At 73.4% G+C, this 57,671-nt stretch carries 52 protein-coding genes (1 of these 52 running past the window's edge); 27 read left to right on the top strand and 25 right to left on the bottom strand.

Going from position 1 to position 57,671, the window contains the following annotated elements; all coding sequences use genetic code 11:
• On the bottom strand, positions 1-106 hold the 5' portion of the coding sequence (locus EAD96_RS10010; RefSeq protein WP_120570321.1) for a rod shape-determining protein. The gene continues 734 nt to the left of window position 1, outside the view; only the first 106 of its 840 coding nucleotides appear in the window; the start codon lies at positions 104-106; its stop codon lies beyond the left edge, outside the window.
• A 450-nt stretch (positions 107-556) separates the two neighbouring features.
• Here EAD96_RS10010 and EAD96_RS10005 point away from each other — a divergent pair, with 450 nt between their 5' ends.
• Positions 557-787, top strand: a complete 231-nt coding sequence (locus tag EAD96_RS10005; protein WP_013285820.1) for a hypothetical protein — start codon at positions 557-559, stop codon at positions 785-787.
• Between the two features lie 26 nt (positions 788-813).
• Here EAD96_RS10005 and EAD96_RS10000 read toward each other — a convergent pair whose 3' ends face one another.
• The gene (locus tag EAD96_RS10000; protein ID WP_120573831.1) at positions 814-2,040 is read right to left on the bottom strand and encodes a CdaR family transcriptional regulator; all 1,227 of its coding nucleotides are present in this window, start codon (positions 2,038-2,040) and stop codon (positions 814-816) included.
• A gap of 51 nt (positions 2,041-2,091) precedes the next feature.
• On the bottom strand, positions 2,092-3,072 hold the full coding sequence (locus EAD96_RS09995; protein ID WP_121684081.1) for a hypothetical protein: 981 nt from the start codon (positions 3,070-3,072) through the stop codon (positions 2,092-2,094).
• Positions 3,073-3,262: 190 nt separating this feature from the next.
• On the opposite strand from EAD96_RS09995, the gene EAD96_RS09990 reads away from it, so the two are divergent.
• The 7 genes from EAD96_RS09990 to EAD96_RS09960 are packed head-to-tail and all read left to right on the top strand — an operon-like array spanning position 3,263 to position 11,007.
• On the top strand, positions 3,263-6,097 hold the full coding sequence (locus EAD96_RS09990; RefSeq protein WP_121684068.1) for a Na+/H+ antiporter subunit A: 2,835 nt from the start codon (positions 3,263-3,265) through the stop codon (positions 6,095-6,097).
• Complete coding sequence (locus tag EAD96_RS09985) at positions 6,094-6,561, top strand: Na(+)/H(+) antiporter subunit C (protein WP_030268938.1); 468 nt, start codon at positions 6,094-6,096, stop codon at positions 6,559-6,561. Before EAD96_RS09990 ends, EAD96_RS09985 begins: the two co-directional genes overlap by 4 nt.
• Entirely contained in the window at positions 6,558-8,129 is a 1,572-nt protein-coding gene (locus EAD96_RS09980; RefSeq protein WP_013477154.1) for a Na+/H+ antiporter subunit D, read from the top strand. The genes EAD96_RS09985 and EAD96_RS09980 overlap by 4 nt, the downstream gene beginning before the upstream one ends.
• The gene (locus EAD96_RS09975) at positions 8,126-8,728 is read left to right on the top strand and encodes a Na+/H+ antiporter subunit E (RefSeq protein ID WP_120570319.1); all 603 of its coding nucleotides are present in this window, start codon (positions 8,126-8,128) and stop codon (positions 8,726-8,728) included. The genes EAD96_RS09980 and EAD96_RS09975 overlap by 4 nt, the downstream gene beginning before the upstream one ends.
• A complete protein-coding gene (locus tag EAD96_RS09970) occupies positions 8,725-8,988 on the top strand; it encodes a monovalent cation/H+ antiporter complex subunit F (RefSeq protein WP_091425167.1) in 264 nt (87 codons plus the stop codon). Before EAD96_RS09975 ends, EAD96_RS09970 begins: the two co-directional genes overlap by 4 nt.
• The gene (gene mnhG / locus EAD96_RS09965; protein ID WP_121684067.1) at positions 8,985-9,383 is read left to right on the top strand and encodes a monovalent cation/H(+) antiporter subunit G; all 399 of its coding nucleotides are present in this window, start codon (positions 8,985-8,987) and stop codon (positions 9,381-9,383) included. Before EAD96_RS09970 ends, mnhG begins: the two co-directional genes overlap by 4 nt.
• A 31-nt stretch (positions 9,384-9,414) precedes the next feature.
• Positions 9,415-11,007 carry an amidohydrolase gene (locus EAD96_RS09960; protein WP_120570317.1) on the top strand — a complete coding sequence of 531 codons (1,593 nt, stop codon included), beginning with the start codon at positions 9,415-9,417 and terminating at the stop codon, positions 11,005-11,007.
• Positions 11,008-11,050: 43 nt separating this feature from the next.
• Here the strand turns inward: EAD96_RS09960 and EAD96_RS09955 are convergent, their stop codons facing one another.
• The 5 genes from EAD96_RS09955 to EAD96_RS09935 all read right to left on the bottom strand — a co-directional run bounded on the left by EAD96_RS09955 (position 11,051) and on the right by EAD96_RS09935 (position 16,418).
• Positions 11,051-12,760 carry an exo-alpha-sialidase gene (locus EAD96_RS09955; protein ID WP_121684066.1) on the bottom strand — a complete coding sequence of 570 codons (1,710 nt, stop codon included), beginning with the start codon at positions 12,758-12,760 and terminating at the stop codon, positions 11,051-11,053.
• A gap of 185 nt (positions 12,761-12,945) precedes the next feature.
• Positions 12,946-13,944, bottom strand: coding sequence for a helix-turn-helix domain-containing protein (locus EAD96_RS09950; RefSeq protein WP_120570315.1), 999 nt, complete (start codon positions 13,942-13,944; stop codon positions 12,946-12,948).
• 116 nt (positions 13,945-14,060) lie between these two features.
• Positions 14,061-14,555: a hypothetical protein gene (locus EAD96_RS09945; RefSeq protein WP_121684065.1), complete on the bottom strand. Its 495-nt coding sequence runs from the start codon at positions 14,553-14,555 to the stop codon at positions 14,061-14,063.
• A 60-nt stretch (positions 14,556-14,615) separates the two neighbouring features.
• Complete coding sequence (locus EAD96_RS09940) at positions 14,616-15,563, bottom strand: hypothetical protein (RefSeq protein ID WP_121684064.1); 948 nt, start codon at positions 15,561-15,563, stop codon at positions 14,616-14,618.
• A gap of 123 nt (positions 15,564-15,686) precedes the next feature.
• Positions 15,687-16,418 (bottom strand): FadR/GntR family transcriptional regulator, encoded by a 732-nt coding sequence (locus tag EAD96_RS09935; protein WP_120570312.1) that lies wholly within the window; start codon positions 16,416-16,418, stop codon positions 15,687-15,689.
• A gap of 138 nt (positions 16,419-16,556) precedes the next feature.
• Here EAD96_RS09935 and EAD96_RS09930 point away from each other — a divergent pair, with 138 nt between their 5' ends.
• From EAD96_RS09930 to EAD96_RS09895, 8 genes are all read left to right on the top strand, one after another.
• Entirely contained in the window at positions 16,557-18,182 is a 1,626-nt protein-coding gene (locus EAD96_RS09930) for an ABC transporter substrate-binding protein (RefSeq protein WP_121684063.1), read from the top strand.
• 103 nt (positions 18,183-18,285) lie between these two features.
• Positions 18,286-19,242, top strand: a complete 957-nt coding sequence (locus EAD96_RS09925; protein WP_120570310.1) for an ABC transporter permease — start codon at positions 18,286-18,288, stop codon at positions 19,240-19,242.
• Positions 19,242-21,200 (top strand): dipeptide/oligopeptide/nickel ABC transporter permease/ATP-binding protein, encoded by a 1,959-nt coding sequence (locus EAD96_RS09920; protein WP_120570309.1) that lies wholly within the window; start codon positions 19,242-19,244, stop codon positions 21,198-21,200. The genes EAD96_RS09925 and EAD96_RS09920 overlap by 1 nt, the downstream gene beginning before the upstream one ends.
• A complete protein-coding gene (locus EAD96_RS09915; RefSeq protein WP_121684062.1) occupies positions 21,197-22,264 on the top strand; it encodes an ABC transporter ATP-binding protein in 1,068 nt (355 codons plus the stop codon). Before EAD96_RS09920 ends, EAD96_RS09915 begins: the two co-directional genes overlap by 4 nt.
• Complete coding sequence (locus EAD96_RS09910; protein WP_121684061.1) at positions 22,261-23,199, top strand: dihydrodipicolinate synthase family protein; 939 nt, start codon at positions 22,261-22,263, stop codon at positions 23,197-23,199. The genes EAD96_RS09915 and EAD96_RS09910 overlap by 4 nt, the downstream gene beginning before the upstream one ends.
• A 2-nt stretch (positions 23,200-23,201) precedes the next feature.
• Complete coding sequence (locus EAD96_RS09905; RefSeq protein ID WP_121684060.1) at positions 23,202-24,140, top strand: ROK family protein; 939 nt, start codon at positions 23,202-23,204, stop codon at positions 24,138-24,140.
• Positions 24,137-24,826 carry an N-acetylmannosamine-6-phosphate 2-epimerase gene (locus EAD96_RS09900; RefSeq protein WP_121684059.1) on the top strand — a complete coding sequence of 230 codons (690 nt, stop codon included), beginning with the start codon at positions 24,137-24,139 and terminating at the stop codon, positions 24,824-24,826. Before EAD96_RS09905 ends, EAD96_RS09900 begins: the two co-directional genes overlap by 4 nt.
• Entirely contained in the window at positions 24,817-25,785 is a 969-nt protein-coding gene (locus EAD96_RS09895; RefSeq protein ID WP_120570304.1) for an acetylxylan esterase, read from the top strand. Before EAD96_RS09900 ends, EAD96_RS09895 begins: the two co-directional genes overlap by 10 nt.
• Here the strand turns inward: EAD96_RS09895 and EAD96_RS09890 are convergent.
• The gene (locus EAD96_RS09890) at positions 25,782-26,825 is read right to left on the bottom strand and encodes a polyprenyl synthetase family protein (protein ID WP_120570303.1); all 1,044 of its coding nucleotides are present in this window, start codon (positions 26,823-26,825) and stop codon (positions 25,782-25,784) included. The genes EAD96_RS09895 and EAD96_RS09890 overlap by 4 nt on opposite strands.
• Positions 26,826-26,832: 7 nt before the next feature.
• Positions 26,833-27,219 carry a hypothetical protein gene (locus EAD96_RS09885; protein ID WP_233585614.1) on the bottom strand — a complete coding sequence of 129 codons (387 nt, stop codon included), beginning with the start codon at positions 27,217-27,219 and terminating at the stop codon, positions 26,833-26,835.
• Positions 27,220-27,401: 182 nt separating this feature from the next.
• Between EAD96_RS09885 and EAD96_RS09880 the strand changes: the two genes are divergently transcribed.
• The 5 genes from EAD96_RS09880 to EAD96_RS09860 all read left to right on the top strand — a co-directional run bounded on the left by EAD96_RS09880 (position 27,402) and on the right by EAD96_RS09860 (position 34,475).
• The gene (locus EAD96_RS09880) at positions 27,402-28,964 is read left to right on the top strand and encodes a phenylacetate--CoA ligase family protein (RefSeq protein ID WP_121684057.1); all 1,563 of its coding nucleotides are present in this window, start codon (positions 27,402-27,404) and stop codon (positions 28,962-28,964) included.
• Positions 28,965-28,967: 3 nt separating this feature from the next.
• Complete coding sequence (locus EAD96_RS09875) at positions 28,968-29,408, top strand: DUF4188 domain-containing protein (RefSeq protein WP_120573829.1); 441 nt, start codon at positions 28,968-28,970, stop codon at positions 29,406-29,408.
• Positions 29,405-30,487, top strand: a complete 1,083-nt coding sequence (locus tag EAD96_RS09870) for a hypothetical protein (RefSeq protein WP_121684056.1) — start codon at positions 29,405-29,407, stop codon at positions 30,485-30,487. The genes EAD96_RS09875 and EAD96_RS09870 overlap by 4 nt, the downstream gene beginning before the upstream one ends.
• A gap of 2 nt (positions 30,488-30,489) precedes the next feature.
• On the top strand, positions 30,490-31,506 hold the full coding sequence (locus tag EAD96_RS09865) for a nitroreductase (RefSeq protein ID WP_121684055.1): 1,017 nt from the start codon (positions 30,490-30,492) through the stop codon (positions 31,504-31,506).
• Between the two features lie 152 nt (positions 31,507-31,658).
• Positions 31,659-34,475, top strand: coding sequence for a glycoside hydrolase N-terminal domain-containing protein (locus EAD96_RS09860; protein ID WP_121684054.1), 2,817 nt, complete (start codon positions 31,659-31,661; stop codon positions 34,473-34,475).
• A 53-nt stretch (positions 34,476-34,528) separates the two neighbouring features.
• On the opposite strand, the gene EAD96_RS09855 is transcribed toward EAD96_RS09860, so the two are convergent.
• On the bottom strand, positions 34,529-35,242 hold the full coding sequence (locus tag EAD96_RS09855; RefSeq protein ID WP_047894629.1) for a hypothetical protein: 714 nt from the start codon (positions 35,240-35,242) through the stop codon (positions 34,529-34,531).
• A gap of 73 nt (positions 35,243-35,315) precedes the next feature.
• Here EAD96_RS09855 and EAD96_RS09850 point away from each other — a divergent pair, with 73 nt between their 5' ends.
• A complete protein-coding gene (locus EAD96_RS09850; protein WP_121684053.1) occupies positions 35,316-36,143 on the top strand; it encodes a PIG-L family deacetylase in 828 nt (275 codons plus the stop codon).
• Positions 36,144-36,177: 34 nt separating this feature from the next.
• On the opposite strand, the gene EAD96_RS09845 is transcribed toward EAD96_RS09850, so the two are convergent.
• The gene (locus EAD96_RS09845) at positions 36,178-37,320 is read right to left on the bottom strand and encodes a glutamate--cysteine ligase (RefSeq protein WP_121684080.1); all 1,143 of its coding nucleotides are present in this window, start codon (positions 37,318-37,320) and stop codon (positions 36,178-36,180) included.
• Positions 37,321-37,464: 144 nt separating this feature from the next.
• Complete coding sequence (gene glnA / locus EAD96_RS09840; protein ID WP_121684052.1) at positions 37,465-38,889, bottom strand: type I glutamate--ammonia ligase; 1,425 nt, start codon at positions 38,887-38,889, stop codon at positions 37,465-37,467.
• 233 nt (positions 38,890-39,122) lie between these two features.
• Between glnA and EAD96_RS09835 the strand changes: the two genes are divergently transcribed.
• Positions 39,123-40,907, top strand: a complete 1,785-nt coding sequence (locus EAD96_RS09835; protein WP_121684051.1) for an N-acetylglutaminylglutamine amidotransferase — start codon at positions 39,123-39,125, stop codon at positions 40,905-40,907.
• A gap of 19 nt (positions 40,908-40,926) precedes the next feature.
• On the top strand, positions 40,927-41,190 hold the full coding sequence (locus EAD96_RS09830) for a hypothetical protein (protein ID WP_120570294.1): 264 nt from the start codon (positions 40,927-40,929) through the stop codon (positions 41,188-41,190).
• 51 nt (positions 41,191-41,241) lie between these two features.
• On the opposite strand, the gene EAD96_RS31170 is transcribed toward EAD96_RS09830, so the two are convergent.
• The 12 genes from EAD96_RS31170 to EAD96_RS09770 all read right to left on the bottom strand — a co-directional run bounded on the left by EAD96_RS31170 (position 41,242) and on the right by EAD96_RS09770 (position 53,655).
• Complete coding sequence (locus tag EAD96_RS31170; protein ID WP_162959107.1) at positions 41,242-41,412, bottom strand: hypothetical protein; 171 nt, start codon at positions 41,410-41,412, stop codon at positions 41,242-41,244.
• A 104-nt stretch (positions 41,413-41,516) separates the two neighbouring features.
• Positions 41,517-42,218, bottom strand: coding sequence for an aspartate/glutamate racemase family protein (locus tag EAD96_RS09825; protein WP_121684050.1), 702 nt, complete (start codon positions 42,216-42,218; stop codon positions 41,517-41,519).
• Positions 42,215-43,495 (bottom strand): FAD-binding oxidoreductase, encoded by a 1,281-nt coding sequence (locus EAD96_RS09820; protein ID WP_121684049.1) that lies wholly within the window; start codon positions 43,493-43,495, stop codon positions 42,215-42,217. Before EAD96_RS09820 ends, EAD96_RS09825 begins: the two co-directional genes overlap by 4 nt.
• 13 nt (positions 43,496-43,508) lie before the next feature.
• Positions 43,509-44,387, bottom strand: a complete 879-nt coding sequence (locus EAD96_RS09815) for a family 3 encapsulin nanocompartment shell protein (protein WP_121684048.1) — start codon at positions 44,385-44,387, stop codon at positions 43,509-43,511.
• 14 nt (positions 44,388-44,401) lie between these two features.
• Complete coding sequence (locus tag EAD96_RS09810) at positions 44,402-45,241, bottom strand: class I SAM-dependent methyltransferase (protein WP_121684047.1); 840 nt, start codon at positions 45,239-45,241, stop codon at positions 44,402-44,404.
• 29 nt (positions 45,242-45,270) lie between these two features.
• A complete protein-coding gene (locus EAD96_RS09805) occupies positions 45,271-46,101 on the bottom strand; it encodes an SDR family NAD(P)-dependent oxidoreductase (RefSeq protein ID WP_121684046.1) in 831 nt (276 codons plus the stop codon).
• Between the two features lie 4 nt (positions 46,102-46,105).
• Positions 46,106-47,077 carry a sulfotransferase domain-containing protein gene (locus EAD96_RS09800; RefSeq protein ID WP_121684045.1) on the bottom strand — a complete coding sequence of 324 codons (972 nt, stop codon included), beginning with the start codon at positions 47,075-47,077 and terminating at the stop codon, positions 46,106-46,108.
• Positions 47,074-48,255 carry an MFS transporter gene (locus EAD96_RS09795; RefSeq protein WP_121684044.1) on the bottom strand — a complete coding sequence of 394 codons (1,182 nt, stop codon included), beginning with the start codon at positions 48,253-48,255 and terminating at the stop codon, positions 47,074-47,076. Before EAD96_RS09795 ends, EAD96_RS09800 begins: the two co-directional genes overlap by 4 nt.
• Entirely contained in the window at positions 48,252-49,565 is a 1,314-nt protein-coding gene (locus EAD96_RS09790) for a DegT/DnrJ/EryC1/StrS aminotransferase family protein (protein WP_120570286.1), read from the bottom strand. Before EAD96_RS09790 ends, EAD96_RS09795 begins: the two co-directional genes overlap by 4 nt.
• Positions 49,566-50,547: 982 nt before the next feature.
• The gene (locus EAD96_RS09785; RefSeq protein ID WP_121684043.1) at positions 50,548-51,285 is read right to left on the bottom strand and encodes a serine/threonine protein kinase; all 738 of its coding nucleotides are present in this window, start codon (positions 51,283-51,285) and stop codon (positions 50,548-50,550) included.
• Between the two features lie 44 nt (positions 51,286-51,329).
• Positions 51,330-52,325 (bottom strand): nitroreductase family protein, encoded by a 996-nt coding sequence (locus tag EAD96_RS09780; protein ID WP_121684042.1) that lies wholly within the window; start codon positions 52,323-52,325, stop codon positions 51,330-51,332.
• Between the two features lie 106 nt (positions 52,326-52,431).
• A complete protein-coding gene (locus tag EAD96_RS09770) occupies positions 52,432-53,655 on the bottom strand; it encodes a CdaR family transcriptional regulator (protein ID WP_121684041.1) in 1,224 nt (407 codons plus the stop codon).
• Between the two features lie 84 nt (positions 53,656-53,739).
• Between EAD96_RS09770 and EAD96_RS09765 the strand changes: the two genes are divergently transcribed.
• The 3 genes from EAD96_RS09765 (at position 53,740) to EAD96_RS09755 (ending at position 57,501) form a co-directional block, all read left to right on the top strand.
• On the top strand, positions 53,740-54,831 hold the full coding sequence (locus tag EAD96_RS09765; RefSeq protein ID WP_121684040.1) for a ferredoxin reductase: 1,092 nt from the start codon (positions 53,740-53,742) through the stop codon (positions 54,829-54,831).
• A gap of 14 nt (positions 54,832-54,845) precedes the next feature.
• Positions 54,846-55,985: an acyl-CoA desaturase gene (locus EAD96_RS09760; protein ID WP_121684039.1), complete on the top strand. Its 1,140-nt coding sequence runs from the start codon at positions 54,846-54,848 to the stop codon at positions 55,983-55,985.
• A gap of 169 nt (positions 55,986-56,154) precedes the next feature.
• Positions 56,155-57,501 (top strand): glycosyltransferase family 4 protein, encoded by a 1,347-nt coding sequence (locus EAD96_RS09755; protein ID WP_121684038.1) that lies wholly within the window; start codon positions 56,155-56,157, stop codon positions 57,499-57,501.
• Positions 57,502-57,671: the final 170 nt, after the last annotated feature.

Raw genomic sequence — 57,671 nt, 5'->3', positions numbered from 1 at the left:
CGAGCGGCGCCGCGTCGACTGTGACCGGCGGGCGGCTGCCGTGGGAGCGGCCGATCAGCATGCCGGTGCGGGCCGGAGGACGAATGGCTGTGACAGGGTGCGGCATACCGACCTCTTTCGGATCAGGGTGCCCAACGGGCGGTGGACGGTGCGGGGAAGGGGCGTGGCCGGGGCCGCAGGGCGTCGGATTCACTCGACGACGCCGGCGGCCGGGGGCTCAGACGCGCTTCTGGTCGCCGCTCGCAGATCGGGACGCGACGAGTCCGGCGAACACCGGTGGTGGAGCCATCGACGTGCGGGTCATGCTCACCACCTCCTCGCTGCTCGGGTACCGCCTCGGACCTCCAGCGTCGCCGGGAACACCACGCGCGGCAGTGCACGCCACCGGCCAACAACGAGCGCAATGATTGCCGGTGGCCGGAACCCGGATCCGCCCATACCCCGTGGCTATGGTTGACACATGGAGAACGCGAGCCCAGCTCGAACGTCCATCGCGTCGCCCTGACGCCGGCCGGCTCCGGCGGGCCCGCGGCGACCGCGTCCGAAGGAGGTCCCCGTGATCATCGAACGTACGACCCTCCCCGGCATCGGGGTCCGGCACACGCTGACCACGGAGGAGGGCCGCCGGATCGGCGTGATCGACTACCAGGTCGGCGGCCGGCGCGACGTCGTCCACGACGACCCGGACGACCCGGACCGCATGGTCACGCTCACCCTCACCCGTGACGAGGCGTCGGCCCTGGCCAACCTGCTCGGCTTCCCGGAGCTGGTGGCCGTACCGGCCTGAGACGCCGGTCACACCGGCCGCGGCCCCTACGCCGGCAGCGGCCGGCGGGGCCAGTCCAGCGCCCGCGCGCCGAGCACGGCGGCGTGCAACGTGAACCGGTCCCGCGCGTCGGCGGGGTCGTAGCCGCTCAACGCCCGGATCCGGGCCAGCCGGTAGGTGACGGTGCGCACCGACACGTGCAGTCGGCGGGCGGCCTCGGTGGAGACCTCGCCGCAGGCGAAGTACTCGTTCAGCGTGTCCAGCAGCGGCTCGGCGCCCCCACGCGCCTGGGCCAGCGGCGTCAGCACCGCCCGCACCAGGTCGACCATGGCGGGCTGGTCGCGCAGCAGCACCCGGTAGATCAGCAGGTCGTGCGCGTCGATCACCGACGCCTCGCTGTGCAGGCGCCGCGCCGTGGTCAGCGCCTCCCGGGCCTCCTCGTACGAGCGGGCGATGCCGTAGACGCCCGGGTGCGGGCGGCCCACCGCCACCTGCCACGGCCGGCCCCGCACCAGCCGGTCCAGCTCGCCGTGCATCAGCGTGCCCAGGTTGCCGGCCGGGCCGGCGCCGCGGCCCCGGTCGGCGGCCACCGGGTCCGCCGGGGCGATCACCACGAGCAGCCCCTCCTTGGTGGCCACCAGCACGTCCCGGTCACCGAGCCGGTCGAAGATGACCCGCTCCAGCGCGCTGATCGCCGCCTCCGTGTCCGGCAGCCGCCGTCCCGGCGCGGCCAGCGCGACCTGGTGCACCCGGGCCAGGTCCAGGCCGAACGGCTCGGCCCGCTCCACCAGCCCGCCCAGGTCGGAGTCGCCGCGCAGCAGGTCGTCGACGAGTTCCCGGCGCAGCGACTCCTCGCGCCGGACCAGTTCCCGGCGGGCCACCGCGTACCCCTCGGCGAGCGTGGCCACCGCGGTGTCGACCACGTGCAGGACGGCGTCGGCGGCCGCGCGGACCGCCTCGCTGTCGTCGGACCGGTCCAGGTGGGGGAGCTGCCGCCAGACGCGCCGCGCCGCGGACAGGTAGAGGCGTACCGCGCGGCCGGCGGAGATCCCCTGCTCGGCCGCGCGCCGGCCCAGCGCGCCGACCGCGTCGAGTTCGGCGCGGCGCGGGCGGCGGCCGGTCACCGCCGCGTCGGTCAGCAGCCGCAGGTAGTCGCCGAGCAGCTCCACCGGCACGTCGCCGGCGTCGGCGCCCGCCGCGCGGGCCACGTCGGCCAGCCACTGCTCGTCCTCGCCGCCCGCGACCGGTGCCGGCCGGCGGACGCTGTCGGTCATCGCGGTCTCCCCGGACGGGGCCGGCACCGGACGCCGGCCCACCGCACCAGCCTAGGCGGCGGGCCCGCGTGCGCCGCCGGTCATCCCCGCGACAGTGGTTCCGCCGTCGATCACCAGCGCCGGGCCGGTGCGCCGCCCGCCCCGGGCGCCGCGGGTCAGCAGCTGCGCCGTCCGTGCCGGGTCGTCGCCGGCGGCCACCTGATCGAGTACGCGCAGCCAGCGCTCCCCGTGCGCGTCGGTGAAGCCGGTGCCGACGACGGCGATCCGGCGGCCGGTGACCGGGCCGGGCGCGGCGCGTTCGCCCGGCTCCGTCGACCCGATCGCCGGTCCCTCGGGCACTCCGGCGGGTTCGGCGCGGCGTCCGGCGGCGACGACGAGGTCCGGCGAGCCGCACCGCACCGCCCGTACCGACCCGGCTCGGTCCACGTCGACGATGGTGGCGCGCAGGTGGCCCGCCGGGGCGAGGTCGCGGACCACCTTCTCCAGCGCGTCGACCAGGTGCGGCAGTGTGCGCCGTGGTCCGGCGGCGGCCCGGTGGAACGCCTGCTCGATCGCCCGGCGCCCGGCGGGCGTGTCGAGCGTGGCGCCGGTGACGGTGCCGAGCAGGACGCGCAGCCCGCCGCCGCGGACCGGGACGGCGGCGCCGATCTCCCCGGCGGTGCCGCAGATCGCCAGCGCGGCGCTCCCGGGACCGGCCGGCACGGTGAACACCGCGACGTCCGGCGGCGCGGCGGCGCGCGTCACGGTGGCGGTCCGCGTCCGGCGGCGAGCCCAGGCCAGGAACGGCACGGCGGCCAGGCTGGCCGCCGAGGCGAGCAGCGCCTGTGGATCAGTGCGGTGGCCGGGGATCACCGGTACGACGACCGACAGCGCGACCAGCACGCCCGCCCAGGCCGACACCAGCGCCGCCGTCCGGGGCCGGGCCGAGACGCCGAGCAGGCCGGGCAGCAGCACCCAGCCGACCGGCGTGCTGACCTCGGCGAGGCCCATCAGCATCGCGTTTCCGGTGGTGCCCGCCAGGGCGGCTCGCATCGGCAGCACGCCGACCACCCTATCGGGGCGCCCGCCGGACGCGACCGCTGTACCGGGCAGAGCAAACCTCACTCCTTACCCGAAGCAGAGCGGAGCCGACACGACACGTTCGCGTGATTCTCTCGACATACCGCCTCGCCGCATCGCCGGTTAGGGTTGACGTACCGCAGGTCGATCTTGAGGAGTGTGTGTGCTGGTTCTGGTGGCGGTCCATGCGTTCGCAGCCTTGACCGCCCCCGTGCTGGTACGCCTCCTCGGCAGGCGGGCTCTCTATCTGCTGGCGGCCGTCCCGGCGGCGGCGCTGATCTGGGCGGTGACCCGTACCGAACCGGTCCGCGCGGGCCGGCCCGTCGTCGAGACCGTCACCTGGGTGCCGCAGCTGGGTCTGGAACTCGCGCTGCGCATGGGCACGCTGTCCTGGCTGCTGGTGCTGCTCGTCGGTGGGGTCGGCGCCCTCGTGCTGGCCTACAGCGCGCGCTACTTCCGGTCCGACGATCCCGGCCTCGGCCGGTTCGCCGCGGTGTTCGTGGCGTTCGCCGGCGCGATGCTCGGCCTGGTCGTCTCCGACGACCTGCTGCTGCTGTACGTGTTCTGGGAACTCACCACCGTCTTCTCCTACCTGCTGATCGGCAGCGACCCGACCAAGCGGGCCAGCCGCCGCGCGGCGATGCAGGCCCTGCTGGTGACCACGCTGGGCGGCCTGGCGATGCTCGCCGGTTTCGTGATGCTCGGCCAGCACGCCGGCTCGTACCGGTGGTCGGAGATCGCCGGGAACCTGCCCGAGGGCGGCTACCTCACCGTCGCGCTGGTGCTCGTCCTGCTCGGCGTGACCAGCAAGTCCGCGATCTTCCCGTTCAGCTTCTGGCTGCCGCGCGCGATGGCCGCGCCCACGCCGGTCAGCGCCTACCTGCACGCCGCGGCCATGGTGAAAGCGGGCGTGTTCCTGGCCGCGCTGATGGGCCCCGCGGTGGGCCAGGCCACCGTGTGGCGCGGCGTCCTGCTGGCCGGCGGCCTGATCACCCTGTTCCTCGGCGGCTGGACGGCGCTGCGGCAGGTCGACCTGAAGCTGCTGCTGGCGTACGGCACCGTGAGCCAGCTCGGCCTGCTCATGGTGATCCTCGGCGCGGGCACCCGCGACACCGCGCTGGCCGGTGCCGCGATGCTGCTGGCGCACGCCCTGTTCAAAGCCACCCTGTTCCTCGTCGTCGGCGTCGTCGACCACGTCACCGGCACCCGCGACCTGCGGGAGCTCAGCGGCCTGGGCCGCCGCGCGCCGGTGCTGGCGGCGGTCGCCGGACTCGCCGCCGCCTCCATGGCGGGTCTGCCGCCGCTGATCGGCTTCGTGGCCAAGGAGGCCGCGCTCGAGGCGTTCCTGCACGGCGGCACGACCGAACTGCTGGTGCTCGCCGGAGTGGTGACCGGCTCGGCGCTGACCGTCGCGTACACCGCGCGCTTCCTCTGGGGCGCGTTCGCCGCCAAGCCCGGCGTGAAGGAGACCCGGCCGCACCGGATCGAGCCGGCGTTCATCGGCCCGGCGGCGGTGCTCGCCCTCGCCGGTCTCGCGGTCGGCGTCCTCGCCCCGGCGGTGGACCGGGTGCTGGCCCCGTACGCCGACCAGTTCCCGACCGCCGACCCCGGCTACCACCTGGCCCTCTGGCACGGGCTGACCCCGGCGCTGGGCCTGTCGGCGCTCGCGGTGGCGGGTGGCCTCGGACTGTTCCTGCTGCTGCACCGGCGCCGGCCGTACCTGCCGCGGCTGCCCTTCGACGGCGCCAGCGGCTACGACCGGCTGGCCGGCGCGGTCGACCGCGCGGCGGTGGAACTGACCGGCGCCACCCAGCGCGGCTCGCTGCCGTTCTACCTGGGCGTCATCCTGCTGGTCCTGGTCGTGCTGCCCGGCGGCGCGGTGCTCGCCGGCGCGCCGTGGGCCCGGCGGTTCCAGCTCTGGGACACCCCGTTGCAGGCCGTCGCCGGCGCGGTCATCGTCGTCGCGGCGCTGGTGGCCGCGCGCGCCCGCCGCCGGCTGACCGCGATGATCCTGGTCGGAGTGACCGGCTACGGCACGGCGCTGATGTTCATCCTGCACGGCGCGCCCGACCTCGCGCTCACCCAGTTCCTGGTGGAGACCGTCACGATCGTGATGTTCGTGCTGGTGCTGCGCCGGCTGCCGCGCCGGTTCTCGGCCCGCCCGATCCGCGCCACCCGGCGGTTCCGCGTCGCGCTCGGCGTCGCCGTCGGCGTGGTCACCGCCGGCATGGCGTACGTGGCGGCGGGCAGCCGGACCGCGACGCCGATCTCGGTCGGCTTCCCGGACGAGGCGGTCTCCTACGGCGGCGGCAAGAACGTGGTGAACGTGACGCTCGTCGACATCCGGGCCTGGGACACGATGGGCGAGATCGCCGTGCTGGTGGTGGCCGCCACCGGCGTGGCCAGCCTGATCTTCCGCCGCTCCCGCGCGCTGGACCTGCGCAGCGGCATCCCCGGCGCCGGCCGGCAGCAGTCGTCGCGCCCGCGCTGGCTGACCGGCGGCGCGACCTCCCGGCAGCAGTCGGTCATCCTCCAGGTGGTCACCCGGCTGCTGTTCCACGCCATCCTGCTGTTCTCGATCTACCTGCTCTTCTCCGGCCACAACGCCCCCGGTGGCGGGTTCGCCGCCGGTCTGGTCGCCGGGCTGGGGCTCGCCGTGCGGTACCTGGCGGGCGGGCGTACCGAACTCAACGGCGCCGCGCCCGTGGACGCGGGCCTGGTGCTCGGCGCGGGGCTGTTCGTCGCGGTCGGCACCGGCGTGGCCGCGATGCTGCTGGGCGGCGAGTTCCTGCAGAGCGCGACGCTCGACTTCCACCTGCCGTTGCTGGGCCACGTGCACTTCGTGACGTCGGTCTTCTTCGACGTCGGCGTCTATCTCATCGTGGTCGGCCTCGTACTGGACATCCTGCGCAGCCTGGGCGCCGAGATGGACCGCCAGGAGGAGGTCGACGAACAGGAGACCGGACCGGCCGGCGTACGGGAAGAGGAGCTGGTATGAGCCCGAACGTCCCCAACCTGGTCTACGTCGTGGTGATCGGCGTCCTGTTCGCCACCGGCGTCACCCTGCTGCTGGAACGCAGCCTCACCCGTGTCCTGATGGGGGTCATCCTGCTCGGCAACGGCGCGAACCTGCTGCTGCTCACCGGCGGCCGGGCCGGAGGCCCGCCGATCGTCGGCACCACCGCCCAGGAGGACATGTCCGACCCGTTGCCGCAGGCGATGGTGCTGACCGCGATCGTGATCACGCTCGGCATGACCGCGTTCCTGCTCGCGCTGGCCTACCGGAGCTGGCACCTCAACGGGCACGACGAGGTGCAGGACGACGTCGAGGACCGCCGGATCATGGAGCTGGCCGACCGGGACGAGGGCCCGGGCACCTCGGACTCGGACAACTTCGAGGCCGACGACGGCAGCCCCGAGGCCCGGGTGCTCGCCGCCGGTGAGGCGGAGGCCGTCCGATGACCTGGCTCGTCCCGCTGCCGGTGGTGATGCCGCTGCTCGGCGCCGCCCTCACCCTGCTGCTGGCCCGCCGGGCCCGCGCCCAGCGGTGGGTCAGCATCATCGTGCTCACCGCCACCGTCGCGGTGGCCGCGATGCTCCTGGTCCGCTCCTCGCTGGACGGCCCGCTCGTGGTGGAGGTGGGCGGCTGGGTGGCGCCGATGGGCATCGTGCTCGTCGCCGACCAGCTCGCCGCGCTGATGCTCGTGGTGTCCGCCTCGGTCACCCTGTGCGTGCTCGTCTACTCCATCGGGCAGGGCATGGCCGACGGCAACGAGGAGACGCCGCTGTCGGTCTACCACCCGACCTACCTGGTGCTGACCGCGGGCGTCTGCAACGCCTTCCTCTCCGGCGACCTGTTCAACCTCTACGTCGGCTTCGAGATCCTGCTGGTGGCGAGCTACGTGCTGCTGACGCTCGGCAGCACCGAGACGCGGATCCGGGCCGGCACCACGTACGTCGTGGTCAGCCTGCTCTCGTCGCTGATCTTCCTGGTGGCGATCGGCCTGGTCTACTCCGCCACCGGCACGCTGAACCTGGCGCAGCTCGCCGACCGCCTGGACGCGCTGCCCGACGACATCCGCCTGGTGCTGCAGGGCATGCTGCTGCTCGCGTTCGGGATCAAGGCGGCGGTGTTCCCGCTGTCGGCGTGGCTGCCGGACAGCTACCCGACCGCGCCCGCCCCGGTGACGGCGGTCTTCGCGGGCCTGCTCACCAAGGTCGGCGTGTACGCGATCATCCGTACCGAGACGCTGCTGTTCCCCGGCGGCCGCACCGCCGACCTGCTCATGGTGATAGCGGCGCTGACCATGGTGGTGGGCATCCTCGGCGCGGTGGCCCAGTCGGACATCAAACGGCTGCTGTCGTTCACGCTCGTCAGCCACATCGGGTACATGCTGTTCGGGGTCGGGTTGACCACCCCGCTCGGCCTGTCCGCGGCGATCTTCTACGTGGTGCACCACATCACCATCCAGACCACGCTGTTCCTCGCCGCCGGCCTGGTCGAACGACGCGGCGGCAGCACCGCGCTGGACCGCCTCGGCGGCCTGGCCCGGCTGTCACCCCTGCTCGCCGTGCTGTTCTTCGTGCCCGCGCTGAACCTGGCCGGCATACCACCGTTCTCCGGGTTCCTCGGCAAGCTCGGCCTGGTCCAGGCCGGCGTCGACGACGGCGGGTTCCTGGCCTGGTCGCTCGTCGCCGGGGGACTTCTCACCAGCCTGCTCACGCTCTACGCCATCGCCCGGGTGTGGAACCTCGCCTTCTGGCGGGCCCCGCACGCGGACATGCCGGAGCCCGGCGACGCCGACCAGGCGGCCCGCACCGACGGCGCCGAGCAGCCGCACGACGGCCCGGCGCCGGCCGGGGCGGTGCTGCCCCGGCTGATGACGGTGTCCACCGCCGCCCTCGTGGTGCTCGGCCTGGCGCTGACGGTGGTGGCCGGACCGCTGTTCGACATCAGCACCGACGCCGCCGACGACCTGTTGCGCCGTGCCCCGTACGTCGAGGCCGTGTTCCCGGAGGGACCGCCGTGACCAGTCAGCCGAAAGCGCCACTGACCCGCCGTGACCGCTGGCGCAACCGGGCCATCGCGGTGACCGGCCTGGTCACCGTCTGGGTGCTGCTGTGGGGCACCTTCAGCTGGGCCAACGTGCTCAGCGGACTCGTGGTCGCGGCCGTGCTGCTGGTGGTCTTCCCGCTTCCCCCCGTCACGTTCGCCGGCCGGATCCGGCCGGTGCCGCTGCTGCGGTTCGTGGTCCGCTTCCTGTACGACCTGGTGGTGGCGTCCGCGCAGGTGGCCTGGCTGGCCGTCCGGTCCGAGCACCCGCACTCGGCGATCATCGCGGTGCCGCTGCGGGTGAACACCGACCTCAACCTCACCCTCAACGCCGAGGCCCTGTCGCTGGTGCCGGGCAGCCTGATCCTGGAGGCCGACCGGAGCACCGGCACGCTCTACGTGCACGTCATCGGCATCCGCAGCCTCGACGAGGTGGAGCGCTTCCGGCAGGGCGTGCTGGAGCTGGAGGAGCGCATCGTCGCCGCCGTCGGCTCGGCCGAGGAGCTGAGCCTGATCCGCCGATCCGTACCCACCGGCCCGTCCGGGTCGGTCGACCTGGAAGGAGCACCGACGTGACCGTCATCGCCGTGATCGTCACCGCGCTGCTCGTCGCGGCCGGTGGGCTCACCCTCGTCCGCATCATCCGCGGGCCGTCGATCCTCGACCGGGCCGTCGCCACCGACGTGCTGCTCGCCGTCGCGGTCGCGGCCATCGCCACCGAGGCGGCCTACAGCCGGGACGCCACGGCGCTTCCGGTCCTGGTGGTCCTCGCCCTGGTCGGGTTCGTCGGCTCGGTGAGCGTCGCCCGGTTCGCGTCCCGGAGAAGCTCGAAGTGATGATCGACGCGATCCTGGACACCGTCGCCGGCATCTGCCTGATCGCCGGCGCCCTGCTCTGCCTCGCCGCGGGCATCGCGCTGGTCCGCTTCCCGGACGTGCTGTCGCGGATGCACGCGGCGGCCAAGCCGCAGGTGCTCGGGCTGCTGCTGGTGCTGCTCGGCTGCGCGCTGCGGCTGCGTACCGGCGTGGACATCACCACGCTGGTCCTGGTGGGCCTGTTCCAGCTCGCCACCGCACCGGTCGCGGCGCACATGGTCGGGCGGACGGCGTACCCGCACGACGACATCCGGCGCGATCTGCTGATCACCGACGAGCTGGCCGACCACATCGACCGGATCCGCGCGGACCGGGCCGGTGAGCCGGAGGAGACGTCGCCGGTCCACACGTCCTGAGACTCCGTACGAGCGCCGAGGCAGGGAGCCCATGAGCGGCACGGTCTACGAGAACGCCCGCATCCACACGCTCGACCCGGACCGCCCGTACGCCGAGGCGATGCTGGTCCGCGGCGAGCGGATCGTCGCCGTCGGTGACCTCGCCGAGTGCCGGGACCGGGCCGGCGGCGGCGCGCGCCGGGTCGACCTCGGCGGGGCGGCCGTGCTGCCCGGGCTGATCGACAGTCACATCCACGCGGCGTCCTACGTGCGCGGGCTGGACCAGGTGGACCTGCGCGGCACGGCGAGCCTCGACGAGGCGCTGACCCGGATCGCCCGGCACGCCGCCACACTGCCGCCGGACGCCTGGCTGTTCGGCGGCGGGTGGGACAGCAACAAGTGGGCCCGGCCGGTGCAGCCGACCCGCACCGACCTGGACCGGGTCTGCCCGGACCGGCCGGCGGCCCTGCCCAGCATCGACGGTCACACCATCTGGGTGAACACCGCCGCCCTGGCCCGCCTCGGCATCGACGCCACCACCCCCGACCCGGCCGGCGGGCAGATCGCGCGGGACGAGCACGGCGAACCGACCGGCATCCTGCGCGAGGCGGCGGCGGACGCGGCGTACGCGGTGGTGCGTTCCCCGCACGCCGGCGACCTGGTCGCGCAGTTGCGCACCCACCTGCCGCGGCTGCTCGCCGCCGGGCTGACCGGCATCCACGACCTCGACGGGCAGGACGCCCGCGCCGCCTACGAGACGCTGTACGCGCGCGGCGAGCTGCCGCTGCGGGTGCACAAGACGATCCCCGCGACGGCCCTGGACGAGGCGATCGACAGCGGCTGGGCCACCGGGGACGGCGACCGCTGGCTGAGCACCGGCCCGGTGAAGATCTTCACCGACGGCGCGCTCGGCTCACACACCTGCCTGATGACCGAGCCGTACGACGGGGAGCCCGGCAACCACGGCATCGCCGTCACCCCGGCCGAGGAGTTCGAGCGGCTGGTGGCGACCGCCGCCGGGGCGGGGATCGCGGTGGCCGCGCACGCCATCGGCGACGCGGCGAACCGGATGGTGCTGCGGGCGTACGCGCGCTGGCGCGAGTCGGCCGATCCCGGCGCGGTGGCGCGGCTGCGGCACCGGATCGAGCACACCCAGCACCTGCTGCCGGACGACGTGCCGCTGCTCGCCCGCTCCGGCGTGATCGCCTCGATGCAGCCCACCCACTGCACCAGCGACATCCCGCTGACCACCCGGATGCTGGCCGGCCGGGGCCTGGCCTCGTACGCGTGGCGCAGCCTGCTCGACGCCGGGGCGACAGTGGCGTTCGGGTCGGACGCCCCGGTGGAGGACCCCGATCCGTTCTTCGGCATCCACGCCGCGGTGACCCGCCAGCAGCCCGACGGCACCCCGCCCGGCGGCGTCGACCCGCACGAGCGGCTCGACCTGGACACGGCGTTGCGCTGCTTCACCGAGGCGGGCGCGTACGCCTCGTACGAGGAGCACCTGAAGGGCCGGTTGCGCTCCGGCATGCTCGCCGACTTCATCGTGCTGCCCACCGACCCGTACCGGGTCGACGCGGCGGAGCTGCGCGAGGTGACCGTGGCGCTGACAGTGGTCGGCGGCGTGGTCCGCTGGCAGCGCTGACCGTGTCCCGCCCGGACGCCGCTGTCCGGGCGGGACACGGCTCTCAGGCGCCCTTGACCCAGTCGAGGCTGAACCGGGCGAAGTAGATGCCGCCGGTGTTGCCCACCTCGTACAGGTTGCCGACCGTGCCGTCGGCCAGCACCGCCATCGTCGAGTACCCGGCGCCGCCGGGCTTGACCAGCGCCCGGGCCGGCCAGGTCGCGCCGTCGTCGGTGGACAGCCGTACGGTGAGGTCGTTGCGCGCGCTCGGGTGCGCGTTGTTGCTGAACAGCGCCGTGCGGGTGCGTACCGGCGCCCGGTTCGCGCCGACCTCGGCGGGCCGCAGGTAGGACATCTCGTCGGCGTTGCAGAGCGGGTCGGTCAGCACGGCGCTCGCCGTCGCCGGGCCGAACGTGGCGGCACCGTCGGTGGAGGTGGCGTAGAACCGGCTGCGGGTCGAGTTGTGCCGCATGTTCTGCACCACCGCGCCGGTGCCGCGCTCGATGGCCTTGCTCTCGTTGATGTTGCCACCGGCGGATCCGCCGCGCCGCCAGGTCGCGCCGTGGTCGTCGCTGTAGATGTTCGCGGCGTGGCTGGTGCCCGAGGCGTCCCGGTAGGCGATCGGCTGGATCAGGCGGCCGGTGCTGGTCTGGATGCCGTGGCCGGAGGAGAAGAACGCCTGCTGCCAGGCCGGGTCCTTGACCGCCGGGTTCAGCTCCACCGGAGCGCTCCAGGTGGCGCCGTTGTCCCGGCTGGTGATGTAGCGCAGGCGCATGCTGTTCGGGTCGTCGGCGGTGTTCAGGCCGGAGCCGCCGGACCAGAAGCTGATGCCGGGCCGGGGGGAGTAGGTGAAGAAGCAGTAGACGACACCGGTGGCGCGGTCGACGAGCAGGCTGGGGTCGCCGACGCCCTCGCTGGTGGTGGGCGGGGCGTGGATGACGCGGGGCTGCTCGAAGGTGCGCCCGCCGTCGGTGCTGCGGATCATCACGATCTGGATGTTGTTGGTGCCGCCGCCGAGGTCGTACGAGCCGTTGACCCGGGCGTCGGCCACGGCGATGACGGTGCCGTTGTTGGTGACGGCCAGGCCGGGGATGCGGACCGAGGCGACGGTGCCGTCGTAGCGGCCGTTCGCGCCGTTGAGGCCGCGGATCACGGTCTGCGTGGTCAGCAGCGTGGTGGTGGCGAGCTGCGGGTTGCCGGCGGCCAGGTCGCAGGAGGTGGTGCCGCGCAGCGTGGTGTCGAAGCCCGGCGCGGTGACCCGCAGCGTGTACGGGGTGCCGGCGCCGACGGTCCAGTAGTGCAGGAAGTTGCCACCGGCGGCGATGGTGCGGGTCCACGGCGAGCCGGTGCGTCCGGGCCAGGTGACTGTGAAGTCCCGGGCCGTCGTGGTGCGGTTCTCCAGGGCGAGCTGGAGGCGGCCGTTCGTGCAGTCGAAGCCGGCCAGCGCGGACATTCCGGTGCCGCAGTGGAAGATGCCGCTGGTGGTCTCGTCCAGGCCGGTCGGGGTCGTGGTGCGCAGCGTGTACGGCGTGCCGGGGGACAGCGTCCAGTACAGCTCGGCGTTGCCACCGGCGGCGACCGTGCGGGTCCACGGCGAGCCGGAGCGGCCCGGCCAGGTGACGGTGTAGGTCTGCGCCGTGGTGCTGCCGTTGTCGAGGTCGAGCAGCAGCCGGCCGGCGGTGCAGTCGGCACCGACGGTGGCGGTCACGCCGGCGGGGGCGGCGGCCTGGGCCGCGGTCGCGTGCAGTACGGAGAGGAGGGTGAGGGCGGCCACCGCGAGGACGGTTGCGCGGCGCGGTATGGCGCGGCGAGGGGACACGTGGTTCCTTCCGGACGGGGGAGGGGGAAATCGGACCAGCTATAAGACGTCAGATGTCCGATGTCTGCACGCTAGGCGGATTCACCCCGGCCCGTCAAGGATCGGTTCCGGTCGACGTCCCCGTCCGGCCCGGGGAGTCGTCAGCGGTCCGGCCCGGCCGTCTCGCCGAGCAGTGCCTCGCCCATCGCGGTGAGCCGGTGCAGCACCAGGTTGCCGTGCCGCTGGCTGGTGATCAGTCCGGCCTCGCGCAGGATGGTGGTGTGATGGCTGGTGGTGGCCGGCGAGATGCGGGCACGCCGGGCCAGCTCGCCGGTGGTGGCGCCGCTCGCGGCGGCGCGCAGGACCGCGACCCGGGTGTGGCCGAGCAGCGGGCCGAGCCGGCGTTGCGGGCCGGCCGGCGGCGTCGGTTCCGGTCGCTGCCGGCGCGCCGGGTAGACGAGCGTCGGCGGCAGGTCGGGGTCGGCCAGCGTGATCGGCGCGTGCCAGCAGAAGTACGACGGGACCAGCGTGATGCCCCGGCCGTCGAGATGCATGTCCCGGTCCTCGGGGTAGCCGTGCACGGACAGCACCGGCGGATCCCAGGACGTCTCCGGGCTCAGGTCGTCGAGGATCTGCCCGGCGCCGCTGTCGAGGACCCAGGCTCCGCGCAGCGCCCGGTCGCCGGAGACGGCGGAGGTGATCTGCGTCCAGTAGGGAGCGAGCGCGACCCGGAAGTAGGCGCGCAGCGCGTCGCCGAGGCCGTGCCGGGCGGCGAGCCGGCCGGCCGCCAGATCGCTCATCCACGCGCCGTCGACGGGCGTCACCATCCGCCCGAGTTCGGTGCGGATCCGCCGGGTCGGGGTGCCGAGCACCCGGTCGATCCCCTCGTCGAGGTCGGCGACCGGGCCGGGTGTGAGGAAGTCCGGGAAGTAGCGCTTGAGCGGCGCGACGGGCAGGAGCCGCTCGCGGACGACCGGGACGAGACCGGCGCGCTCCAGGTCCGGACGGATCTGCCGGTGCCACCGGGCGTAGCCCGCGTAACCGGCCCGGGTCTGGAGGCGGTGCAGGCTGCAGATGATCTCCCACAGTGGATCGGGCCGGGCCGCCAGCCGGGTGCTGCTGAGGTCCCCGGCCGTGAAGTGGATGCGTAGCGTCCCCATGACGCACAGTGTTCCGACGCGCGCCGCCGTACTCAGTCTCGTCCACGACATTGACGTATATCACTGTAAGAAGGTAAGGCGGGGCGGCAGCCGGACGGCTGCCGCCCCGCGGTGTCTCAGCCCGCGCTGCAGCTCGTGCGCCACCGGTGGGAGGCGATGTTGTCGTTGGCGTTCGCCATGTAGCCGTCCCGGTTGGAGCCCCAGGTGAACCAGGCCCCGGTGAGGTTGTCCCACGCGTCGCCGGCGCCGAGACAGGCGTACGCACCGGTGTAGTCGGGGTGGATGTAGAGGGCGACCGGCCGGCCGCCGTTCGAGTCGTTCCAGGCCGAGGACGCCAGGTTGCGCATGCTGGCCCGGTTGTTGTTGTCGCAGTTGGCGTTCTCCGCCGTGTTGATCGTGTCCCAGTTGTTGTCGGCGTTGTACCACCAGCACCACCGGCCCGCCCAGTAGGCGTCCTGGCTGACGTACAGGTAGCCGCTGCCCGCGGCGGCGCGCTGCGTCGCGTCCGCGTGCGGGGTCGGCCGGGGCGCGGCCTGGGCGGCGGTGGCGGTGAAGGCCAGCGCGGCTGCCGCCGCGGCCACTGTGGCCAGCGCGGACCGTAGTGCTCTCATGGTGTTTCCCTTCGGTCGGGTCCTTCCGTGGCGGGCCGCCACGGACGTCGTGGGGGTGGGTCAGCCGGCAGCCAGCACGGCGCGTGCCCGCGGCAGCGCGGCGGCCTCCAGGCGGAGCCGTTCGGAGACCTCGGTGCGGAACCGCCTGTCGAGGGCGCCCCGATGCTCGGCGTCGAGCCGCCGGGCGAGCGGGCCGAGCCCGGTCCGGGCCGCACAGGTCGCCTCGGCCACCGCCAGCCTGATCTCGCCGGGCGTGGCGGAGCCGGCTGCCGGCTCGGGCACCGACGCGCGGGCCGATGCCGGGTCGGCCACGTCGTGCCCGTCGGCGCGCATGCACCGCCGCCACGCCCGTACGCCGTCGGCGTAGCGGGGGTCGGCGAGCACCCGGCCGACGCGCAGGCCGGCCAGGTTGTCCGTGACCTTCGTGGCGCGGTACCAGCCGGGCAGGTCGCGGTAGAGCTGTCGCTCCGCCTCGGACGTGCAGCTGTGGCTGCTGCGGCGCAGCACGCCGCCGGCCGGCAGCGTCGCGCGCAGGGCGTCGGGCTCGCCGGGGTCGCCGTTGACCGCGCGTACGGCGGCGGCGCCGCGTTCCGGGGGCAGTTCCCGGACGTACCGGGCGTTCGGGTCGGCCGCCATCGCCTCCTGGAGGCGGCGTTCCAGGGCGCCGCCGTATCCGTACCGGCGGGCGTAGGAGACGTCGTCGAGGACGTACGGGAACTCGCGCAGCTCCGGCACCGGCTGCCGGGGAACCGGCCAGTAGCGGAACCCGCGACGCTGCATGCAGTCGCGGATCAGCACCTGCGTGGCGGCGTACCGCACCTCGGCGGCCGGGGCGGCGGCGGGCGGGACCGGCACGGCGGCGGCACTCGCCGCGGGCGTGCGGTGAGTCTCGGACGGCGGCGCGACGTCCGGGCGCGCGCCCAGTGCCCCGGCCACCGCCGCCGCGAGGGCGGCGGGGACCGCGACGGCGTACCACATTGACCGCGCTCGGCGCGACACCACCGCCATGACATGCACCTCGGCCGTCCGGGGCGCCCGATGCGCCCGTCAGAAGACAGCTTCGGCACGGGGCGTGCCCCGGGACAGAGACCTTCGATCAGGCTCGAACGACAGGTCCCGGCGTACGGCGGGTCAGGACTGCGCGGCGCGGGCGATGCTGGCCCGGATGGGCGCGTAGTGCTCGGCGACGGCCGAGCGCAGCGCCGTCGCGTCGGCGGCGGTGAGGGCGGCGACGATCGCCTGGTGCCGCTGGGCGGTGATGACCCGGTCCTCCGGCTCGGTCTGCAGTGTGGGTGCGACGATGGCCTGCACCTGCCAGAACGCCTCGGTCAACTGGACCAGCAGGTCGTTGCCGAGGGGTTCCATGAGCTTCAGGTGGAACGCGCGGTCGACGTCGAGGAAGTCCTCGCCCCGGGCGGCCCGGCTGTGCATCTCGTCGGCGAGCGCGGACAGCTCCGACCGGTGCTGCTCGTCGAGGGCGTCGATGACGGTGGCGGCCAGGCCCTGCTCCAGAGTCTGGCGGACGTCGACGACCTGGGCCAGTACGCGGTGGTCGTCCTCGCCGCTGAGCAGACCCCGGAACGTCAGGCTCTCCACCAGGGCGTTGAGGGACATCCGGCCGACGAACGTGCCGTGGCCGTGGCGTACCTCGACGATGTCGAGCGCGGAAAGGATCTTGACGGCCTCGCGGACGCTGGAGCGGCTGGCACCGACGGCCTCGCACAGTTCCGTCTCGGTGGGCAGGAGGTTTCCCGGCTTCAGGCGGTTGCGCAGGATGTACTCCTTGATCCTGGTGGCGACCTCCTGCCGGCGAGGGCTCGGCCGCTCGGCGCCGCGTAGCGGACTGGCGTCAATGGTCGTCATCTGCCCCTTGCCCTTCGTTCCCGAATCTGACACCCTCACCCTACCGGCATCAGACGTCAGACGTCATACACCTTATGCTTCACATCCCCGAGCGCGAGCGGTCACGCGAGCGCATGAAGAGCCTATGGAGGCAGCTACGTGAGCACCACCGGTAAGCCGTCGGGGAGCCGGCGCGTCCTGCGCGGCCGCGCCCGCTCCCTGGCCGTCGCCTCCCTCGCGGGGGGCCTCGCGGTCGCGCTGGCGGCCTGCAGTGGCGGTCCCGCCTCGACCAACGCCGTGGGCGACGGGAAGGGGGGCACGTCGATCGAGGCCACGCTGGCCTTCACGCTCTCCAGCGGTTTCGATCCCAGCAACGCCTCCTCGGCCGTGGCGACAGCGGTCAACCAGCACGTCTTCGAGGGCCTCGTCGACCTCGACCCGATCACGCGGGAACCCTACAACGCCCTGGCCAAGAGCGACCCGACCCCCGGGGCCGACGGCCGGACCTACACCGTGACGCTGCGTGACGGAGCGAAGTTCTCCGACGGCACCCCGGTCACCGCCGAGGACGTGGCCTGGTCCTTCACCCGCGTGCTCAAGCCCGCGGACCCGAAGGCGCCGCCGCTGATGCAGGGCTTCGTGTCGTTCCTCGACAGCGTCACCGCCAAGGACGCGACGACCGTCGAGTTCACGCTGAAGTACCCGTTCGCCCTGTTCAGCGAGCGGATCTCGGTCATCAAGGTCGTGCCCAAGGCCAAGACCGGTGACCCGGCCGCGGCCAAGGCGTTCGACACCGCCCCGATCGGCTCAGGGCCGTTCAAGGTGGACAGCGCGTCCAAGGAGTCCGGCGTCAAGCTGAGCAAGAACGCGAACTACAACGGCCCGCGCGCCGCCAAGGTCGAGACGATGACGTGGAACACCACCACCGAGGCGTCGGCCCGCGTGTCGGACCTGCAGGGCGGCCGGGTGCAGGCCATCGAGGCCGTGCCGTACCTGAACGTGGACTCGCTCAAGGACAAGTACACGATCGACGTGAAGCAGGCCTTCAACCAGGTCTTCCTCATGTTCAACAACTCCGCCGCGCCGTTCAGCGACAAGCGGGTGCGCCAGGCCCTGCACTACGCCATCGACAAGGAGGCGGTCATCAAGACCGCGCTCAACGGCTACGGCAGCCCGGCGACGAGCTACCTCGACGAGGGCAACAAGGCCTACCAGAAGGCCGCCACCGTCTACGACTACAACCCGGACAAGGCCAAGGCCCTGCTCCAGGAGGCCGGCGTCACCAACCTGTCGTTCCGGCTCGACACCACCGACAGCTCGGTGGTCAAGGACGTCGCCCCGCTGGTCATCGAGCAGTGGAAGAAGATCGGCGTCAACGCCACGCTGAACACCGTGCCGTCCTCGGCCATCTACGGCGACATCGTCCCCAAGGACACCTTCCGGGTGCTCATGGCCACCGGTGACCCGAGCGTCTTCGGCGTCGACACCGACCTGCTGATGCGCTGGTACTACTTCGGCGAGACCTGGCCGGGCCAGCGCTACCGCTGGAGCGACGCCGACCGCAAGGCCATGGGCGACCTGCTGGACAAGGCCGCGCAGACCTCCGACGAGACGGCCCGCAAGGCGCTGTGGAAGCAGGCCCTGGACATGGCGGCGGACCAGGTGCCGCTGTACCCGATCCTGCACACCAAGGTCGTCACCGCGTACGACCCGGCCAAGGTGGACGGCTTCTCCGGCGCCTCCACCACCGGCCTGTACTTCCTGGGCACCGGCCGGACCGGCTGAGCCCGCGCTCGGGGTTCCGGCCCCGCAGGCGTCCCGCCCGGCCCCACGTGACCCGTGCGGCCGGGTGGGGCGTCCCGGCGCCCCGCCACGAGAAAGAGAATCCATGCTGACCGTCCTGAACCTGGTCGCACGACGATTCCTGACGCTGATCCCCCTGGTGCTGGGCATCACGCTCTTCGTCTTCGTGATCATGCAGTTCTCCCCGATCGACCCGGCGTTGTCCGTCCTCGGTGACCAGGCCACGCCGGCGCAGGTCGAGGCGTTCCGCGCCGCCAACGGCCTCAACGACCCGCTGCCGTTGCGCTACCTGCACTTCCTCGGCGACCTCGTCCGCGGCGACCTCGGGATGACGTTCCCGCCGTCGGTCCCGGTCGCCGAGAAGATCGCCATGGCGCTGCCGCTGACCATCCAGCTGACCGTGCTCGGCGTCGTCGGCGCGCTCGTCATCGCCCTGGCCCTCGGCATCCCGGCCGCCCTGTACCGGGACCGCTGGCCCGACCAGGTCATCCGGATCGTCTCCATGGCCGGCATCGCCACGCCCTCGTTCTGGCTGGCCCTGCTGTTCATCCAGGAGTTCTCCGTCCGCCGCCCGATCTTCCCGACCGGCGGCTACGTCAACCCCGCCGACTCGGTCGGTCTGTGGTTGCAGTCGCTGGCCATGCCCGCGCTGGCGCTGGCCGTACCGGTCGGCTGCTCGCTGGCCCGCATCGTCCGGACGTCGATGGTCGAGGAACTCGACAAGGACTACGTCCGCACGGCGATCGGCGCCGGACTGCCGCCGCGTGTGGTGGTCGGCCGCAACGTGCTGCGCAACGCGCTGGTCAATCCGCTCACCGCGCTCGGCCTGCGGATCGGCTACCTCATCGGCGGCACCGTCGTCATCGAGGCCATCTTCTCGCTGCCCGGCATGGGCACCCAGATCATGAGCGCCGTCCAGCAGAACGACACCGCGCTGGCCCAGGGCACCGTCCTGACCATCGCGCTCTGCTTCGTGCTGGTGAACCTGGTCGTCGACATCCTCTACCTCTTCGCCAACCCCCGACTGCGCGGAGGCCACTGATGCGCCGGTCCCTCACCACGCGGCTGTCCCGCCCCGGCATGGCCTTCGCCCGGCTGGGTGTCGCGGCCCGGTTCGCGCTCGGCTTCGTCGCGCTCATCGTCGTGGTAGGCGTGCTGGCCCCGCTGCTGCTGCGCCACGACCCCACCCAGACCGGGCTCGGTCCGGCGCTGACCGGCCCGAACGGCGACTTCTGGTTCGGGCTGGACAAGCTCGGCCGCGACGTGTTCTCCCGGCTGGTCGCCGGCACCCGGCGCTCCCTGATCGTCGGCTTCGGCGCGGCCGGCATCGCGCTGGTGGTCGGCGCGATCCTCGGCGCCGTCGCGGGAAGCAGCCGCACCGTCGTCGACGAGATCATCATGCGCTGCCTCGACGTGGTCATGGCCTTCCCCACGATCGTGCTCTCCGCGCTGCTGATCATCTCGTTCGGCAAGAACAGCCTGCTGGTCCTCGTGATCGCGATCGGCTTCGTGTTCACCCCGTCGGTCGCGCGCATCGTCCGCGCCAACGTGCTGTCCCAGTACGGCGAGGACTACGTGGCCGCCGAGCGCATCATCGGCGCCCGGCGACCGCACATCCTCTGGCGGCACGTCCTGCGCAACTGCGCCGCGCCGATCCTCGTCTTCGTCACCGTCATGGTCGCCGACGCGATCGTCTTCGAGGCGTCGCTGTCCTTCATCGGCGGCGGCCTCGCCCCGCAGGAGGCGGCCTCCTCGTGGGGCTCGGTGATCGCGTTCGGCAAGGAGATGGTGCAGATCGGCGGCTGGTGGGCCACGTTCTTCCCCGGCCTGCTGATCCTGCTCACCGTGCTGGCGCTCAACGTGCTCTCCGAGGGCATGTCCGACGCGTGGGCCGCACCGGCGGCGCGCCGCGCCACGTCCACCACCAGCGGTGACGCGCTGGAGCAGGCGCAGCCCGGCACCGGTGAGGTGGTCGAGCTGCCCGGCCTCGCCGAGGCGGCGCGGCGGCTGCGCGAACGCGCCCGCCCGCTGCCGCAGGGCCGGCCCGTCCTTCAGGTCAGCAACCTGTCCATCGGCTTCGAGGGCCGCCACCGCGGCGTGGACATCGTCGACGGGCTCTCCTTCGACGTCCGCCCAGGCGAGGTCGTCGGCCTGGTCGGGGAGTCCGGCTCCGGCAAGTCGCTCAGTGTCCTGGCCGTGATGGGCCTGCTGCCGAAGGGCGCCCGGGTACGCGGCGAGATCCGCTTCCAGGACACCAACCTGCTGACGCTGAACGCCAAGGGCCGCCGGGCCCTGATGGGGCGCGAGATCGCCATGGTCTACCAGGACGCCCTGTCGGCGCTGAACCCGGCGCTGCGCGTCGGCGCCCAGCTCGCCCAGATGATCCGGCGCGGCGGCACCCGCTCGGCCGAGGAGCTGATGCGGCTGGTCGGGCTGGACCCGCAGCGCACGCTCGCCGCGTACCCGCACGAGCTGTCCGGCGGGCAGCGGCAGCGCGTGGTGATCGCCATGGCGCTGTCCCGCGACCCGAAGCTGATCATCGCCGACGAGCCGACCACCGCGCTCGACGTCACGGTGCAGGCCCAGGTGATGAAGCTGCTGCTGGACCTGCGCGAGCGGCTCGGCTTCGCCCTCATCCTGGTCAGCCACGACCTCGCCCTGGTCAGCGACGTCTCCGACCGGGTCGTGGTGATGTACGGCGGGCAGATCGTGGAGACCGGCGTGACCGCCGACGTGATGGAGGCGCCCGCCCACCACTACGCCCGCGGGCTGCTCGGTTCCGTCCTGTCGCTGGAGACCGGCGCGGAACGGCTCACCCAGATCCGCGGCGTGGTGCCGTCACCGGCCGACTTCCCGAAGGGCTGCCGGTTCTCCGACCGCTGTCCGATGGCGACCGAGATCTGCCGGGACACCGCGCCCGCCCTGGAGGGCACGGACGGCCACGGGTACGCCTGCCACCACCCCGCCGTCACCGTCAGCGAGAAGGAGCCGGCCCGATGAGCGCCACCGCCGAGCACCGGCCGATCGCCGAGCTGAGCGACGTGCACGTGGTGCACGCCGCGCGCGGCGGCGGCATGTTCAGCCGGGACAAGGTCTACGCGCTCACCGGCGCCGACCTGGTGATCCGGGCCGGCGAGACGGTCGGCATCGTGGGCGAGTCCGGCTGCGGCAAGTCCACGCTCGCAAAGGTGCTCGTCGGCCTGCAACGGCCGACCAGCGGCACGGTGTCCTTCGCCGGCAAGGACGTGTGGTCGATGAGCACCGCCGAGCGGCGCGAGCACATCGGCGCGGGCGTCGGCATGATCTTCCAGGACCCGGCCACCTCGCTGAACCGCCGCATGCCGGTACGCGACATCCTGCGTGATCCGCTGGACGTGCATCGCCGGGGCACCCGGCAGCAGCGCGAGCAGCGGGTGGCCGAGCTGATGGCCCTGGTGGGCCTGCCGCGCTCGGTCGCCGACGTGCTGCCCAGCCAGCTCTCCGGCGGCCAGCGTCAGCGGGTGTCCATCGCCCGCGCGCTGGCCCTGGAACCGGGACTGGTCATCGCCGACGAGCCGACGAGCGCGCTCGACGTGTCGGTGCGGGCTCAGATCCTGAACCTGCTGCTGGACCTCAAGGACCGGCTCGGGCTGGCCATGGTGCTGGTCTCGCACGACATCCAGACCGTCAAGCGGGTCAGCGACCGGGTCGTCACCATGTACCTGGGCCGGATCGTCGAGCAGACGCCCGCCGACCTGCTGCCCGAGGGCGGCCGGCACCCGTACACCCGGGCGTTGTTCTCGGCCACGCCGGGCCTGCTGTCACCGATCGAGCCCATCCCGCTGGTCGGACCGGTCCCGTCGGCCACCCGGCCGCCGAGCGGCTGCCCGTTCCGGACCCGCTGCTGGGCCGCCACGGACGGCTGCGCCGTGGACATGCCGGCGCCGCGCCCCGCCGAGGGCGAGGGCCACGAGTTCCGCTGCCACCACCCGGTGCCCGCCGGAACCGCGAACACCGAACTGGTCGCGCTCGCCACCCCGGCGGCCGGCCGCACCACATCTGAGTCTGTCGAGGAGAACCTGTGACCACCCCAGCCCCGCGGTTCGCCGGAGTCGTGCCGCCGGCCGTGACCCCCCTGACCGAGGAGGGCGAGGTCGACGTCCGTTCCCTGGAACGGCTGGTCGAGTGGCTGCTCGACGCCGGTGTCGACGGCATCTTCGCCCTCGGCAGCTCCGGCGAGACGGTCTTCCTCACCGACCGGCAGCGGGACCTGGCCCTGGAGACCATCGTGAAGACCGCCGGCGGCGCCGTGCCGGTCATCGCCGGCTGCATCGAGCCCACCACCCGCCGGGTCGTGGAGCGGGCCGAGGCGTCCACCCGGCTGGGCGCGGACGGCCTGGTCGTGACCGCGCCGTTCTACGCCATCGTCGGCCCGCACGAGATCGAGCGGCACTTCCGGGCGGTCGCCGCGGCGGTCGAGCTTCCGCTGCTGGCGTACGACATCCCGGTCTGCGTGCACAGCAAGCTCTCCGTCGACCTGCTGACCCGGCTCGCCGCCGAGGGTGTGCTGGCCGGCGTCAAGGACTCCAGCGGCGACGACGTCGCGTTCCGCCAGCTCGCGCTGGCCGTCGCCGAGCGCGCGCCGGAGCGCGACTTCAGCCTGCTCACCGGCCACGAGGTGGTGGTCGACGCGATGATGCTCGCCGGTGGCTCCGGCTCGGTGCCCGGACTGGGCAACGTGGACCCGGCCGGATACGTGCGGCTGCACCGCGCCTGCGTGGCCGGCGACTGGGCCGCCGCCCGGCGGGAGCAGGACCGCCTGACCCGGCTGTTCCGCATCGTCGACGCGGCCGACCCGGCCACCTCGGCGGGCGCCACCCGGGGCGTCGGCGCGTTCAAGACCGCCCTGGCGCTGCTGGGTGTCATCGCCGGCAACGCGGTGTCGCTGCCGCTGCGGCCGCTCGACGCCGCCGAGACGGGCCGCGTGCGTACCCAGCTGGAACTGGCCGGGCTGCTCTGACCATGCCCGACCTGAGCACCACGGGCGCCGCCGACCTGGTCGCCGCGCTCGACATCGGCGGCACCAAGACCACCGCCGCCCTGGTCACCGCCGGGGGAGAGGTCGTCGGCCGGCGCACCGCGCCGACGCCTGGTCGCTCCGGTGCCGCCGCGGTGCTCGACACCGCCGCCGGCCTGGTCGAGAAGCTGCGGGCGGACGCGCCGGGTGCCGTACGGGCGCTCGGCGTCGGCAGCGCCGGGGTCATCGACAGCACCTCCGGCCTGGTGCTGTCCGCCACCGACGTGCTGACCGGGTGGACCGGCACGGACCTGCGCGGCGACCTGAGCCGGCGCCTGGGCGTGCCGGTCACCGTGATCAACGACGTGCACGCCCACGCGCTGGGCGAGGCACGTCACGGCGTCGCGGCCGGCTACGACACGGTGCTCTACGTCGCCGTGGGCACCGGCGTCGGCGCGTCGTTCGTCCTCGGTGACGCGGTGCTCGCCGGCGCGCACAGCGCCGCCGGGCACGCGGGGCACCAGCCGTCCCCGTACGCCGGAACGCTTGCCTGCACCTGCGGCGGGCGCGGGCACCTGGAGGCGATCGCCGCCGGTCCCGCGCTCGCCGCCGAGTACGTCCGGCGTACCGGCCGCCCGGTGGCCGACCTGCGGGCCGTCGCCGCGCTCGCGGCGGGCGGCGACGAGACGGCCCGGGAGGTCGTCCGGCTGGGCGGCGCGGCCGTCGGTTCCGCCGTCGGCGGCCTGGTCAACGTGCTCGACCCGGCCGCCGTGGTGGTCGGCGGCGGCGTCACCGGCCTCGGTGAGCCGTGGTGGCGGGCGCTGCGCGACGCGGTGCCCGCCGAGACGCTGCCCGGCCTGGCCGGCGTACCGGTCCTCGCCTCCACCCTCGGCCCCGACGCGCCGCTGCTCGGTGCCGCCTCGCTCGCCTGGAAGGTCTCATGAACGCGCTCGTCGACCAGCTCCGTCACCGCCTGGTGGTCTCCTGCCAGGCGTACCCGGGTGAGCCGATGCGCGACCCGGACACCATGCGCCGGGTCGCGCTCGCCACCGCACGCGGCGGCGCCGCCGGCATCCGCGCGCAGGGGCTGGCGGACATCGCGGCCATCCGCGCGGCGGTGAACCTGCCGCTGATCGGGCTCTGGAAGGACGGCGACGACGACGTCTTCATCACCCCGACGCTGGAGCACGCGCTGGCAGTCGCCGACGCCGGGGCGCACGTCGTCGCGCTCGACGGCACGTCCCGGCCCCGGCCGGACGGCCGTACGCTCGCCGAGACGATCGCGGCCGTGCACGAGCGCACCGGCGCGCTGGTGATGGCCGACTGCTCCACGTTCGACGAGGGCATCGCTGCCGCCGCCGCGGGCGCCGACCTGGTCGGCACCACGCTGGCCGGGTACACCGCGTACACCACCAAGGGCGACGGGCCGGACCTGGACCTGGTCGCCCGACTCGCCGCCGCGGTCGACGTCCCGGTGGTCGCCGAGGGACGCATCCACACGCCGGAGCAGGCCGCGCAGGCGCTGCGGGCGGGCGCGTGGACGGTCGTGGTGGGCACCGCCATCACCCACCCGAGCACGATCACCGGCTGGTTCGCCTCGGCCGTGCAGGAGGCCGCGTCGTGCCGCTGACCGACCTCGACCTGGCCGGCTGCCTGGCGTACCGGCCGGAGCTGGACGTGCCGGCGGACCTGGACGTGTTCTGGGCGCGCACGCTCGACGGCGGCGACCCGGAGCGGGCGGTCTACGAACCGGTCGACACCGGCCTGACCCAGATCCGGACGTACGCCGCCACGATCCCCGGGTTCGGCGGCGAGCCGGTACGCGGATGGCTGCACATGCCCGCCGGGGCCGACGGGCCGCTGCCCTGCGTGGTCGAGTACCTCGGCTACGGCCGGGGCCGCGGCCTGGCGCACGAGAAGCTGTTCTGGGCCGCTGCGGGCTTCGCGCACCTGATCATGGACAGCCGGGGCCAGGGATGGAGCGCCGCCACCGGCGGCACCCCCGACCCGCACCCCTACCCGGCCGGCACCGTGCCCGGCTTCCTCACCCGGGGCGTCGACGACCCGGCGGAGCACTACTACCGGCGGCTGATCACCGACGCGGTGCGCTACGCCGAGGCCGCCCGACGGCACCCGGCCGTCGACCCGGCGCGGGTGGCGGTGACCGGCTTCAGCCAGGGCGGCGGCCTGGCCCTCGCGGCCGGCGCGCTGTGCCCCGACGTCGTGGCGGTCATGCCGGACGTGCCGTTCCTGTGCGACATCCGCCGGGGCGTGCGCGTCGCCGGCCCGGACAGCCCGTACGCCGAGGTGGTCGAATACCTCGCGCTGCACCGCGACCGCGCCGACCGGGTGTTCCGCACGCTGTCCTACCTGGACGCCGCCGTGCTCGCGCCGCGCGCGACCGCTCCGGCGCTGTTCTCCGTCGCGCTGCGGGACCAGGTCTGCCCGCCGTCGACCTGCTTCGCCGCCTACCACCGTTACGGCGGCGACAAGGACGTGCGGGTGTACGAGTTCAACGACCACGAGGGTGGCGAGGCCGAGCACCAGCGCGAACAGCTCACCTGGCTGCGCGGGGTCCTGGGCGCCTAACGCGCGCGTTCCACCACGTAGTCGGTCAGCTCCAGCAGGAAACGGCCGTCCTCGGTGTCGGCCGCGGTGCCCAGCGCCCGCTCACCCGCACGCCGGGCGGCGAGCGCGAGTTCCCGGGCGCTGCGCCGCGCCGACTCCACGCAGTCGTACGCGAGCAGCCTGCCGTGCAGCCAGCGCACCTCGGCGGCGGTGCGCTGCGCCCGGGTACGGCTCAGCAACCGCACGAGCCGTTCGCGTTCCTCCGGCGTGCACCGTCGCATGAAGTCGATCAGGATCAGCGTGCGCTTGCCCTCCCACAGGTCACCGGCGATCTCCTTGCCGTACCGGGCGTAGTCGCCGGTCAGGTTGAGGGCGTCGTCCTGGATCTGGAACGCCGCACCCAGGTACCAGCCGTACCGGTCCAGCACGTCGACCGCGCTCTCCCTGCCGGTCGCCGCGAGGATCCCGGTGCGGCACGGATAGATGCACGTGTACCAGGACGTCTTCTTCAGGCACATCCGGTAGTAGTCGTCCGCGTCCAGGTCGCACACGTTGTCGCGGATCCAGCCGATCTCGATCGCCTGCCCCTCCAGCGAGTGGCGCATCATCAGCTCGGTCTCGGTGAACAGCCGCCACGCGATCCCGGAGCCGAGCGCCGCCCGGTTCGCGGCGAGCCGCCGCAGCGCCAGCAGGTTGGTCATGTTGCCGACGTTCAGCGCCACGCCGACGCCGTACTCGGCGTGCAGCGTCCGCCCGCCGCGCCGCTGCTCGCTTTCGTCCTGGATGTCGTCGTGGATGAGGAAGGCGTTGTGGAACAGCTCCACAGTCACGGCGGCGTTGAGGCCCACCGCGTCGCCGCCGCCGAACGCCCGGCACGTGGCCAGGCACAGCGCGGCGCGCAGCCCCTTGCCCCAGCGCCGGGGGTATTCCGCGACCAGGTCGTAGAGGTATCGCGGGCCGCCCTCGGGCACGTCGTCGAGCAGCGCGCCGAGGGCGAGCCCGCGATAGCGCTCCAGCATCCGTTCGACGTGCCCGCCGGCCACCCCGGCGGTCGGCGCCATCGCGCGGCTACCGGTCCGCCGGCCGCTTCGGGGCCGGCGACGCGAGCCGGTCCGCGAGCCCGTTGGCGACCTCGGGGGCCAGCCGCGCCAGATTGAGTACGGTGTCCAGCGCGTCGTGCGCGTCCGAGGTGTACCGCCGGATCACCTCGCCGCGCTGGTCGTCGGCCATCTTCAACTGCCCGACCACGGTGTCGATGAGGGCGTGCCCGTCGGTGCGGACCCGCGCGACCAGTTCGTCGAACGCCTCCGGGTCGACCCGGCGGCTCTCGGTCAGCTTCTCCTCGAGTCGCCGTGCGCCGGCCAGCCCCGCCGCGAGTTCCTCCTCCAGCACCGTGGCCGCGTGGGTCACGGTCTCCGAGGTCTCCTCGGCCACCTTCTCGAAGCGCTCGTTCACGCGCTCACGCTCACCATTCGCCATGTGCGCAGTCTCGACCCGGCCGCGAACGCAGGCCAGGCATGTGTCCAGATGGTGACTCACCGTGACAAGATTCGGATCCTTCACTGGGTACGGGTACTCAGCGCATCACCGTCCCATCGCTCATGTGTGGACGCTGCCGCGTCGACAGGATGCTTCTCATGGCCGAGACGCTGCACCGACACGCCGCTGCACGTACCGTCGACACGCCCCTGCCCGCCGAGGCCGCGCTGGCCCCCGCCGGCCGCGCGGTCGCCGCGCTGGCCCGGCTCGTCGCCCACCACCCGGCCGGCTGGCGGTGGCTGGCCCGGCGCCACCACCCGGTCCTCGACCGGCTCGCCGCCGCGAACGCGCGGTCGACCTGCGTGCGGGCCGCCCGGCGGGTGCCCGCCTACCAGGCGTTCCTGCGGGCCCGCCCGGGCGGCCTGCGCCGCCGGCTGCGGGACTTCCCGGAGACCGACAAGCGTGGGTACGTCATGGCGTACGACACCTCCGCCCGGTGCCGGGACGGGCGGCTGCCGGAGCGCGGCGTGGTGGTCGACGAGTCGGCCGGCTCGTCCGGGCGGCCGTTCAACTGGCCGCGCGGCGAGCGGGAACTGCGGGCGGTGCACCGGGACATCGCCGGCTACACCGGACTGGCGTTTCCGATGCGCCGGCCGTTCGTGATCAACGCGTACTCGATGGGCGCCTGGGCGACCGGCACCACCACCGGCGCGGCGATGGCCCGGATCGCCACCGTGAAGAACACCGGACCCGACCTCGGGAAGATCGTCGACACGCTGCGCGAGTTCGGTCCCGGCCACGACTACCTGGTGACCGCCTATCCGCCGTTCCTCAAGCACCTACGGGACCGGCTCGACGCCGAGGACTTCCAGTGGTCGCGGTACCGGATCTTCGCCAGCTGCGGCGGCGAGGGCATGACCGAGGCGCTGCGCGACTACCTGGAGCAGCGGTTCGTGCGGGTGCGGTCGGCGTACGGCGCGTCGGACCTGACCATCGGTATCGGCGCGGAAACCCGGTTCACGGTGTGGCTGCGGCGGCGGCTGCGCACCGACGCGGGGCTGCGCGCGGAACTGCTCGGCCGCGGCGAGCAGCGGCTGCCGATGGTGTTCCAGTACAACCCGTTCGCCACCTACCTGGAGACCAACGAGCGGCGGGAACTGCTCTGCACCGTCACGAGCCCGCACGTGCTCCAGCCGCGGCTGCGCTACAACGTGGGCGACGAGGCGCTGCTGGTGCCGTACCGGCGGATCGTCGAGCTGGCCCACGCCGACCCGGTACGCCGCGCCGAGTTCCGTACCGCGGTGGCCGAGGAGCGGATGACGCTGCCGCTGCTGCTGTTGTTCGGCCGCAGCGACTCCACCGTGTCCTACCTGGGCGCGAACCTCTACCCGCAGGACGTCGAGTACGGCCTCTACACCGGCAACCCGTACGCCGCCGAGATCAGCCGGTTCTGCCTGACGCTGCACGAGGACGCGGCGCTGGAGACCCGGCCGGTGATCCACGTCGAGCTGCGCCGCCCGCTGGACACCGCGGTACGCGCGGCGCTCGCCGACGCCTGCCGCGACGGGGTACGCGCGCACCTGACCTCGGTGTCGCGGGACTTCGCGCAGTCCCTGGTGGAGGACCCGACCGCCGGTGACCTGCGGGTCCAGCTGCACGAACCGGACGGCGGCCCGTTCGCCGCCATGCAGAAGATCAAGAACGTCTACCTGGTGAGGTGAGTGATGCGTACCCGTGACTTCTCCCGCGCCCCGGCCCAGGCCCGCGCCGGCGCCATGTTCATCGGCGGCACCCGGTACGCGAACCCGCTGGTGCTGCTGCGCCTGGCCCCCGACTGGATCCGGATGGTGCGCGACATGCGCCGGATGTCCGGCTACTGCTGGCACACCGTCTACTGGCAGTTCCCGCTGACGCTCGGCACGATCGCGTTCTTCACCGACCGGGACGCGCTGCTGCGCTTCGCCCGGACCCGGCACCACCGCAAGCTGATGATGTGGCTGACCGACGGCACCCGTAACGCCACCGCCGGGTTCATCCGGCTCTACACCGCCTCCCCGGACGGCTACTCCAACGGCGCGTGGCGGGCCGAGGACGGCGCGATGGGCCACATCGAGCAGTTCACGCCGCTGGGCGCGGAGACGGCCGGACCGGCGGTGCGCCGGTGACCGGCCACCGCTTCGAGCGCGTCACCGGCCGGCGCGGCCTGCGCGACTTCCTCACGCTCACCGACCGGCTGTACGCGGACGAGCCCCGGTACGTGCCGACGCCCCGGCAGCAGATCCACCGCTGGTGGCGCGACGGCGTGCCGATGTACGTGCTGCGCGACGCCACCGGTGCGGTGGTCGGGCGGACCACGCTGCACACCGACGCGGACCTCGACGCCAAGCTGGGCCGCCGGTGCCAGCTGTTCGGGCTCACCGAGTTCACCGCGCCGGCCGCCGGGCCGCTGTTCGACGCGATCACCACGCACGCCACGCCCGGCCGGGATCTGCTGTTCGGGCCGGTGGCGCTGCTGCCCAACCAGGCCGGCGGCGTGATCACCTCCGGGTACGACGACCGGGGGTTCGTGGACAGCGCGTGGAACCCGCCGCACTACCCGGACGCGTACGAGGAGAACGGGTTCACCGGGCGGTTCGTCTCCGACACCTGGATCTGCCCGGTCCCGCGGCCGGCCGGACCGGCCCCCGGCCCGGGTGTCGAGCCCGACGGCGCCCGGCTGGAACTGCACCGGGGGAGCACCCGGCGGCTCGACGAGCAGCTCGGCCTGCTGCGCGGGATGCTCAACGACTCCTTCGCCCAGCTCGGCTACTACACGCCGGTCTCGGCGGCCCAGCTGCGGCGGCAGACCGACGGGCTGGCGTATCTCCTGGACGAGTCACTGCTGCTCTACCTGACCCGTGACGGGCGTCCGGTGGCGTTCGTGCTGTGCGTGCCGGACATCAGCGACTTCCTGGTCGCGGTCCGCGGCGACCTGAACCCGGTCAACCAGCTCCGGCTGCTGGCGAGCCGCCGCCGGTACCGCCGGGAGGCGGTGCTGATCGTCAAGGGCGTGGTGCCGGAGTTCCAGGGGCGCGGCTACCAGCGGCTGCTGTCCGAGCACCTGCACCGCAACCTGCACGCCGGTGGCTACACGGCGCTGCGCAGCACGTACGTCGGGCGGGACAATCCGGCGTCCGCGGCCCAGTACCGGCGCCTGGGTGGACGCCCGCTGCACGGCTACACGTTCTACGCCAAGGAGCGGTGAGCATGGACCTCGCCGCGTTCCACGCGCTGGAGCCGCTGTGCTGGCGGGCCCCGAGCGCGCACAACACCCAGCCGTGGCGGCTGCGCTACGAGCGCTGGGCGATCACCGTCGGCTGGGATCCGGCCGACGCGCTGCCCGCGGGCGACCCGACCGGGCGGGACCTGCGGCTGTCGCTGGGCGCGTTCGTGGAGACCTGCCTCATCGTCGCCGCCGACGCGGGGCTGCGGCTGGACTGGGCCGCCGACCACGACGAGTCCGACCGGCGGGTGGGACGACTGCGGCCGGGACGGCAGCCGTACCGGACGCCGTTCCGCACCGCCGACGTGTGGGACCGGCGTACCCACCGGGGCCGGTTCACCGGCGGCCCGGACGCGGACGTGGTCGCGGCCGTGGACGCGGTCGCCCGGCGGGCCGGTGGCGCGGTCCGCGTCGTGCCGGCGGCCGGGCGGCTGCGCGCGCTGCTGCGCACGGCCGACCGGCAGGTGTACGCCGACCCGGCGGTGGTCGCGGAGCTGCGCCGCTGGCTGCGCCTGGACCGGTCGGGCCCGCGCTACCGGACCGACGGGCTCAGTGACCGCTGCCTCGGGCTGGGCCGGGCGGCGGCCACCGGGCTGCGGGCGGCGCTCGCGGCGTACCCGGCGTTGCGCCCGCTGGGGCTGCCCCGGCTGCTCGCCGCCGCGAGTGGTGATCCGCTGGCGCAGGGCGGCGCGGTGCTGGCGCTCGTCGCCCCGCCCGGTCTGGACGCGGCCGGCCAGGTCGAGTTCGGACGCGTGCTGATGCGGATGTGGCTGACGCTGCACACGGCGGGGCTGGCCGCGCACCCGCTCAGTCAGCTGATCGACGTGGCCGCCACGCGGGACGCGCTCGGGACGCTGCTGGACGTGGCGCCGGAGCGCGTCGTGCACGTGGCCCGGGTGGGCCGGCCGGTCGTGCCCGCGCCCCGTTCGGCCCGGCGTGTGGACCACGGATCAGATCTGTTAGCGGTAACACCCCTTGACGCGGTGTCACTTCATCCATGAGAGTCCATGTTGGCTGATGTGTCGCCCGGTCGGGAGCCCTGGGCGCGTAGTGGCAGGGAATGCGGCGTCCGGGTGCGCGAGAAGTTCTGTTAGCGATAACAGCGCCGTCGTGCACCCGGGCCCGCCTCTGATGCGCGCGGTTGGGAGAGACCATGTCCGAAGTGACACGACGAAACGTCATCAAGGCCACAGCGGCGGGCGCCGGCGCCGCGCTGCTGCCGGCCGCCTGGAGCGCCGCCGCCCGGGCCGGCTCGGCGGCGCCCCCGCAGGTGCTGGCCGCGAACGACCTGGCGCTCTGGTACGACGAGCCGGCCGGCACCGACTGGCTGCGCGCCCTGCCGATCGGCAACGGGCGGCTCGGTGCGATGGTGTTCGGCAACGTCGACACCGAACGGCTCCAGCTCAACGAGGACACCGTCTGGGCGGGCGGCCCGTACGACTCGGCCAACACGCGGGGCGCGGCGAACCTGGCCGAGATCCGGCGTCGCGTCTTCGCCGACCAGTGGACCTCGGCCCAGGATCTGATCAACCAGACCATGATGGGCAGCCCGGGCGGTCAGCTCGCCTACCAGACAGTCGGGAACCTCCGGCTCGCCTTCGGGTCGGCGAGCGGGGCGAGCCAGTACAACCGGACGCTCGACCTCACCACCGCCACTGTCACCACCACGTACGTGCTGAACGGCGTACGGCACCAGCGGGAGGTGTTCGCCAGCGCGCCCGACCAGGTGATCGTGCTCCGGCTGACCGCCGACCGGGCGAACTCGATCACGTTCTCCGCCACCTTCGACAGCCCGCAGCGGACCACCGTGTCCAGCCCGGACGGCGCGACAGTCGCGCTCGACGGCATCTCCGGGTCGATGGAGGGGGTCAACGGCTCGGTGCGGTTCCTCGCGCTGGCCCACGCCGCCGTCACCGGTGGCACTGTGAGCAGTTCCGGCGGCACGCTCCGGGTGTCCGGCGCCACCAGCGTGACGGTCCTGATCTCGATCGGGTCCAGCTACGTCAACTACCGCACCGTCAACGGCGACTACCAGGGCATCGCGCGCAGCCGGCTCAACGCCGCCAAGAGCGTCGACGTCGACCAGCTGCGTACCCGCCACCGCGCCGACCACCAGGCACTGTTCGGCCGGGTCACGATCGACCTGGGCCGCACCGCCGCCGCCGACCAGCCCACCGACGTACGGATCGCGCAGCACGCGAGCACGAACGATCCGCAGTTCGCCGCGCTGCTGTTCCAGTTCGGGCGGTACCTGCTGATCTCCTCGTCGCGGCCGGGCACCCAGCCGGCGAACCTCCAGGGCATCTGGAACGACTCGCTGACGCCGTCCTGGGACTCGAAGTACACGGTCAACGCCAACCTGCCGATGAACTACTGGCCGGCCGACACCACGAACCTGTCCGAGTGCTTCCTGCCGGTCTTCGACATGATCAAGGACCTCGCGGTGACCGGCGCGCGGGTCGCCCAGGCGCAGTACGGCGCCGGCGGCTGGGTCACCCACCACAACACCGACGCATGGCGGGGCGCGTCGGTCGTGGACGGCGCGTTCTGGGGCATGTGGCAGACCGGCGGCGCCTGGCTGAGCACGCTCATCTGGGACCACTACCTGTTCACCGGCGACCTCGGGTTCCTCCAGGCCAACTACCCGGCGCTCAAGGGCGCCGCCCAGTTCTTCCTGGACACCCTGGTCGCCCACCCGACGCTCGGCTACCTGGTGACGAACCCGTCGAACTCGCCGGAGCTGGCGCACCACGCCGACGCCAGCGTCTGCGCCGGCCCGACGATGGACAACCAGATCCTGCGCGACCTGTTCGACGCGGCGGCCCGGGCGAGCGAGGTGCTGGGCGTCGACACCACCTTCCGGTCCCAGGTACGCACCGCCAGGGACCGGCTGCCGCCGAGCCGCGTCGGCTCCCGCGGCAACGTGCAGGAGTGGCTGGCCGACTGGGTCGAGACCGAGCGCACCCACCGGCACGTCTCCCACCTGTACGGGCTGCACCCCGGCAACCAGATCACCAAGCGGGGCACCCCGTCGCTGTACGAGGCCGCCCGCAGGACGCTGGAGCTGCGCGGCGACGACGGGACCGGCTGGTCCCTGGCCTGGAAGATCAATTTCTGGGCCCGCCTGGAGGACGGCGCCCGCGCCCACAAGCTGCTGCGCGACCTGGTGCGCACCGACCGGCTCGCGCCGAACATGTTCGACCTGCACCCGCCGTTCCAGATCGACGGCAACTTCGGGGCCACCTCGGGCATCGCCGAGATGCTGCTGCACAGCCACACCGGCGAGCTGCACCTGCTGCCCGCGCTGCCCACCGCCTGGCCGGCCGGGCGGGTCGCGGGGCTGCGCGGCCGAGGTGGCTACACGGTGGGGCTGACCTGGAGCAGCGGCCAGGCCGACGAGATCACCGTCCGCGCCGACCGCGACGGCACGCTGCGCCTGCGGTCCCGGCTGTTCACCGGCACCTTCACCGTGGCCGACGTCACCGACGGCAGCACACCCGCCACCACCCGCCCGGAGTCCGACGTCGTCGCGCTCACCGTCCGCGCCGGGCACACCTACCGGGCGGCGCGGCCCGGCGTGACGCCGTCGCCGACGGCCACACCGACGTCCACGCCGTCACCCACTCCGACCCCGACGCCGACCCCGACCACCAGCTCCCCGGCGCCGTCCGGCGCGCGTGCCACGTACGCGATCACCGGCTCCTGGTCGGGCGGCTTCCAGGCCGAGGTCACGGTGACCGCCGGCGCCACCGCGATCCGCGGCTGGACGGTCTCCTGGACGTTCCCGAACGGCCAGGTGATCAACCAGATCTGGAGCGGCACGCACACCCAGAACGGCGCGAACGTGACGGTGCGCAACGTCGACTACAACGGCTCGCTGCCGGCCGGCGGCTCCACCACGTTCGGCTTCATCGGCACGGCCGGCGGCACCAACAACCCACCGGCGAACATCACCTGTACGACCACCTGACCCGCGCGACGCGCCCCGCCGCGGCCAACCGGCCGGGGCGGGCGCACCGCCGGTCAGGCCAGCAGCGTCTCGCGCAGCCGCGCGCCCAGGTTCAGCTCGCCGACCACGCGGGGACCGGCCGGGTCGTACACGGCGATGCGGTGGTTGCGGCGCATCATCTCCCGTACCGCCGGCGGCAGCCGGGGCGGGTCGTCCATCGTCGCGAGCACCCGCGCGCCGGTGCCCATCAGCCGTTCCACCAGCGTCGCGCTGTCGGTGTCCACACGCACCCGGCCGAACTCCCAGCCGGCGGTGGTCAGGTCGAGCACCTCGAACAGGCGCGTCACGAACGGCTGCGGGTCGGTCACCCGGTCCAGCCGGTCGGCCCGCCCGCCGACGACCGCCACGGCGGCGCTGACCTGCGCGTACGGATGCAGCCCGCTGGGCAGCGCACCGAGCGGCCAGCGTAGCGCCGGCCCGGCCTCCTTCCACAGGGGCCGGTAGTTGCGGCGGTGCACCAGCAGCCGCCGCCCGGTGCGCCGGAACACCTCCTGCGCCTGGGCGAGCAGGTCGGCGTGCGCCTGGTCGGCGGCCTCGCAGACGATCCCGGCGGCCACCACGAGACCGTCGTCATCGGACAGCAGCCGGGTGATCGCGTCGGCCTGCTCCGGGAACCGGAGGCGGGCGTGCGCCCCGTAGGACTGCCGGACGTCCCGCAGCAGCTCCTGCTGACGTGTGGGGTCCAGTTCGACCCGTCCGCCACCGAGCAACCGCTGGAGCCAACCCATCGCGCCTCGCTTCCGTCGCCGTCTGCGGACCGGGCAATGCTAGTTCGTCGGCCGATGCTCGTATGGTGACGGGGTGACCGATCGATCCCTGACCCTGATGGCGGTGCACGCGCACCCCGACGACGAGGCGACGAGCACCGGCGGCGTCCTGGCGCGCTACGCGGCCGAGGGCGTCACCACAGTGCTCGTGACGTGCACCGACGGGGGGTGCGGCGACGGTCCCGGCGGGATCAAGCCGGGCGACCCCGGGCACGACCCCAAGGCCGTGGTGGACATGCGCCGCGCCGAGCTGGCCGCCAGCTGCGAGGCGCTGAAGGTCACCCACCTGGAGACGCTCGACTACGGCGACTCCGGGATGATGGGCTGGGCGACGAACGACGCGCCCGGCGCGTTCTGGAACACGCCGGTGGCCGAGGCGGCCGGCCGGCTGGCCGAGCTGATCCGGCGCTACCGCCCCGACGTGGTGGTCACCTACGACGAGAACGGCTTCTACGGCCACCCGGACCACATCCAGGCCCACCGGATCACCATGGCCGCGGTCGAGCAGACCGGCATCCCGGCCAAGGTCTACTGGACCACCGTGCCACGCAGCGCGTTCCAGCAGTTCGGCACCGTCATGCGGGAGATCGGGGTGGAGTTCCCCGAGCCGGAGGCGACCGACGAGATGCCGGCGCTGGGCCTGCCGGACGACGAGATCACCACCTGGGTCGACACCCGCGCCTACGGCGGGCAGAAGTTCGCCTCGCTCGTCGCGCACGCCAGCCAGGCGGAGAACATCTTCTTCCTGCGTCTGGGGCAGGAGCGGTTCACCGAGCTGATGGGCCTGGAGACGTTCGTGCGGGTGCGGGACACCACCGGCGCGGCCACACCCGAGGACGACCTGTTCGCCGGGTTGCGCTGACCGGTCGCGGGCCCGCTCCGGGGAGGTCATCGACTCACGTCGAGACGGTCTGTGCGGCCAGGTGCGCCAGCACGGTGCGGACGTCCCCGTCGGTCTCGGCCATGATCCGTCGTTGCCGGGTGGCGCCGGTGCCGTCCCGGCGCACCCGGTCCAGCTCGCGCCGGACCAGGTCCAGGTCACCGTGGCGGGTCAGCGCGGGCGTGACGGTGACGAACAGGTCGTCGACGAGGTCCCAGGCGGGCCGGGGCCGCCCGGTGCGCAGGTCGACGAGCCGGCCGTCCACACCGTCGTGCGCGGCCCGCCAGTGCGCGGCGGCGACCAGGCAGTCCCGGATGCGTGGCGCGGGCACGCCCGCGCGGACGTCGTCGATCAGGGTGGCCACGAGCGCCCGGACCAGCCCGGCGACCAGCACCGTGTCGTCGACGGTGGGGCACACGTCGCCGACCCGGACCTCCACCGTCGGGTACGACGCGGACGGCCGGGCGTACCAGTAGACCATCGCGGCGTCGAGCATGATCCCGGCGGTGATCAGGTCCGCCACCGTGGCGTCGTAGTCGGCGGCGGAGTCGAAGTGCGGCGTCGGCCCGATGCTCGGCCACCGTTCCAGCTGCATCGAACGCCAGCTCGCGTGCCCGGTGTCCCGCCCGTCGTGCAGCGGCGAGTTCGCGGTGAGCGCCTGCACCACCGGCAGCCACGGGCGCAGGTGGTTGCAGACCTGCACGGCCAGTTCCCGGTCCGGCACGCCGACGTGCACGTGGCAGCCGCAGACCGCCGGGTCGTGGGCCACCGGGCCGAACCGGCGGGACATGTCGTGGTAGCGCTGCTCGTCGGGCACCGTGCGGTGGGCCTCGCAGACCGGGGTGGCGCCGACCGCGACCAGCCGCGCCCCGGCCGCGTCGGCCGCCCGCGCGGCCGCCCGGCGCAGCGTGACCAGGTGCTCCCGCAGCTCCCCGAGGTCCGGGCTGACCGGCGTCACCATCTCCACCATGCTGTGCCGGAACTCCTGCCGGCTCTGCTCGCGGGCGGTGCCGGAGAGCGCGCCGCGCACCTGGTCGGCGACCGGCATGCTCTCGCCGGTGGCCGGGTCCAGCAGCAGGAACTCCTCTTCCACCCCGAGGGTCAGGACGGTGGGGATCTGCGGGGTGGTGGTGGCGGTGGTGGTGGGCCGCGGCCTCACCGACGGCTCCACCGGCACGGAACGGTCGGCGTGTCGACGTGAGGCGGAGTCATGTCTCGACGGTACGAGGGCGGAGGCCGGCCCGAGGCCGTTTCCGCCGACCACCGCCCCCGCGGGTGGCGGGGGCGGTGGCGGTACGGCGGCTCAGCAGTCGAAGTAGAGCGCGAACTCGTGCGGCGTGGGCCGCAGCCGGACCGGGTCGACCTCGTTGGCCCGCTTCCAGTCGACCCAGGTGGAGATCAGGTCGCCGGTGAACACGTCGCCGTCGAGCAGGTAGTCGTGGTCGGCCTCCAGCGCCGCCAGCGCCTCGGGCAGCGAACCGGGCACCTGCTTGACGTCGCCCCACTCCTCCGGCGGGAGGTCGTAGAGGTCCTTGTCGATCGGGGCCGGCGGCTCGATCTTGTTCTTGATGCCGTCGAGGCCGGCCATGAGCATCGCGGAGAAGGCCAGATAGGGGTTGCTGGACGGGTCGGGGACGCGGAACTCGACGCGCTTGGCCTTGGGGTTGCTGCCGGTGACCGGGATGCGGGTGCAGGCGGAGCGGTTGCGCTGGGAGTAGACCAGGTTGACCGGGGCCTCGAAGCCGGGCACCAGGCGGCGGTAGGAGTTGATGGTGGGGTTGGTGAAGGCGAGCAGCGACGGGGCGTGGTGCAGGAGGCCGCCGATGTACCAGCGGGCGGTGTCGGACAGGCCGGCGTAGCCGGTCTCGTCGTAGAACAGGGGTTCGCCGCCGCGCCAGAGGCTCTGGTGGGTGTGCATGCCGGAGCCGTTGTCGCCGAACAGCGGCTTGGGCATGAACGTGGCGGTCTTGCCGTGCGCCCACGCCTCGTTCTTGATCAGATACTTGAAGAGCTGGAGCTCGTCCGCCGAGTGCAGCAGCGTCGAGAACTTGTAGTTGATCTCGGACTGCCCGCCCGTGCCCACCTCGTGGTGCGAACGCTCGACGGTGAAACCGGCGTCCACCATCCGGCGAACCATGCTGTCGCGCAGGTCGGCGTAGTGGTCCACCGGCGGCACCGGGAAGTAGCCGCCCTTGTAGGCGGTCTTGTAACCGCGGTTGCCGCCCTCCTCGATCCGGCCGCTGTTCCAGGCGCCCTCGATCGAGTCGATGTAGTAGAACGACTGGTGCGCGGAGGTCTCGTGGCGGATGGAGTCGAAGATGTAGAACTCCGCCTCCGCCCCGAAGTAGGCGGTGTCGGCGATGCCGCTGGCGGCGAGGTACGCCTCGGCCTTCTTCGCCACGTTGCGCGGGTCGCGGGAGTACGCCTCCCGGGTGAACGGGTCGTGGACGAAGAAGTTCAACGCCAGCGTCTTCTGTGTGCGGAACGGGTCGATGAAAGCCGTCGACACGTCCGGCAGCAGCAGCATGTCCGACTCGTGGATCGACTGGAAGCCGCGGATCGAGGACCCGTCGAAGGCGAGACCGTCGGTGAACACGCTGTCGTCGAACGACTCGACCGGCAGGTTGAAGTGCTGCATCACGCCGGGCAGGTCACAGAAACGTACGTCGACGAACTTCACGTCCTCGTCGGTGAGGTATCGCAGGAGTTCCTCGGAATTGGCGAACACACGTCCTCCTGGCAGGCGTCGTTGATCCTGGCCACGTCCCGTGGCCGGACCGCCCGGGGACATGGCCCGTACCGCCACCGTACGACGGCTCGCCGTGCCCGGCTCGGCAACCGCCCATCCGGGTTTCCTTCGCCACATGCCGGGTAGTCGCCGTACCCGGCGGACCGCCCGGGAGACGACGCGGCGGGAGGTTGGCATGGTGAGTGCTCCGCGACTGACCGGTGGGCGCTGAGATGTGCGGGATCAGCGGTGAGGCCAGGTTCGACGGGGCCACCCCCGACACCGACGCGGTGAACCGGATGACCGCGGCCATGCGCGCACGCGGCCCGGACGGCGAGGGCGTGTGGAGCGACGGCTGGATCACCCTCGGGCACCGCAGGCTCACCGTGATCGACCTGTCCGAGGCCGGCGCCCAGCCGATGGTCCGCGACGACCTCGGCCTGGCCCTGGTCTTCAACGGTTGCGTCTACAACTACCCGGAGCTGCGCGACGAACTGCGCGCCGCCGGGCACACCTTCCACAGCACCAGCGACACCGAGGTGATCCTGGTGGCGTACGCGCAGTGGGGGGAGCGCTTCGTCGACCACCTGGTCGGCATGTTCGCGGTGGCGCTGGTGGACCGGCGGCGGCGCCGCCTCGTGCTGGCCCGCGACCGGCTCGGCATCAAGCCGCTCTACCTCGCCGAGTCGCCCGGCCGGCTCCGGTTCGCCTCCACGCTGCCGGCGCTGCTGGCCGGCGGCGACGTGGACACCGGCATCGACCCGGTCGCGCTGCACCACTACCTGTCCTGGCACTCGATCGTGCCGGCGCCGCGCACGATCCTGCGCGGGATCCGCAAGCTGCCCCCGGCCACCGTCCGGGTGGTCGAGGCCGACGGGCGCAGCCGCGAGCGCGTCTACTGGCGGCCCGAGTACCGGCGCGACCCCTCCCACGACGGCATGGACGCCGCCGACTGGCGGGCCGCCGTCGGGGACGCGCTGCGCACCGCCGTACGCCGCCGGCTGGTCGCGGACGTGCCGGTGGGGGTGCTGCTCTCCGGCGGCCTGGACTCCAGCATGATCGTGGCGCTGCTCGACGACGCCGGACAGCACCACCTCCAGACGTTCAGCATCGGCTTCGACAGCCGCGACGACGAGACCGGCGACGAGTTCCACTACTCCGACCTGGTCGCCCGCACGTTCGGCACCGACCACCACCGCATCCGGCTCGCCGACGGCGATCTCGGCCCGGCCGTACGCGCCACAGTGGCGGCCATGACCGAACCGATGGGCAGCCACGACGTGGTGGCGTTCCACCTGCTCTCCGAGCAGGTCGCCAAGCACGTGAAGGTGGCGCAGTCGGGTCAGGGCGCCGACGAGGTGTTCGCCGGCTACGGCTACCACCACCGGCTGGCCGCCTCGGCCCGTGAGGACGCCGCGGCCGAGTTCACCGCCGCGTTCTTCGACCGCGACCACGCCGAGCTGACCGAGGTGGTGGAACCGGCGTACGCCTGCGACGGTGACGCCAGCGGCGAGCTGGTCGCCGCGGACCTGGCCGCGCCGGGCGCGCAGACCGCCGTGGACGCGGTGCTGCGCCTGGACACCCACCTGATGCTGCCGGACGACCCGGTCAAGCGGGTGGACAGCATGAGCATGGCGTGGGGGCTGGAGGTGCGCACGCCCTTCCTCGACCAGGATCTGGTCACGCTCGCCGCGGCGTGCCCGCCCGAGCACAAGCTGGCGCAGGGCGGCAAGGGCGTGCTCAAGGAGGTGGCCCGGGAGGTGCTGCCGGCCGAGGTCATCGACCGGCCCAAGGGCTACTTCCCGGTGCCGGCGCTGCGCAACGTCGACGGTCCCGTGCGAGAGTTGGTGGTCGAGGCGCTGGGTGCGCCCGAGGCGCGCCGGCGGGGGCTGTTCCGCCGGGCGTACGTCGACGAGCTGCTGGCCGAGCCGGACCGGGCCCAGGCCGCCGCCGGCAGCAACAAGCTGTGGCAACTGGGCCTGCTGGAGCTGTGGTTGCAGACGCACGGGGTGAGCTGAGCGGGGCGGGAGGAGCCCGATGAAGTTCGTCATCGAGAGCGAGGCCGACGGCAGTGTGGGATTCACCGTCGTCGGCGGCGACGGTCAGGTGCTCGCCACCGGGGCGCCCTGCCCGGACAAGGGCTCGGCGCTCGCCGTGGTCGGCGAGCTGATGCACGGGCTGGGCGACGCCTGCCTGGAGGACCGGACCGAGGCGACCGCCGGGCCGGTGGCGGGCACCCGGACCGAGATCGGTGAGGACGACATGTCGGACATCGGCCGCTCCGGCATCCCGCCGGTCTGACCGCGGCACGTCCCGCCCGGCCCGCGAGCGGGTCGGAACGGGACGGTGCGCTCACTGCTCGTCGTCGAGCACCTCTGTGTGGCCGTCGCGGGTGACTGTGGGCGGCAGGTGCTCGTCGGGCTGGGGCGCCTCGGCGAGCGTGTGGTGCGGGTCGCCGTCGGGCGAGAACAGCACCCGATCGGTCTTGCGGGTCTTCTCCTGCTCCTCCTCCGGCTCCGTCACCGCGTTCTCCCTCCGCTCACCGGCGCCCCGGGCAGGCCGCCTCTCGTCCCACGCTAAGCGCCGGACGGGCGCCGGGAGCGGGTTTCCGCGCGACGGCCCCGCTGTCACTTGGCCGGACGGTACGGCCGCCGGGTGAGGCTCGCGTACGCCATCGTGGTCAGCGTGACGATGTCGAACACCGGCACGCCCAGCCGCGCCTGGATCCGGTGGGCGAACGGCACCAGGTCGGTGCACTCGACGACCAGCGCACCCAGTTCCGGATGCGCGTCGGCCAGCGCGTCGACCCGCTCGTCCACCTCGGCCGCGAGCCGTTCGACGTCGAGGGCGTCGCGCCGGCCCTCCAGCATCACCTCGCGGAACTCCGGCTGCCCGGCCATGCCGGTGACCGCCACCGGGACGTCGGCCGCGCCGATCGCGGCCAGGTGGCGCGGCGTCAGCGCCGCCTCGTCGGCGACCAGCAGCCCGACCGTGCGCCCGACCATCCGGTGCACCATCGGCAGTTGCACCAGGCTCGACGACCACAGCGGGACGCGCACCGCGGCGGCGAGTTCGGCCTGGAACAACACGAGGAACCCGCACGCGCCGGTGATCCCGGCGACCCCGGCCGCCTCCAGGTCGCGGGCCGCGTCGACGAACGGCTGCAGGAGCGTCGGGTCGGCCTCGCGGACCAGCCGCTGCGGGGTCGCGCCCTGCACCACCCGGTAACGCACCGGGAAGTCGAACGTGTCCGGGTTACGGATGTGCCCGGGGATCTTGTCGAAACTGGTGTCGAGGCAGAGCACCCCGATCTCCGGCCGGTCGTTCACGAGATCCCCCTCTGGAAGCGGTCCAGGGCGAACGTGTCCAGCGGCAGGTCCGGCTCGGCGCCGGAGACGAGCTGGGCGAGCAGCTGCCCGCCGGCCGGGGCCAGGCCCATCCCGATGTGCCCGTGCCCGGTGGCCACGCTGACGTTGTCGTAGCCGTCGGCCCGCCCGATCAGCGGCAGGCTGTCCGGGGTGCACGGACGCAGCCCGCTCCACACGTCGAGGCGCCGGCCGGTGTCCAGCGCCGGCAGGTACCGCCGCGCGGTGTGCAGGATCCCGTCGACGCGGCGCGGCGAGATCGACGCGTCCAGCCCGGACAGCTCCAGCGTGCCGCCGACGCGTACCCGGTCACCCAGCGGCATCACCGCGACCTTTCCCTCGCTGAGCAGCACCGGCCGGGTCGGCGTGCCCGGGCCGGCGGGCAGCGTGACGGTGTAGCCCTTCGCCGGTTGCAGCGTCAGCCCGACGCCGAGCATCCGGGCGCAGGCCGCCGACCACACCCCGGCGGCGATCACCACCTCGGCCGGGCGCAGCTCGCCCCGAGCCGTCCGCACCGCGCGTACCCGCCGTCCGGTCACCTCGAAGTCGCGTACCTCCGCGCCGGTGACGATGTCCACGCCCCGGGCCCGCAGCGCCCGCGCGAGCGCCACCAGGAACGCCGGGATGCGCAGCGCGGCACCCTCCTCGTTGAGCAGCGTCCCGGCCACCGCGAAGTCGACACCGGGTTCCAGCCGGGCCAGCTCGGCCCGGTCCAGCTCCCGCAGCGGCACGCCGCGCGCGGTCGCCGCCGGGATCGTCCGGCGCGCCTTCGCGTACCCCTGCTCGGTGTGGCAGGCGAGGATCATGCCGCGTTCGGTGAGCGTCCCGGCCAGTTCGTCCTCGGCGCAGATCTCGCGCAGCAGCGCGAGGCTGCGCTGCTTGAGCGCGAGCAGCGTCTCGAACCCGGCGCGGGCGTGCCGTTCGGTGCAGTGCCGGCGGAAGTGCCACAGCCAGGCCAGCAGCGCGCCGTCGAGCCGGGGCCGGACCGCGAACGGGCTCTCCGGGCGCAACAGCCAGCGGATCCCGGTGGCCGGCACCCCCGGCTCGGCCAGCGGCGCCGAGCCCTGGGTGCCGACGAAACCGGTGTTCCCGGCCGAGCAGGCCGCCGGGTCGCCGACCTCGCCCCGGTCCACCACAGTCACGGTGTGCCCGGCGCGGCGCAGGAACCAGGCGCAGCACAGGCCCACCACGCCCGCGCCGACGACCAGCACGTCGGGGTCGGTACGGGCCGGCGTCGTCATCCGTCGCCGCCGGTCAGAGCGTGACGACGAAGAAGCAGGTGGGCAGGTTCACCACGACCCGCTCCCAGATCTCGGCGCGCAGCGCCACCCCGGGTTCGGCGAACGTGCCCGGCGGCGGCTCGGCGAACCCGATGGTGGACCGGCCGGCGTCGAACAGCAGCGCGCCGTGGCCGAAGTCCCCGACGATCGCGGTGCCCGGGTCGACCAGCCGGGTACGGACGATGAACACGCCGTTGTCCTCCACGTCGCGCATCAGCGAGCCGCTGCCCAGCAGCCGGTAGTAGTCGGCCGGGTTGATGATCAGCCCGTCGGCGGTGCTGCCCATCTGCTCGACCTCGTTGCACGCGGCCAGGACGGTGGACGCGAACGGCCCCGGGTCGGTGAGCCGGCCCAGGTCCGGCATGGTCAGCAGCCCGCCCTCGCCGCGCAGGATGGTGTGGTTCTCCGCGGTGGCCAGCCGCACCACCAGCCGGTAGTCGATGAACTGGGCGAAGCTGACCGGGTCCTCCCACAGCGTGTCCGGCACCTGCACCCACGCGGTGGTGGTGAGCAGCGGCGGGATGGGGGAGCGGTGGAAGTGGTTCGCCGCCTCCCGGCGCAGGTCCGCGCCGTCCACCGTCGGATCGTCCGGCCGTGGCGGGCTCTCGTGCCAGTAGTAGTCCTGCGGATCCCGGGACAGGTCCACCACCTTGAGCATGTTCCGCGAGGGGTAGCGGGGCTTGCGCCGGGAACTGGTCAGCGAGTCGGTGATCGTCACGTCGTAGTCGACGCTCGTGCCGAAACCGTCCTTGGCGAACGCCTCGACGAACGTCGCGCCGGGCGACATCTGCGTCTTCCGTTCGGCGACCACCTCGGCGATCGTCCGCTTCACGGTGTCGGTGCGCTGTGACATCTGCTGTCCCTCCCTCAGGCCGGCTTGCGGGCGACGAACATGCCCCAGCCGAACTCGCCCCTGTCGATCGCCGCCTGGATCTCGTCGCACGAGTCGGCGAAGCCGAGGATCCAGGTCCGCGCCGCCTCGTCCGCCGTCGTCTCCGCGCGCTCCCGGGCGGTGCGGCCCAGCACCCGGTACGTCTGCCTGATGTGCGCGTCGAGACTGCGCGCGACCACGTCCACGAACCCGGCCTCCGCCAGTGCCCGGCGGTAGCCGTCCAGCGAGTAGCCGTCGTTCCAGCGCACCCGGTCGTAGACGTGCCGGCGGGCCGCCTCGCCGATCCGTTCGGTGGGCTGCAGGAAGTCGGACACCGCGAGCACCCCGCCGGGGGCGAGCACCCGGAACATCTCGGCGTGGCTGCGCGGCTTGTCCGGCACCAGGAACAGCGCGTCCTGACTGACCACGTGCGTGAACGTGCCGTCGTCGTACGGCAGGGCGGTGGCCGAGCCGTGCCGGAACGACACGGGAAGCGAGGCGCCCCGCTCGGCGCGCCGCTGCTCGGCGAAGCGCACCCGCTCGATGCTCAGGTCCAACCCTTCGCCCCGGCATCCGGTACGGGCGGCCAGGCGCAGCAGGAAGTTGCCGCAGCCGCAGCCCACGTCGAGCACGTTCGACGACGCGTCGATCCCGGCGTCCGCGGCCAGGATGTCGGAGGTCCGGTCGGCCGCCGCGTGGTAGTCGGTGTCGTCCTCCCCGGCGAAGTAGCCGGTGTGCAGCACGCCCTCGCTGTCCCAGAAGCTGAGGTACGTCTGCGTGGTCTGGTCGAAGAACTCGGAGACGTCCCGCTCGGTGAACCGGCTGGTCGTGGACATGGGCACTCCCTTGTGCGGCGGTCGGTGGGTCAGGCGTAGGTGTCCTTGCGGACGCCGGTGAGGTGGGGCAGGTCGGGGCCGGTGGCGGCGGCGCCGCCGTCGATCAGGTGCACCCCGGCGGTCACGTACGACGCCCGCTCGCCGGCCAGGAACGCGGCCACCGCGGCGACCTCCTCGGGCCGGGCCAGCCGGCCGACGGCGCTGTGGTGACCCATCGCGGCCAGCCGCGCCTCGACGTCGCCGTCCGCGCCGGCGAGCCGGGTCGCGGCGCGTTCCATCGGCGGCGTACGCACCCCGCCGGGCGCCAGCACGTTGACGGTGATGCCGTCGCGGCCCACGTCGACGGCGAGGCCTTGGGCGAAGCGGACCAGCGCCGCCCGGGTCACCCCGGACAGCACGAGCGGTCCGATCGGCACGCAGGCGGTCTCGGAGGCCACCAGCAGCAGCCGGCCCCAGCCCGCGGCACGCATGTGCGGCAGCGCGGCCATCGACACCGCTACCGCCGGCAGCAGCACCCGGTCCACAGCCGCCCGGTAGTCGTCGGTGTCGAACCCCGTGGCGGTGCCCACGGGCGGGCTGCCGCCGCTGACCAGCAGCACGTCCACCCCGCCCAGCTCCTCGGCGACCCGGTCCACCCAGCGGGCGGCGGCGCCGGTGTCGGTGAGGTCCACGCCGGTCGCGCTGACCCGGCCGGACGCCACAGCCGTCAGCTCCCGTTCGGCGGCGGCCAGCCGCTGCGGGTCACGCCCGCAGACCGCCACGTGCGCGCCCTCCGCGGCGAACTCCCTCGCGCAGGCCAGCCCGATGCCGCTGGTGCCGCCGGCGACGAGCGCCACCCGGCCCTTGAGCCCCAGATCCACGTCCTCACCTCTCCGTCTCGCCGACGCGGGCCGCCGCGCCGGGGTACGCCGGGTCGCCGTCCGGCCCGCCGGACCGGTAGCCGTACCGGGTGGACAGCGGCCAGGCCAGCGCCGCCACGGCCAGCCGCTGCCGGCCGGTCAGCGTGCGCCGCCACCCGTCGTCGCGGTCGCGGATCGCGGTCGTGCCGGTCCGGAACCGGTCCGGGTTGCCGGTGACCGTGTGGTTGCCGTGCAGCTCGACGGTCCGGTCCCGCACCGGGTTGGCCGCCGGGTCGACACCCACCAGCTTCAGCAGGGCGCCGATCGTGCCGGCCGGGTCGGCGGTGAAGTCCTCGTAGCGCAGGAACGCCGACCGGTCCGGGTACCGCCTGTTGATCGCCGCCGACGCGAGGTTGAACCCGTGCCAGTACGCGGTGCTGCGCGCCGCGGACATCGCGTAGACGTACTCCTTCGGCTCCCGCCACGAGTGCGCCACCGCGCGCGGGTCGCGCACCAGGTGCAGCCAGTACGCCTCGACGCCCGGCACCTGCGGCAGCAACGCCGACTCGCCGGGGATCTTGGTGCTGTCCACGATCACGCGGGCGCCGGTGCGCGCGGCCACCTCCCGGTAGACCGCGCCGAGCAGATCGGCGTGCGCCCGGATGTCCGCGTCGTACGCGCCCCGGCGCAGCACCCGCCACGTGTGCCGGGTCCGCAGTCGGGCCCGTTGCCGGCGGATCACTTCGGCGGCGTGCGCGTCCGCCGACATTCCGGCCGGACGACCCAGCGGCAGCACCGCCGACCACAGCGGACAGCCGGTCAGCGCGGCACCGCAGCCGCACCTGTCGTTCACGCCGCGCCCGGTCGAGTTCTTCCACAGGAAGTGCAGCTCACCGACGTGCACCACACCGGGCACCTCACCGAGGACGTTGCCGATGATGGTGCTGCCGTTGCGGCACCAGCCGTTGACGCTCAGGACGGTCACCGGTGCGCTCATGCCGCGCGTACCTCCGCCGGAGCCGGCGCGACCGTGGGCCGGCCGATGCGCAGCGCCATCGCGGCGGCGAAGGCCGCGCCGGCCGCGCCCGCGACGAACACCGCCGGATAACCAAGACCGGCCGCGACCAGGCCGGTCGCCGGCCCCCACACCGCCAGCCCGAGATCCCAGAACGAGGTGTACGCCCCGATCGCCGCACCCTGCCGCGCCGGGTCGGTGCGATTCATCACCATCAGCGCCAGCGACGGGTGCAGCAGGGAGAACCCGACGCCCATCACCACGCTGCCCGCCACCGCGACCGGCAGGTTCGGCGCGAGAGCGATGACCAGCAGACCGACCGCCTCGCCCACCCCGCACCAGGTGGCCACGCGGCGGGGGCCGAGCCGGTCGGGCAGGTGCCCGATGACCAGGCGGGTGCCGGCGTACACGGCGCTGAAGACGCTCAGCACCACCACGCCGTGGCCGATGCCCCGGGCGTCCAGGTGCAGTACGACGAACGCGGCCAGGCCCGCGTACCCGGCGGCGCCGAAGGTGAGCGCGATGCCGGGCAGCAGCGCCGGGCGCAGCAGCAGCCCACCGCCCTTGGCCGCCGGCGCGGTACGCGCCGGCGCGGGCACCAGCGCGACGAGCGCCGCGCCTACCGCCGGGGCGACCGCGCTGAGCACCCACACCGCCGCGTATCCGGCCTGCTGCACGGTGGCGCCGAGGAACGTGCCGGCGGAGATGCCGCCCCACATGCTGACCCCGTACAGGCCGATGAGCTGGCCCCGCCGCTCGTGCGGGGCGAGCTGCACGATCCACACCGCACCGGCGGTGAACAGCGCCGCCTCACCGGCGCCGAGCAGGAGCCGGACCGCCACCAGCGCGGGCACGCCCAGCGGCGCCAGGTAGAGCAGGCCGCCGCCGGCCACCACGAGCGCCCCGGCCAGCATCACCGTCCGGTGGCCGTGCCGGTCGGCGAGCGCGCCCGCGACCGGCCGGACCAGCAGCGCGGTCACCGCGGTCACCGTGACCACCACGCCGACTGTCAGGTCACCGGCGTCGTGCCGCTCCCGCAGGAAGCCGGGCAGCACCGGGATCACCGCGGTCAGCCCGAGGTAGCCGGTGAACAGCCCGCCGAGCAGGCCGGCGAGCGCGAGCCGGGGCAGGGGCCGGGCCGGGGTCTGCGCGCCGGTCACGACCCGACCAGCGCGGTCTCACGGGCGGCGGCCACCTTGCGGACCGCGCGGACCAGGTCGTCGCAGTCCTCGGGCGTGAGGTTGGACGACAGCGGCACGTCGACGGTCTCGGTCAGCAGCCGTGCGGTGCGCGGCAGCGTCGCGCGGATCTCGCCCGGGTCGGCGCTGTCGTACAGGAACCGCCAGTTCCAGAACGCCCGGACATTGAGGTCGTCGTCCGCGCCGATGTTGCGGGCGTCGATCCCCTCGGCCCGCAGCGCGCGGGCGAACCAGCCCGCGTCGCCGCCGGGCACGCGGAACACGAACGCCTCCCCGAGGTACGCCCCGGGCGCGACCGGCCGCCGGACCGCGATGCCGGGCAGTCCGGCCAGGGCGGCGCTGACGTGCGCGTAGTTGCGGTGGAACAGCGCCAGCCGCTGCGGCAGCCGGGTCAGCTCGGCGCGCAGCAGGGCCGCCCGGATCTCGTCCATCCGCAGGCTCAGCAGCGGCAGGTCCAGGCCGGTCAGCGGCGGCTCGCCGTGCGGGAAGTGCCGCCGCAGCCGCCCCTCGTACGCCCCGGACAGCGCCACCGCCCGCGCGAACAGCGTGCTGTCGTCGGTGATCAGGAAGCCGCCCTCGCCGCAGTTGAGCGCCTTGTCGGACTGGGTGCTGAACGCCCCGGCGGCCCCGAACGTGCCGAGCTTGCGGCCGTTGAGTTCGGCGCCGAGCGCGGGCACCGCGTCCTCGATGAGCGGTACGCCCATCTCGGCGGCGAACGCGGACAGCGCCTCGACGTCGGCGGCGAAGCCGCGCATGTGCACGACCATGACGGCGCGGATCTCGGGCCGCCAGCGGCGGCGCAGGTCGTCGAGGTCCATCCGCAGGTCGTCGTCGACCTCGACCAGGAATGGCCGGCAACCGGCCAGCACAATGGCGCTGGGGGTGGCGACGAAAGTGAATCCGGGGCAGGCCACCAATGACCCCGGCGGCACTCCGGCACCCATCAGGGCGAGCGCCAGCGCGGCGGTCCCGCTGGAAACGGCGAGCGCGTGCCGGGTGCCGAAATAACGACACAGGTCGTCCTCGAACCGCCCACATTCGGTTTCGTTTGGCGGGCGGTGGTCGTATCGGAAGTAGAGGTGACTGCGGACGGCGCGAATAGCGGCGTCCTCGTCTTCGGTGTGCACGAAGACCGCACCCTTGTCGTACGTCGGCCAGGGCGTGCCCCGCACCGGCTGGCCGCCGTGCAGGGCGAGCTGTTCGGGCAGCTCAGAGCCGTTCTGCACCGGCCTCGGCGGGCTCGATGCGGGAGCGTCGTTGTTCCCGTCCACCGGCGGACTCCTCGGGCGAGCGGCGACAATTCCTAGCGACTCGATAGGATTAACCGGGCGCGCGCCGGGCATGGTCGCCCGGCGGAATCGCAGTCCCGGCGCGATCCCGTCGAGGGGTAAGAAATGCCACCAGATCCGACATAGTTGGTACGTCGATCCAGCGAGAGTAATGATTGTCGTCGATCCCGTACTCGTCAACAGATAGACGTGAATATGTTCCGGCGTCGGTCCGTGCCGACAGTGGACTATGCGGAATTGTCGCTGCCGCCCCGCTGATCCATCGGCACGCCGGCGCCCCGGTGTCTCCGGTGCCTCCTGCCGCCGAACGTCGACGTCGTCTCGCCGCATCGCCCCGCCGCCCGGAACGCTCGCCGCCCGGAACGCTCGTCGGCATCGGGCCGGCGCCTCCTCGCGCCGGACCTTGCTCGCGTTGGGCGCCGCCGGGACGGCCTTGGCTGCCCCAGGGTCGGCTGCCCCAGGGTCGGCTGCCCCAGGGTCGGCTGCCTCGAGGTCGGCTGCCTCGGACCTCGCTGCGTCGACCTTGGCTACCTCAGGCCCCCGCTGCCTCGGATCTGGCTGCGTCGGGCCTGGCTGCGTCGGTCGTGGCCGTATCGGGTTTTGGTCGCGCCTGCCTGGCCGCGCCCGGCCTGCCGCGCGGGGATGCCGTCACTGACGGTAGCGAGAGGGCTTCCACGGCATAACTCACCTCGCGCCCTTTGCTCTGCAGCCATCGGCGCATCGGTGACTCATGGCCACCGCTGCGCATGTGGCTGCAGAGCAAAGGGCGCGCAGGGGTATGAGTGCCGCTGCCGACCTCTCCTGCGTTTCCGCTGCTCAGGAACGCGCTCTGAAGAAATCGGACCAATCGGCGTGGGGCCGCCCGTCACTCTGAGCAACTTGCGGCTTGACGAGAGGCGATATGACGCTAAGTCACGATCCTGCGCCAGCAAGGGGCACCAGGCCCGGCCGAACAACCAAAGGATCAGGCGGTCCGCCAGTCGCGGACCAGAGCGGCCACTGTGGCGTGCCGCTGCGCCGGATCGGGTCGGCCGGCCCGATCGGCGACCGCGCGCTCAGCGGCGGTGCCGCGCCAGCCGGACGGGCCGTCGAGCAGGTGGTGCAGCGTGCGACCGAGCGCGTGGACGGTGGTGCGCTCGTCGATCGTCGCGCCCCGGGTCAGCTCCTCGGGGGACAGGTAACGACGGGATCCGGGCAGCCGGTCGGAGTCCAGCACGAACGGTCCCGGCCGGTACTCGTCCAGGTCGATCAGCCGCATCCGGCGGGCGTCGAAGTCGTAGAGGAAACAGCCGTCGTACAGGTCGACCGCCACGTACCCGGCCGCGCTCACGGCCAGGTGCGCGTCGAGGATCGCGTCCAGCGCCGCGCGTACCTCGGTGACCGGCAACTGCTGGAAGCGCGCCAGGCCGCTCCGGTCGCTGCCACCGCCGGTGGTGGCGTGGTTGAGCACGACACCGTCGCACCACGGGTACACCAGCGTCGGGCCGTCCGTGCCGTCGCGCACCAGCTCGGGCCGGACCACGGCGGGGTGCCGGACCGCGGCGTGCAGGCCCAGCGCACGGGTCAGCGACGCCCGTGCGTCCGGTGTTCCGGCCCGCTTGACGAACCAGCGCCGGCCCGCCGACTCCACGCCGTAGGAGACGCACCCCGAGTCCTGGTCGCCGAAGACCACGAACGCGGCGGCCGGGTCCAGATCCCACACGCGTCGAGGCTACGACGACCACCGCGCCGGCGGTGCCCGCCGGGTCACCGCGGTGGTGCCACCACCTCGATGACGTCGGCCGGCGCGCGGCGCGGCGCCGGTGGCAGCTCCGCGTCCGGGCCCCAGCCCACGCGCACCACCAGGTACGCCTCGCCGATGCCGGCCAACAGGTCGCGCATCATCCGGCGCGGCCAGGCCAGCTCCACGGCGTCGCTGAGTGGCGCGCTGGCCAGCCCTTCGGCGGTGGCGGTGAGCAGCAGCGCCGACAGCGCCTCGCCGGCGCGCAGCCAGGCCGCCGGCTCGTCGGAGTCGCCGAACAGGATCAGGTACGCCGCGCCCCGGTCGAAGTCCGTGCCCGCGCTGAGCCCGGCCGCCCCGCCGGGGGCGTAGTCGCGCAGCGGCACCCGTCGCGGGGACGGCCGCACGGCGGTGGCGGCGGGCACCCCGTCGCCGCTGCCTGCCGGGCGGTGGGTCCAGTGGTGCAGCTCCTCCCGGTACGCGGGGTCGGCCAGCTCCGCGTCCGCCGCGCGCCCGGTGGACACGGCGAGCATCGGCATCTGGTCCGGCCGGACCACGTGCAGGTGCGCGCCCTCGGCCTCGACGGCGTCCCCGAGCCGGGCCAGCACCGCCTCCGGAACCGGCCGGTCCCCGTACGCGCGGCGGTCGGTGCGGCGGCGCGGGATGGCGTCGACCAGGCGGCCCGCCGGCACGTCCAGGTCGGCCGGGCCGGTGGTACGCACCCGGGCCAGCAGCGACGGTTCGGGCAGCCGCTCGACCACCGCCGCCCAGCCGAACGCCGCCAGCGACACGCGCGCGTGGTGCAGGGCGGCGCCGCAGCTCAGCATCAGCAGCCGGCCGTCCGGGTCGGTGTGGGCGAGCTGCCGGTCCGGGTCGGCGCGCAGCTCCAGCGCGTCGGCGGTGACCCGCCAGCGCCAGGGCTGGGTGTTGAACACCGACGGGGCGTGCAGGGACTGCCGGGCGGCCGCCTCCAGCACCCGTACCCTCGGGTCCTGGTCGGTGCGGGTCGATGAGCTGTTCATGGCGGCCCTCCTGGTTGCTCGTCCCCTTCCGACCCTGCCCGCCGCCGTCGCGGGCGGACAGGGCCGGAGGTCCCGGCCGCACCGGGCCGTGCGCCCCCGCGCGGCGTCAGGCGTCGTCCGGCTCCGGGGGTACGGCGAGAGCGATGGTGAGGTCGAGGACCGTGGCGGGGTCGTGCAGCCGGTCGCCGAACAGCTCCCGCAGCTTGCCCATCCGGTAGCGGACGGTCTGCGGGTGCACGAACAGGTCGGCCGCCACCTCGTCGCGGCGTCCCTGGTGCAGCAGCCACGACCGCAGCGTCTCGGCCAGCCGGTGCGCGGTCGCCGGGGGCAGCGGGGCCAGCGGCGCGAGCGCCTGCGCGCGCAGGTCGGCAAGGGCTTCCGGGTCCATGCTGAGCAGCAGCGTGGCCAGGTGGCGTTCGGTGTCGACCGGTCCGGCGTCCGGCTCGCCGAGGCCGAGCGCGAGCGCCCGGGTGGCCCGCTGGTACGACGCGGCGACCCGGTGCCAGGGCCGGGCCGGGCCGAGCACCGCCCGGTGCCCGTGCAGCAGCCGGGTGAGCTGGCGACGCCGGCCGCCGTGTATGTCCGGCACCAGCAGTACGGCCAGCTCCTCGACCGGGCTCATGCCGGGCAGGTCCTCGCCGCTCTCCAGCGTGTACGGGCTGAGCAGCGCCAGCACCGCGCGCAGGTGCCGGCGGGGCAGCAGCACCACTGTGAGCGTCTGCGGCGGCGGCCAGTCGGCGCGTTCGGCGCTGCGCCGCAGCGACTCCTCCGGCTCGCCGGCCAGCAACTGCTGGGTGAGCCGTTCCAGGCTGCGGCGGCGCATCCGGCCGGCGCTGGCCAGCTCGTCGGCGTGCCCGGCCACGCTCGCCGCGGACAGCTCGTCGATGTAGGCGAACATCAGCTCGGCGAACTCGGCCACCGTCTCCGCGGCCAGCCCGCTGCGGACCGTGGTGGTGGACACCTCGCGCCAGGCCACCCGGGCACCCACCCGGTACGCGGCCAGCAGCGCGTCCATGCTGCGCCCCGAGCGGGCCTCGCCGCTGCCGAGCGCGTACGCGGCCTCCAGCGCCGGGGCCAGGGGAGTGCTCGGGTCGAACGCCTGGGTACCCTCGATGAGCTGGAGGAACGTTCCCAGCGCGATGCGTACCGCGTTTTCGATCTTCGCCCGCATGGCACCGGTGAGCGCGCCCGAGTAATCAGGCACCTCGGCGGTGATCGCGGAGACCGTCCGCTCGGCCACCATCGGCAGCCGGGCGCGCAGCGTCTCCGCCACCCCGGCGTCGAGGTTGAGGTGCGCGGCGCGCTGCCCCGTGCCGGCCTCCGACGTCATGTTTGTTCCCTCCGAACAAAAACCCGCGACTGTTTCACCTTTGCCGGTCAAGATGTTATGCGATCGGGCGGTCACGCTGGTCATATGACCACAACTGCCTCCCGCCGCCCTCAGAAGGTCACCTTCCGGGACAGGCTGCTGCGGCTGGCCGGAGCGGTCACCACACCGGTGCTGCCCGACGACTACCTCGACCTGATCGCGCCGCTTCGCGCCGGCGCCCCGCTGCGCGGCCGGATCGTCGCCGTGCGGCCGCAGACCCGGGACGCCGCCACGCTGGTGATCCAGCCCGGTCGCGCCTGGCAGGGTCACACGCCCGGGCAGTACATCCGCCTCGGCGTGGACGTCGACGGGGTGCGCCAGTGGCGCGCGTACTCGCTCACCTCGCCGCCGGACGCCGCCGACGGCCGGATCTCCGTCACGGTGAAGGCGATCCCCGACGGCAAGGTCAGCAACCATCTCGTACGCCGGATCCGGCCCGGCACGATCGTGCACCTCGACCAGGCCCAGGGCGAGTTCGTGCTGCCCGCCGCGACGCCCGAGCGCGTCCTGTTCCTCACCGCGGGCAGCGGCATCACCCCGGTCATGGGGATGCTGCGCTCCGGGCTGGCCGACCGGGCCGACGTGGTGCTCGTGCACTCGGCGCCCACCCGCGACGACGTCATCTTCGGTACGGAGTTGCGTGCACTCGCCGAACGCGGCGCGCTGCGGCTGATCGAGCGGCACACCGACACCGACGGCCTGCTCGACGTCGCCGAACTGGCCGGGCTGGTGCCCGACCACCTCGACCGCGAGGCGTGGGCCTGCGGACCGATCGGCATGCTCGACGCGGTTGAGGGGTACTGGTCCACCAACGGCCTTCTCGACCGGTTGCACACCGAGCGGTTCCGCCCGACGGTGATCACGCCGGGTGAGGGAGGCACGGTGACCTTCACCGGGGCGGGGGTGACCGTCGAAGCCGACGGCGCCACCACCCTGCTCGACGCGGGGGAGAACGCCGGAGTGCTGATGCCTTCCGGGTGCCGGATGGGCATCTGCTTCGGCTGCGTCGTACCGCTGCGTCAGGGCGCCGTGCGCGACCTGCGCAACGGCGACGTCACCACGGCCGTACCGGGGGACGGCGTGCTGGTCCAGACGTGCGTGTCGGCCGCCGCCGGTACCTGCGACATCGATCTCTGACAGGAGCCACCCACGTGACCGTCATCCAGAAGAAGGCCGTCAACCCGATCGCCCACCTGAGCGCCGAGGACATCGAGATCATCGGCAAGGAACTGGACGCGATCCGGGACCGGGTCCTCGCCGACCGGGGGGAGCGGGACGCCCGCTACATCCGCAAGGTGGTGAAGACCCAGCGGACACTGGAGATGAGCAGCCGTGCGGTGCTGCTGTTCTCGCTGTTCCCGCCGGCCTGGGTCGTCGGCACGGCCGGCCTCACGGTCGCCAAGATCCTGGAGAACATGGAGATCGGGCACAACGTCCTGCACGGCCAGTGGGACTGGATGCGCGACCCGAAGATCCACTCCACCACCTGGGAGTGGGACCACGTCTCCCCGGCCGACCAGTGGAAGCAGTCGCACAACGAGCTGCACCACCGCTACACCAACGTCGTCGGCAAGGACAACGACCTCGGGTACGGCATCATGCGCGTCGACGAGGACCAGCCGTGGCACCCGATGCACCTCGGGCAGCCGCTGTGGAACCTGCTCAACGCGATGTTCTTCGAGTACGGCATCGCCGCGTACGACATGGAGCTGGGCGACCACCTCAAGCAGCGCAGGCTCAAGGACCCGAAGTTCCGGGCCAAGGCCAGGGCCGTCGGGCGCAAGATCCGCCGCCAGGTGCTCAAGGACTACGTGGTGCACCCGCTGCTGTCCGGCCCGTCGTTCCTGTCCACGCTCGCCGCCACGTTCACCGCCAACCTGCTGCGCAACGTGTGGAGCCACTCGGTGATCATGTGCGGGCACTTCCCCAACGGCGTGGAGACGTTCGAGAAGACCTCCATCGACGGCGAGACCCGCGGCGAGTGGTACCTGCGGCAGATGCTCGGCTCGGCCAACATCAGCGGCAGCCGGCTGTTGCACATCATGACCGGCAACCTGTCGTACCAGATCGAGCACCACCTCTTCCCCGACCTGCCCAGCAACCGCTACCAGGAGATCGCCCCGCAGGTGCGGGCGCTGTTCGACAGGTACGGACTGCACTACACCACCGGCCCGCTGCCCAAGCAGGTCGCCTCCGCCTGGTGGAAGGTCATCCGCCTGTCGCTGCCCAACCGTAAGGACAGCCGGCAGCCGGTCGCCCCGGCCGCGCTGGCCTCCTCCGGTACGGCCTGACCCGCCCGTTCGGTGCACGGCCGGTGAACGTCCACCGGCCGGCACCCGACCATCTGCTGCACAGTCGGCATCACCGCAGCTCAGAACCGGTTCAGCGGCCGTCGTGACGGTCCCGCGCCCCCGTACACTCGCGCCCGTCCGGGCGTACGGGTGAAGGGGTGGAACGCCGATGCGGCGCGACGACACGACGCGGCTCGGCCGACGCGTGGTCATGCTCGTCGACAACGTGGTCGAGGGTGACTCGCGGGTGCAGAAGTCGGCCCGCTCGGCCGCCGACGCCGGCTGGGACGTCACGCTGATCGGCTGCGCCCACGTCGACGCCGAACGCCACTGGCGGCTGGGCGACGCCGAGGTACGCGTCCTGCCGCTCACGGATTCACCGGCCGTCGTCTCCAACCCGCCCGGCGTGCCCGGGCTGCGGGCGCGACTGGTGGCCCGGGGCGGACTGCCGTTGCGCGCGGCCCGGCTGGCCCGCCGGCCCGTGGAACACGCCCAGGTCCGCTACTGGCGGGCCCGGCTGCGCGACGGGGCCTGGCGGCGGCTGGAACCGGGGCTCTGGGACTACGAACGGGTCGCCGGCCCCGTCGTGGACGCGCTGCGCCCCGACCTGATCCACGCGCACGACTTCCGGATGCTCGGCGTGGCCGCCCGCGCCGTGGACCGTGCCCGCGCCGCCGGGCGCGACGTGAAGCTGGTCTGGGACGCGCACGAGTGGCTGCCCGGGGCGCGTCCCCGCCGCGACAACGCCCGCTGGCTGCCCGCGCACCTCGGCTACGTCCGCGAGTACGTCGGTCACGCGGACGCGGTGGTCACCGTCTCCGACACGCTCGCCGACCTGCTGGTACGCGACCACGCCCTGCCCGAGCGCCCGACCGTGGTGCTGAACGCCCCGGTCGCCGCCACCCCCGACACGGAAGCCCCCGGCCTGCGGGAGCGCTGCGGTCTGCGTCCGGACACGCCGCTGCTCGTCTACAGCGGGGCGATGGCCGTCCAGCGCGGCCTGGACACGGTGGTCGAGGCGTTGCCGCTGCTGCCCGGCGTACACCTGGCGCTCGTCGTCGCCGACCCGAACGCCGCCTACGTCCGCCAGGTCGTCGCCCGCGCGGGCCGGCACGGGGTTGGCGACCGGGTGCACGTGCTGCCGTACGTGCCGCACCGGCAGCTCGTCGCGTTCCTCGCCACCGCCGACATCGGGCTGATCCCGCTGCACCACTGGCCCAATCACGAGATCGCGTTGATCACCAAGTTCTTCGAGTACGCGCACGCGCGGCTGCCGATCGTGGTCAGCGACGTCCGGACCATGGCCGAGACGGTCCGCGCCACCGGCCAGGGCGAGGTGTTCCGCGCCCGCGACGCCGCCGACCTGGCCCGCGCCGTGCGGACGGTGCTCGCGGATCCGGCCCGTTACCGCGCCGCGTACGAGGGTCCGGACTCCCCGCTCCCGGGCTGGACGTGGGAGGCGCAGGCCGAACGTCTCGACGCCCTCTACCGCCGCCTGCTCACCCCAACCCGCTGACGCCCGCCGCCCGCCGCCCGCCCGGGTGGAACACCACGGGTGTCTCCGGCCCGCTTTGACACCCATGGCGTTCTCCCCGCGCCTTTGGGCGGCATGGTCAACTCCAGGTCGGGGAAGTGGCGGCATCCGAGTGCCGGTGACCCCGCCAGTTCGGGGAAGTGGTGTTGATC

The organism is Micromonospora sp. BL1 (genome assembly GCF_003667485.1).
Classification (GTDB): Bacteria; Actinomycetota; Actinomycetes; order Mycobacteriales; family Micromonosporaceae; genus Micromonospora; species Micromonospora tulbaghiae.
Note: the sequence above shows the minus strand (reverse complement) of the source record. Positions and strands in the feature narration are given on the sequence as shown.

Coding starts and splice junctions, on each gene's coding strand:
- EAD96_RS10000 (WP_120573831.1), bottom strand. CDS start 2,040: ATGACCGACAGCGTCCGCCGGCCGGCACCGGTCGCGGGCGGCGAGGAC.
- EAD96_RS09995 (WP_121684081.1), bottom strand. CDS start 3,072: ATGCGAGCCGCCCTGGCGGGCACCACCGGAAACGCGATGCTGATGGGC.
- EAD96_RS09985 (WP_030268938.1), top strand. CDS start 6,094: ATGAGCCCGAACGTCCCCAACCTGGTCTACGTCGTGGTGATCGGCGTC.
- EAD96_RS09980 (WP_013477154.1), top strand. CDS start 6,558: ATGACCTGGCTCGTCCCGCTGCCGGTGGTGATGCCGCTGCTCGGCGCC.
- EAD96_RS09960 (WP_120570317.1), top strand. CDS start 9,415: ATGAGCGGCACGGTCTACGAGAACGCCCGCATCCACACGCTCGACCCG.
- EAD96_RS09950 (WP_120570315.1), bottom strand. CDS start 13,944: ATGGGGACGCTACGCATCCACTTCACGGCCGGGGACCTCAGCAGCACC.
- EAD96_RS09945 (WP_121684065.1), bottom strand. CDS start 14,555: ATGAGAGCACTACGGTCCGCGCTGGCCACAGTGGCCGCGGCGGCAGCC.
- EAD96_RS09940 (WP_121684064.1), bottom strand. CDS start 15,563: ATGGCGGTGGTGTCGCGCCGAGCGCGGTCAATGTGGTACGCCGTCGCG.
- EAD96_RS09935 (WP_120570312.1), bottom strand. CDS start 16,418: ATGACGACCATTGACGCCAGTCCGCTACGCGGCGCCGAGCGGCCGAGC.
- EAD96_RS09925 (WP_120570310.1), top strand. CDS start 18,286: ATGCTGACCGTCCTGAACCTGGTCGCACGACGATTCCTGACGCTGATC.
- EAD96_RS09920 (WP_120570309.1), top strand. CDS start 19,242: ATGCGCCGGTCCCTCACCACGCGGCTGTCCCGCCCCGGCATGGCCTTC.
- EAD96_RS09915 (WP_121684062.1), top strand. CDS start 21,197: ATGAGCGCCACCGCCGAGCACCGGCCGATCGCCGAGCTGAGCGACGTG.
- EAD96_RS09905 (WP_121684060.1), top strand. CDS start 23,202: ATGCCCGACCTGAGCACCACGGGCGCCGCCGACCTGGTCGCCGCGCTC.
- EAD96_RS09900 (WP_121684059.1), top strand. CDS start 24,137: ATGAACGCGCTCGTCGACCAGCTCCGTCACCGCCTGGTGGTCTCCTGC.
- EAD96_RS09890 (WP_120570303.1), bottom strand. CDS start 26,825: ATGGCGCCGACCGCCGGGGTGGCCGGCGGGCACGTCGAACGGATGCTG.
- EAD96_RS09880 (WP_121684057.1), top strand. CDS start 27,402: ATGGCCGAGACGCTGCACCGACACGCCGCTGCACGTACCGTCGACACG.
- EAD96_RS09875 (WP_120573829.1), top strand. CDS start 28,968: ATGCGTACCCGTGACTTCTCCCGCGCCCCGGCCCAGGCCCGCGCCGGC.
- EAD96_RS09865 (WP_121684055.1), top strand. CDS start 30,490: ATGGACCTCGCCGCGTTCCACGCGCTGGAGCCGCTGTGCTGGCGGGCC.
- EAD96_RS09860 (WP_121684054.1), top strand. CDS start 31,659: ATGTCCGAAGTGACACGACGAAACGTCATCAAGGCCACAGCGGCGGGC.
- EAD96_RS09855 (WP_047894629.1), bottom strand. CDS start 35,242: ATGGGTTGGCTCCAGCGGTTGCTCGGTGGCGGACGGGTCGAACTGGAC.
- EAD96_RS09835 (WP_121684051.1), top strand. CDS start 39,123: ATGTGCGGGATCAGCGGTGAGGCCAGGTTCGACGGGGCCACCCCCGAC.
- EAD96_RS09830 (WP_120570294.1), top strand. CDS start 40,927: ATGAAGTTCGTCATCGAGAGCGAGGCCGACGGCAGTGTGGGATTCACC.
- EAD96_RS09820 (WP_121684049.1), bottom strand. CDS start 43,495: ATGACGACGCCGGCCCGTACCGACCCCGACGTGCTGGTCGTCGGCGCG.
- EAD96_RS09815 (WP_121684048.1), bottom strand. CDS start 44,387: ATGTCACAGCGCACCGACACCGTGAAGCGGACGATCGCCGAGGTGGTC.
- EAD96_RS09810 (WP_121684047.1), bottom strand. CDS start 45,241: ATGTCCACGACCAGCCGGTTCACCGAGCGGGACGTCTCCGAGTTCTTC.
- EAD96_RS09800 (WP_121684045.1), bottom strand. CDS start 47,077: ATGAGCGCACCGGTGACCGTCCTGAGCGTCAACGGCTGGTGCCGCAAC.
- EAD96_RS09780 (WP_121684042.1), bottom strand. CDS start 52,325: ATGAACAGCTCATCGACCCGCACCGACCAGGACCCGAGGGTACGGGTG.
- EAD96_RS09770 (WP_121684041.1), bottom strand. CDS start 53,655: ATGACGTCGGAGGCCGGCACGGGGCAGCGCGCCGCGCACCTCAACCTC.
- EAD96_RS09765 (WP_121684040.1), top strand. CDS start 53,740: ATGACCACAACTGCCTCCCGCCGCCCTCAGAAGGTCACCTTCCGGGAC.
- EAD96_RS09755 (WP_121684038.1), top strand. CDS start 56,155: ATGCGGCGCGACGACACGACGCGGCTCGGCCGACGCGTGGTCATGCTC.